The organism is Ruegeria sp. AM2 (genome assembly GCF_056540685.1).
In genome coordinates, this window is record NZ_JBQFXE010000001.1 from 454,614 (window position 1) to 511,165 (window position 56,552).

Below are 56,552 nucleotides of genomic sequence, written 5' to 3' on the forward strand. Positions count from 1 at the left end.
GGGGGGCTGGGACGCGCACAACGTGACCGAAGACGCAGATTTGGGCATCCGCCTGTGCCGCGCTGGTTACAGGACCGAGATCGTGAACACTGCGACCTACGAAGAGGCTAATTTTCGCGCCTGGCCCTGGGTGAAACAACGCTCGCGCTGGCTAAAGGGATTTATGGTTACCTATCTGGTCCATATGCGCCGCCCGAAGCGGTTGCTGAAAGAATTGGGACTCTTAAGGTTCTTGGGCGTTCAGGCGTTTTTTCTGGGGACGCTCGGACAATTCCTGTTGGCTCCGGTCTTATGGGTATTCTGGCTGATTTTCTTCGGACTGCCCCACCCGTTCGAAAGCATCATAACGCCGGAAATTCTGACGGGATGCGTCTATCTGTTCCTGGCCGCCGAGGCTGCCAATTTCATCGTTGGCTCATTGGGTGTAATCGCCGCGAAAAAGCGCTTTCTCCTGCCCTGGGTGCCAACGATGATCTTCTATTACCCACTGGGCGTTTTAGCCGCTTACAAAGGACTTTGGGAACTGGTCGTAAACCCATTCTTCTGGGATAAAACGCAACACGGCCACGCCGGAGAAGAGGCAACCGTCGCCTAAGGCGGCCTACTTTTCGCGCCGGACCGCATCCTGCTTGAGACGGGTCATGAACGCGACCGAGATATGATCCTGCAGCGCCCGCGCGGCAGCATCCTCGTCGCGGGCGGCGATTGCATCGACAATGGCCTGGTGTTCACTTTGGGCGATTTCTCCGCGCCCCTGCACCGCCAGAGATGTGGTCGCCATCAGCGCCATGGTCCTATGAACCAGGTCCAGTTGCTGCACCAGATACCGATTGTGGGACGCCAGATGAATTTGTTCGTGAAAGCGCCGGTTGGCGCGCGACAAAGCGGTCGGGTCGTTCACCAGCTGATCGTCAGCTGCCACCATGTCCTGCAGCACCTTGATCTCTTCTTCGGTGGCGTGTTTCGCCGCCAGTCGCGCCGCCAAACCCTCTAGCTCGCGCCGCACCACGTAAAGCTCGGCCATCTGGTTGTGGTCAAGCGATGCCACGATCAGCGAGCGCCCATCCCGCTCAAGCAAAGACTGTGTTTCCAGCCGCTGCAACGCTTCGCGGATCGGCGTGCGCGACACACCGAACCGTTCGGCCAATTCGCTTTCAACAAGCCGATCACCCGGTCGGTAGACGCCCACGTCAATCGCTTCGAGAATAAGGCTGTATGCGTCTTTGGTGGGGTGTTTCGATTGCGGCATCGGCTTTTGTGTCTCCTCGTTCGGATATGTCTATCCGTCACTTGGCACATCGATCAAGTACCGCATTGAAAAGCGGTGCTGCGCAGCCTAAACCGAGACCATGGTCAAACCTGCCTTTTCTCATGTCACCCAATGGGTGTTCGACCTCGACAACACCTTGTACCCGCCCCATATGCGCCTATTCGATCAGATCGAGGTGCTGATGACCGACTACGTGGTGCAGGCCATCGGTGTGGATCGGACCGAGGCGGACAGGCTGCGATCCCACTACTGGCGCGAATATGGTACCACACTGGCCGGTCTGATGGCCGAGCATGACCTTGATCCCGACCCCTATCTGCACGCCGTCCATCAGGTCGACATGAGCCACATGGACCCGGATGCCGAACTGGCCGATCACATACGGTCTCTGCCCGGCCGCCGGATCGTCTATACCAACGGCAGCGCACCTTATGCGGAACGTGTACTTGCGGCCCGTGGCCTGAGCGGTTTGTTCGATGCGATCTACGGGATCGAACATGCAGGCTATCGCCCCAAGCCTCAAAAGGCGGCGTTCGAGGCGATCTTTGCGCAGGACGGCATAGACGCCGCAAAGGCCGCAATGTTTGAGGACGATCCCCGCAATCTGGCTGCCCCGCACGAGATGGGAATGCGCACCGTGCACGTCGCGCCCGACCCGCACGAGGCGGATCATATTCACCATCATACAGATGACCTGACGTTCTTTCTGTCGCGCCTGCGATAGGCTGTCACACTGTGACGTTCTGCGCATTTTGCAGGTGCAGCATCGTCCCTATATGCGCCTCAGCGACGAACAGAATCGGAGACACCCATGAGCGCGATCGAAGCCCCTCAGCAGCTGCCCATCTGGCAGCGCCTGTTGTTTGCAATCCCCCTGTTTGGCTGGATGGCGAAAGACGCCGCCCATGGCGAGGCCGAGGATTGGGGCTATACCGCTATTGCCGTAATCAGCATGTGGGGTTGTTCCGCTTTGCTGTTCGGCCTGCCCGGTCTCTACATCCCTGCCGTGATGATGGTGCCGGTGATGTTCCTGATCCTCATCCTGATCTCCCGGGGGTAAAGCACGGGACAGGATGTCACTTGGCACCCGGCGTGGAACCGCACTAGGTTCTGCGCCAACAACGGAGGCCAAGGCTATGAAAGACAGCTGTGACATCCTGATTTCCGGTGGCGGTATCGCCGGACTGACCGCTGCGGCCGCCTTCGGAGCCGCCGGGTTCGACGTGATCTGTGTCGACCCAACTCCGCCAATTACTGAACGTGACGTGGACGGGTCCGACATGCGCACCACTGCGTTTCTGCAACCCGCGCATGGGCTTCTGGACCAGTGCGGATTGTGGGCAAAGCTGGACGCACATGCCGCGCCCTTGCAGATCATGCGCATCGTGGACGCGGGTGGAGACATCCCCGAACCCCGCGTGGTGCGCGATTTCAACGCCGCTGATATCTCGGACCAGCCCTTTGGTTGGAACCTGCCCAACTGGCTGCTGCGGCGTGAAATGGTGGCCCGTCTGGCCGAGCTGCCCAGTGTCGACTTCCGCCCCGGCACCGGCACGGTCAGCCTGTTTACACGTACCGCCGAGGCCCGTGTTGGACTGACTGACGGCTCCCGCATCCGCTGCAAGCTGGTGGTCGCCGCGGACGGGCGCAGCTCACCCATGCGCGAGGCCGCCGGGATCAGCGTGCACACCACGCGCTACGGTCAGAAAGCGCTGGCTTTTGCCGTGACGCATCCCATTCCACACGAGAATGTATCGACTGAGATTCACCGGTCGGGCGGGCCGTTCACACTGGTGCCCCTGCCCGACTGGCAGGGGCAACCCTCATCCGCGATTGTTTGGATGGAGCGGGGACCGCGCGCCGTTGAACTGCTGAACACCGCAGCAGAGGCGTTTGAAGATGCCATGACCGAACGGTCCTGCGGGTTGTTCGGGCCGTTGAAGTTGGCCTCGCGCCGCACGATCTGGCCGATCATCAGCCAATCGGCAGAACGGTTGTCAGGCGAACGGATCGCGCTGATGGCCGAGGCCGCCCATGTCGTGCCTCCCATCGGCGCGCAGGGGTTGAACATGTCATTGGGCGATCTGCGAACTCTGCTGGAACTTGCGCAGGCGCGGCCTGAGGGGCTGGGCGACGCACAGATGCTGGATGCCTATCACAAAGCCCGCCACACCGAGATCGAACTGCGCGTCAAAGGTATCGACTTGCTTAACCGCGCCTCAATGATCGAAGCGCGGCCTTTGCGCGATGCACGAGCGATGGGTCTGAACGCGCTCTACTCTTTGGCACCGGTACGCAAAACGCTGATGCAGATGGGCCTCGGCGTGCGCTGACGGACTTAAAGGACCTGATCCAGCACGCGTTTGAGCCGCGCAATCGTGCCGTCCACATCATAAAGCTTGTCCAACCCGAACAGGCCCAAACGGAAGGTGCTGAACCCCTCGGGCTCATCACACTGCAGCGGAACGCCCGCTGCGATCTGCATCCCAAGCGCCGCAAACTTCTTGCCATTCTGAACCTCCGGATCCGAGGTGTAGCTGACCACCACGCCCGGCGCACCGAACCCATCAGCGGCAACCGACACGACGCCCTTGTCCTTCAACATCGCCCGGACGCCGTCCCCCAGCGCCCACTGAGCGTCGCGCAGTTTCTCAAACCCATAATCCCGAGTTTCAAGCATTGTATCCCGAAACGCCCGTAAGGCATCTGTCGGCATGGTCGCGTGGTAAGCGTGGCCCCCGCTCTCATAGGCCTGCATGATCTGCCGCCACTTCTTCAGGTCGATGGCAAAACTATCTGATGAGGTCTCCTCCAGTCGCGCTTCAGCGCGCTCAGACAGCATCACCAAACCGGCACAGGGCGAGGCGCTCCACCCTTTTTGCGGCGCGGAAATCAGGACATCCACACCGGTGGCTTTCATGTCGATCCAGGCGCAGCCCGAAGCGATACAATCCAGAACCATCAGGGCTCCGACCTCATGGGCTGCCGCAGCCATAGCAGTCACATAATCATCCGGCAGGATCACACCCGCCGAGGTTTCCACATGCGGCGCAAACACGATCTGAGGTCTCTGCTCGTGAATAGCGGCCACCACCTCTTCAATTGGGGCCGGCGCAAAAGGTGACGGGCTGGAATTTCCCGTTTGCCGCGCCTTTAGGACGGTCGTGTTGGCCGTCAGATCACCGGATTCGAAAATCTGGCTCCAGCGATACGAAAACCAACCGTTACGAACCACCAAAACATTCGCACCACGGGCGAATTGCCTTGCCACAGCCTCCATCCCATAAGTGCCACCCCCGGGTATCACTGCGACGCCGTCTGCGTTGTAAACATCGCGCAGCATTTCCGAGATGTCCCGCATGACCCGCTGAAAACTTGCGGACATGTGATTCAGAGAACGATCGGTAAAAACAACCGAGAATTCCTCAAGACCATCGGGATCAATTGTTTCCAACAATGCGGGCATTTCACGTCCTTTCAGCTATTTGTTCCGTTTCTGCACTGGTCGGCAGTCTTGGTAAAGCACAATACCGCATAACAACCTGACCCAAGGGAACCTTCAACCTGCGGTTTTAATTTAAGAAATCCTATGCAACATATGGCAGATGGGACACCGACCGGTGCTACCTGCTCTTTACTCTACGGTGTGTTTCTGCACGGATTCACACAATTAGGTTGAATGGAAATCTTAACTCGTGACAACGCAAAAGCGGATCAGTTTTCAAGTCGTTCGGGATGAAGTTAAACGTCGTATCGAAACCCGCGTCTGGCCTCAGGGATCGCTCCTGCCGACGGAAACCCAACTTGCGGAAGAATTCAACTGCGCCCGGGCCACCGTAAATCGTGCACTGCGGGAACTGGCCGAACAAGGGTTTGTCGAGCGCAAGCGCAAAAGCGGAACACGCGTCAAGAAAGAGCCGCGCAAACAGGCCAAAATTGAAATCTCTTTGGCGCGGCAGGAGATTGAAAGCCAGAACTCGATCTATCGGTATGCTTTGGTTGAACGAACCGTCGTCAGCAGCCCCGGATGGCTGTCTTCGCAGTTGGACGTGAACCCGGACGCGCGCGTTCTGCATGTGATTTGCATGCACTACGCCGACAACAGGCCGTTTCAGCTGGAAGAGCGTTGGATCAACATCGACGCTGTGCCCGAGGTCGAACACGCTGATTTGAACACAAGCGGCCCGCATGAGTGGCTGTTGAATGTCGCGCCCTTCACCGAAGCCGAAATCGCCTTCTGCGCGGTGTCTGCCGATGCCCGGCTGGCTGAATTCATGGGAACGACAACAGGGACGTCCATGATTCAGCTCGAGCGGACGACTTGGAAAGACGGGCTGCCAATGACATTCGCGCGGCTGACGCATCATCCCGGTTTTCGCGTTCGCAGCACATATTGATCCACCCTACCCGATCGGCCCCGGCCTGCGTTCCTCGCTCAGCAGGACATTCGCCTCGACATCGCCGGCACCGGGCAGCGTCATGATCCGGCGCCGCAGAACGCGCTCGAAATCGGACAAGTCCCGTGCAACGACACGCAGACGATAATCATAAAGCCCCAAGACATGCTCGACCGTCTGAACCTCGGGGATGGCGCTGACCGCCCGTTCAAAATCCTCAAGGCTGACTTGCCCTTTCCGGGCCAGTTTCACACCCAGAAAGACCGTCACGCCGAACCCCAGCGCCTCGGTGTTCAGGCGCAACCGACGCCGTTTGATCACGCCCTGATCCTCCAACCGTCGGATGCGCCGCCATGTGGCAGGCTGCGATAGGCCAAACCTGCGCCCCAGGGCGCCCGCACTTTGGGTTGCGTCCTGTGAAAGCGCACGCAATAGGCTGCGATCAATGTCGTCCAGCTCAATCATACGGGCAAAACCTCGTCTTGCTTGACCCGAGCGATGTGCATCAGCGCCTCGATATCGGCGATATGAGGAAGGGTTAGAATGCGGTCTCGGTAAATCTGCTGATAATGGGCCATGTCCCGCGCAATCACGGACAGACGCACATCCACGCGGCCAAGAAACGTCTGAATTTCAATGACCTCCGAGACGTCCCGCGCGGCTGCGATGAAATCATCAAACGCCCGAGGTTGCGTCTTGTCCAAGGTAAAGCGCAACGAGACTTCCAAAGCATAGCCCAACGCGGACCAATCGATCACGGCCTCTTGCCCCAGGATGACCCCAGCGGCTTGCATTTTTTCGATCCGACGCCAGCAAACACCCTGGCTGATCCTGCAGCGCTCGGCCAGTTCGGCGACCGCAAGGCTGGGGTCTGCCTGGAACTGACGCAGAATGCGTCGGTCAACGTCATCAAGCATGACTATCTCATTTTCCTGTCACTTCGCGAATATTTCTTCACTTTTTTCTCAAATACTCAATCCCACCCCTATCGCCAATACCAAAGGCTCAGGCTACAAGCACAGCAATCGAAACAGAAAGGACCAGCGAAATGCGCGTCTATTACGATCGCGATTGCGACATCAACCTGATCAAAGACAAAAAAGTGGCCATCCTGGGTTATGGCAGCCAAGGCCACGCACACGCGCTGAACCTGCGTGACTCGGGCGCGAAAAACCTGGTCGTCGCCCTGCGCGAAGGCTCAGCCTCGGCCAAAAAAGCCGAAGCCGAAGGTCTGCAGGTCATGGGCATCGCCGAGGCAGCCGCATGGTGCGACGTCATCATGTTCACCATGCCCGACGAATTGCAGGCCGAGACATACAAGAAATACGTGCATGACAACATCAAGCCTGGCGCAGCCATCGCATTCGCCCACGGCTTGAACGTCCACTTCGGCTTGATCGAGCCCAAGGAAGGCGTCGACGTCATCATGATGGCCCCCAAAGGCCCTGGCCACACCGTGCGCGGTGAATACACCAAAGGCGGCGGCGTGCCTTGCTTGGTGGCCGTCGACAATGATGCAACCGGCAAAGCGCTGGAAATCGGCCTGTCCTACTGCTCGGCCATCGGTGGCGGGCGCTCGGGCATCATCGAGACCAACTTCCGCGAGGAATGCGAAACCGATCTGTTCGGCGAACAGGCCGTTCTGTGCGGCGGTCTGGTCGAACTGATCCGTTGTGGTTTCGAAACGCTGGTCGAGGCCGGTTACGCGCCCGAGATGGCCTATTTCGAATGCCTGCACGAAGTGAAGCTGATCGTTGACCTGATCTACGAAGGCGGCATCGCCAACATGGATTATTCGATCTCGAACACCGCGGAGTACGGCCAGTACGTCACCGGCCCGCGTATCCTGAAATACGACGAGACCAAAGCACGCATGAAAGAGGTCCTCAGCGACATTCAGCAAGGTAAATTCGTTCGCGACTTCATGCTGGAAAACGCTGTTGGCCAGCCGACCATCAAAGCGTCGCGCCGTGCCAATGACGAGCACATGATCGAGGAAACCGGTGCGAAACTGCGCGCCATGATGCCCTGGATCTCGGCCGGTAAAATGGTCGACAAAGAAAAGAACTAAGGCTGACGTCTGTCAAAGAATGGGCGGCCCCGGTGGCCGCCCTTTTCAATTGGCGACAGCACCGGCGTAGCATTCGCCAAGAACATAATCCCATCCGGTATCATAGCCCTTGCGCTTGTCAGGGGCCTCATCCGTCCAGACTTGCCATCCGGTGTGGGTCAGCGTCACTTGGGTTTGTCCGGCGTCAAGACGCTCGAAAACCACTTCGACACGCGTCGGGCGATCTTTGTTCGTTCCGGGGTGCCAGCTGAAGGCCAAACGCCTGCCCTCTTCGTACTCAAGTACTTCGCCCCAATCCTCGCGGTCGCCGTTGTACATGGTCTCAAAAACAGCACCGCCGACGCGCGGCTGGATTGTCACCGACAAAGCAGGCTGACCTTGCGCGGCGGATACCGCGTGCCCATCCAATGGCCACCACTTTCCGATCCGGTTCACGAACACATCAAAAGCCCTGTTTGGCGACGCATTGACTACAATTGTTTTGACTATGGGATCGGTCATGTATCTCGTCCTTCGTCCACATCGGCCGCAAAGCTTTCCAAAACTTCCGACCAATATTGGTCCAGCCACGCACGCAGATCGGCGAGTCCTTCGGGTCTGGCAGCGTAGATCCGGCGCGTGCCTTCCGCCCTGCTGACCACAAGGCCCGCGTCCGCCAGCACCTTTAAATGTTGTGACACCGCAGGGCGGCTCACCGGCAATTCCGCCGCCAGTTCTCCGACAGCTCGCGGGCTGCGCGCTACAGCCTCGAAAACCCGACAACGGGTCGGATCTCCTAGTGCCGAAAGCGCCATTATGTAAGTCATTACTTACCGTAAGTGAACACTAACGCTTTGTCAAGAACTGCCGCGTGACACTTGGGAAACCTCAGGATATGGGGAGGCATGGAACAACAACCCGACTTCCGCGACTGGACTGGCGTCATTGCTCTTGGCCTCATTTGGGGCGCGACTTTCATGGTCGTCGCCGTGGCGCTGGACGGGTATGGCCCGGTCACGGTCGCAACTGCGCGCACCACACTGGGCGCGGTGACGTTGCTTTTGCTGATGAAAGTTACAGGGCGTAAAATGCCAGCGGCAAATTTTCGGCTATGGCATTCGATTGCTGTGATTGGCGTCCTATCGACCGCTCTGCCCTTTTTGCTTCTGAGCTGGGGGCAGCAGTACGTCGCCTCCGCCTTCGCGGGCCTTTCCATGTCGGCAATTCCATTGATGGTTTTGCCGCTGGCGCATTTCTTTTCGGATGAGCCAATGAACCTGCGCAGATTGTTCGGAGTGACTTTGGGCTTTTCTGGCGCGCTATTGCTGATCGGACCGGGTTTGGCCCAATTGGGTGAAGGATCCGAGCCGCTTGCCCAGCTTGCGTGTTTAGGAGCCGCTTTCTGTTATTCCTGGGCCTCGATTGCTACCCGCCGCTGCCCACCCATTGATCCGGTGACCCTGTCTGCCCTGACCTTGGTCGTAGGGTCCGTGCTTCTTGTGCCGGTCATGCTGGCAATCGAAGGGATACCGGGTTGGCAAGGCGCACGATCAGGTCTGGCGATCATCACGCTGGGTTTGATTCCCACGGCATTCGCAACCTTGCTGCGCGTGTCGATCATCCGGCGTGCGGGTTCGGTCTTTATGACCCTCGTGAATTATCAGGTTCCCGTTTGGTCGATGGTGTTCGGCGCTTGGGTCCTGTCCGAAGCCCTGCCCCTGCGCTTTTTCTTAGCTCTGACACTCATATTAGTGGGCTTGGCAATCAGCCAGTGGTTCAGCTTGCGGCGCTTGCTGATCGGACGATAGAAGAGCTGCCACTGCGATCACGATGACATGTTCGAGTAAATCTCCTCAGCCCTAAGCTGGCCTTCGATCATGGCGACCACCTTCTCAACAACGGCGTGCAGCACTTCCTGATCTTCGCATTCCGCCATGACCCGGACCAGAGGTTCGGTGCCGGATTTCCGCGTAAACAACCGCCCTCCCTTGGTCTCAATGTACGCTTTCTGCGCCGTTATGAAATCATCAACCGTTCTGGCCGCAAGCGGGTCCTGCCCAACTTTGTGCCGCACATTATGCAATAGCTGGGGCACCGGCTCGAACTGTCGCGACAGCTCGGAAGCCTTGCGGCCGGACAAAACCATCTCGGCCAGAAAATGCAGACCGGCCATCAGCCCGTCTCCGGTCGTAGCATAATCGCTCATAACAATGTGGCCGGATTGCTCGCCACCCAGATTGAACCCACCGTCGCGCATACGCTCGACCACGTACCTGTCACCCACGGCGGTCCGTTCCAGCCGCAGACCCAGGGACTCCATGTGCCGCTCCAAGCCCAGATTGGACATGACCGTTGCGACCAGTGCCCCACCCTTAAGGCGGTTGGCCTTAGCCCAGGTGGTTGCCAGCAAAGCCATCAGCTGATCGCCGTCGGCCTCGGCTCCGGTTTCGTCGATTATGATGACGCGATCCGCATCCCCGTCCAGACAAATTCCGACATCCGCGCCATGTGCGACTACGGTTTCCGAGGCCACGCGTGTGTCGGTCGATCCGCATCCTAAATTAATGTTCTTACCGTTTGGCGACGTGCCAATGGGAATAACCTCGGCCCCCAATTCCCAAAGAACTTCGGGCGCGGTCCGGTGTGCTGCCCCGTTCGCGCAATCGATCACGACCTTCAGCCCGTCCAGCCGAACGTCGCGTGGCAGTGAGGACTTCACGCGCTCACCATAGCGGAACCGGGCATCATCTACGCGCCGCGCGCGTCCAATGTTTTGCGATTGCGCGGGGCTGACACCTTCCTCAATCAACCGCTCAATTTCCAGTTCGGCCTGATCTGACAGCTTGTAGCCATCGGGTCCAAAGAATTTGATACCGTTGTCCTCGGCCGGGTTGTGGCTGGCCGAGATCATGACCCCCAAATCCGCGCGCATGGACCTTGTCATCAGACCAACCGCCGGGGTCGGAACAGGACCAAGCAGCAGCACGTTCATCCCAGTTGAGGTCAGCCCCGCCGTCAGAGCGTTTTCCAGCATGTACCCCGACAACCGAGTGTCCTTGCCAATGACGACGCGATGAACACCCGACGCATCGCGGCGGAAGTACCGACCGACTGCTGCGCCGATCCGCAACGCCATTTCCGCTGTCATCGGATAGGTGTTGGCGGTCCCCCGCACTCCATCGGTTCCGAACAGCTTGCGCATCAGGTTCACTCCAGAAAATACAGTCTGTGCCCGGATTACCGGACGGCAGCCCATAGACGCAAGGCCTGAGAGGTCTCGGTGACGTCATGTACCCGAATGATCTGCACGCCTTGCGACAATCCTGCCAATGCAACGGCTATTGATCCGGGTGCGCGGGCGTCCTTGCGCGGTTCTTGCCCGATCTGACCAATAAAGCCTTTGCGCGACACGCCCAGAAGAATGGGGCAGCCCAACCCGTGAAACAGGCTGAGATTTCGCAGTAAGGCCAAATTGTGCGCCTCGGTTTTTCCAAACCCGATTCCGGGGTCAACTACGATGACTTCGCGCGAAATCCCCAAGGCCACAAGGTTTGCGATCTGCGCTTCAAGAAAATCATAAACTTCGAAAAGAACGTTTTCGTACTGAGGATCATCCTGCATCGTCGCAGGGTCGCCTTGCATGTGCATGACACACACCGGAACACCCAGTTCCGCGCAAAGCGGTGCAAGCCCGCCATCGAAAGTAAATCCAGACACATCGTTGATCATCCCTGCCCCGGCAGTGCGGGCGGCGCGGGCAACGGTGGCCTTGCGGGTGTCGATTGAAATCAACGCATCGGTCTGTGACCGGATCGCCTTAATAACCGGTCGGGTTCGCGCGATCTCTTCCTCTTCGGCGACGTAGTCTGCGCCGGGACGGGTCGACTCACCGCCGATGTCCAAAATGCTGGCACCCTGAGCGACCATTTCAACAGCCGTTTTGCACGCGGTTTCGACCGAGTTATGCACGCCGCCGTCAGAAAAACTGTCCGGAGTCACGTTAAGAATGCCCATGATGTGGGGCGCGGACATGTCCAGACCCGCAAGCGACGCGCGCGGACGGGTCAAACGGTCGAGCAGTTCGGCTGGTATGCTCTGCGCGTCGACGATTTCAACAGTTCCATCACGCGTCAGGCGCTCGGCGTGGGTAAACCAAAGGTTCTGACCAGCAAGGCTTAGTGCCCTATCCGGTCGGTTCGGGCCGTGCTGGACCAGAGGGCGGTAATACGCGTTCACAATTGGGCTTGCTCCGCCGAGACCGCTCGCAAGGGCGTATGTGACGTGTCAGGCAATTCTCCGCCAATGACCAGCATTTCGCTGGCTTCAAAGGTTGCCGCGAACCAAGCCGCCAGCGCCACCGCGTCAGACGGTGCGGCAGACGGCCCATCGACGGCATCCAGCACAATCTTGGACGGGGCCCAGACACAAATCTGATCGTTCTTCATCGCCCAATCCAGTTCCGTCCGTGTCGAGACGACGACGCAGCGATGATCCCGAGCGGCCAGAACCCAGGCATTCTGCTCGATCGCCAACAGGTCAATCCGCCGCTGGGTCATGGCGTGTCCTGTTTGCGAGACGGGCATGTCCGCAGCGCCAACGCACAAAATCAGAGGACGCTTTCGGTGCTCCAACTGGTCAATCCATCCGGTCAGGTATTCCGACTTTATCGCTTCGTTCGACAAGTAAACTAGGCGCGGGTGCGGACGTTCTTCTTCGGTGACATCCAAATGTGCGTCGTTGGCAGCTCGCACGATCTCAACACCCAAAGCGCCGGGGCCACGATCAAGTTTTTCTATGCGAACAAAGGCCCTTACAGCCTGCGGCTCAAGCAAAATACGCTCGGCCACCCGTTCTGCCAGTGTCTCCAGCAAATTCAACCGTTCCGCCGCCAGTTCGAAGGCAATAGCCTCGGTCACGCGGTCATAGGACAGAATGCGATCAACGTCGTCATCAATTGGATCTGTCAGTGGCCGCACTTCAACGACGATGTTGAAACAGATACGCTGGGTTGTTCCCCGTTCCGCCTGAAATGCACCGATTTCCACCTCGACGATGTGGTCGCGCAGGGAAATACGATCCATAGGGCCGCGCGCCGCCGTGGCCTGAGACCGTTCGGATGGATGCGCAAAGGCAAGACGGATTTCAGAACTCATGCAAGGGACCTTTTTGGGATCAGTGACTGTTTTCAACCAGGCTAGGCATTGCGCGGGCGTATAGCACCGCAACAAACGCCTTTCCAGCCGTCGATTGCGGCGTTCGACCTCCTGCTACTCCGCCCTCGCGAAACAGCAAGGCGCCCGCAAAGCGTTAACATTCGATGTCTACAAAGAAAAAGCAGGCCAAAAGGCCCGCTTTCATTCTGTCCTGATCCAATTCTCAAATACAATTGGACCTGTTTGGTCAATTGCTCGCAGTACGGTAGTTGTGCCGATAGAAGATGTGTACACCGATCCGCGCGGTTTCCTTGTAAACCCGCGACCACGAAGGGTTGACAGCCTTGGTGTGGTAATGGGTTGCGCCACTTGTCAGCTCATCCGCGTGACCATCGATTGCCGCGCGGGCGACTTTCGAAACGCGCTCGTATGCGCGCTTTTCATGGATGACTTCTTTGTGCCCATCACAGGTATAGGTGAACTGGCACTGGTATTTCTTTCCTGTGCCCTGCCGGATCACACCGCACAACGAATCCGGGAACCGGCCGCTGTCAACGCGGTTGAGGATAACCTCGGCCACAGCAAACTGTCCGCGCACGCTTTCGCCGCGCGCTTCAAAGTACAGCGCTTCGGCCAGGCAACGAAAGTTCTCGTCACCTTTGGCTTTGGGCTGCTGATCCAACCAATCCTTGGTGTAAGCGATTTCAACCTGCTCAGGCGCTTTACGCGGCTGAAACAGTTTCAGATAGTCACGAAAGTTTTGTCCGGGCGCCTCGTTCCGGGCAACGACATCAACAGTGTCGGAATTGCTGCCCCGCCTCTCGGCATAGGACAAACTCGGCAGCACGGTTGCTGCCATTACGGCAACAGCCACTATGTAGCGTCTCATCAGATAACCTCGCACAGGCACTTTTACGCGCCAAACCCTCCCCCGGCGGGCGCGACGAGGCTGATACCCCAGACGAGGTCAAACGTCCAGTTCTGAAAAAAATGCAAGTGGAAAACCGCCCGCGGGGCCGAATAGTTCGGCCACAGGTCCATCCCCAAACCCACTATTCCTAGGGCTTTGACCCAGTGTCAACCCCCAAGTTTGGACGAAATCGCCAATTGAGCGGCAGACAGCCGAGCGACCGGAACCCGGAACGGTGAACACGACACATAGTCAAACCCAAGCGCCCGACAAATCGCGATTGATTCGGGGTTGCCGCCATGTTCGCCGCAAACTGAAAGGGTCACATCGGGCTGCGTGGACCTTCCTCTCTCTGCCCCCAGACGCAGCAATTCCCCGACCCCGTCCGGGTCCAAAACGTGAAACGGGTCTTCGCCAAACACGCCCAGACGCACATAGGCAGACATGAACCGACCGGCATCATCGCGCGACAAGCCGTAGGTCATTTGTGTCAGGTCGTTGGTGCCAAACGACAAAAACGCAGAATGCGGCGCAATCTCCGCGGCCCGCAGGCACGCACGCGGCGTTTCGACCATCACGCCGAGACGATAGTCAAACTCCTGCCCGCGCTCCGAGGCGACCTCGGCAGCGACCGCGTCAATGCGCGCTTTCACCAGTTCAACCTCGCGCTTTGCAGACACTAGCGGGATCATGACTTCGGGCACCACACGGGCCCCTTTCTTGCTGGCCTCCAGCGTCGCTTCAAAGATGGCACGCGCCTGCATGTCGTAAATCTCTGGGACGGTTACCCCCAGACGGACGCCGCGCAATCCCAGCATGGGATTATATTCACTCATGGCGCTGACACGCCGCTCAACGTCTGATACCGGCAAATCAAGCGCTTCGGCCAATTCGCGCTGGCCGCTGCGGGTTGTGGGCAAAAACTCGTGCAGTGGCGGGTCGAACAGGCGAATACAAACCGGCTGTCCTTCCATGATGCGGAACAGTTGCACAAAATCCCGCCGTTGCATCGGTAGCAAACGTTCCAGCACGGCAGAACGCCCAGAAGGGGTTTGCGCAAAGATCATCTCGCGCATCACCGTCAGACGGCCCGGATCAAAGAACATATGTTCGGTCCTGCACAACCCGATGCCCTGCGCCTGGAAGTTCCGCGCCGTTTGTGCGTCGGCCGGAGTATCCGCATTCGCGCGAATGTCGATGTCGCGCTCAGCGTCCGCCCAGCCCATCAGCGTTTGAAAACAGTCATCCAACGCTGCTTCGAGCATGGCGGGCTTACCTGCCAGAACCTGCCCCGAGCTGCCATCGATCGTCAGCATGTCGCCGGTTTTGAAAACGCGACCATCGGGCGCGGTCAGCAGTTTCTTCTTGGTCTGGAACCGCATTTCGGACGCGCCAACGATGCACGGCAGACCCAGACCGCGGCCGATGACCGCAGCGTGGCTGGTCATGCCGCCTTTTTCGGTCAGAACGGCCACAGCGGCATGCATGCCACGCACATCCTCGGGCGAGGTTTCGCGGCGGACCAGAATACAGGGTTCTCCGCGCGCGGCGCTGGCTTGCGCTTCGGCGGCGGTAAAGACGATCTTTCCGGTCGCGGCACCCGGGCTGGCGGCTATCCCTGTGGTCAGAACATCGCGCCTAGCGTCGGGGTGAACCTGGCGGTGCAGCAATTCATTCAGCGAATGCGGGTCGATCCGCATAACGGCCTCTTGCCGGGGAATGATGCCATCTTCGGCCAGCCGCACAGCGATGCGCATCGCCGCGCGTGAACCTCTGGGCACCCTCACGCCGTCCAGAATATGCACCCGTCCGCTTTCGATCACGAACTCGACCTGCATCTCTTCCCGCAGCTTCTCGCGCATCAGGGCTGCGTGGGCCTTAAGATCCGCAAATGCTTCGGGGGCAACATCTTCAAGTGCCTGACCGCGTTCGTCTTTTTCTAGAAACAAAGCCGACACGCCCTCACCCAAGGCGTCGCGGCCCTGACTTTGGCTGAGATACCGGCCCGTGATCTGCGGTACACCGGTTGTAGGATCGACCAGTTGCAACACGCCCGAGCCGCATTCCCCCTGCCCGACCCCTGGGATCATTTCCTGAATGACCAGACCTAGCCCGGCATCCGCAGGCGCACCTTTGGCCTGCCGCAGCAACCGGGCCGAGGTTCCATCCCATGCCCGCGCCATCGACCGCAAAACGCCAATCAGCTGTTCACCGGGGTCCTGCGGGAAGGCTTCGTCGGTCTCGTCTTCATACGCCCGCAAAGTAAGGCTCAGCCCCTCGCGCCCATCGGCTTCGATGTCGTCGAACACGTCGGGGTCCAACCGGGCGACATGCGTCGCATAGCTTTGGACAAATCGCAGGTACAGCGCGGCGGCGGCGTCGGTCCCCATTGCGCCCGAAAGGTCCAGATAGCTGGCATCGTTCATTCCGATGTTCAGCACCGCACCCGGGCCGCCCCAATCCGGGTCCTCGGAACTTGGTCGAACACAGAGCAGCGCGTCCGGCTCGAACTGTTGCATGATCGGGTCGATGTCAGGCAGATGACCCTCGGCTATCCGATGCACCGCATCGAAGGACAACGCCACAGTCCGCGGAACCGGCAAGTCGAGTCGGACCAGACGCTGCAGACACTTTGCCCGCCCACCATGCGTTTCAGTGGAAATGGGCGCGTTCGATGTGATTAGAGTCGTCTGCGGGTTATTCTGCACTGCGGCACCTCTTGGATTCACCGCAGCATAGGCACCTGCGCCCTTGGTGCAAGGGCGCAATGAATGTTCAGGGGGGTGGTTAGCCGTCGATCCGGGTCAGATCCGCGACTCGCGAACAGACCTGTCTGATCTGGCTGAGCAAGTTCAGACGGTTCCGGCGCAGGATGTCGTTGTCGGAATTGACCTGCACGTCTTCGAAAAAGGCGTCGACGGGCGCGCGCAGTGCCGCCATGGCCGCCATAGCCGCTGGGAAATCCTCGGCCTTCAGGGCTGGCTCGATTTTCTCCTGAGCCACATCCAGCGCCGCAAACAGCGCCTTTTCGCTGTCGGTTTCGGCAAATTTCAGATCGGCCCCATAAGAGTATTCGACCCCGTCCCTCTCCTCGGCCTGCGTCAGGATGTTGTTGGCCCGCTTGAAGCCTTGCACGAGGTTTTCGCCATCCTCGGTCGCGATCACCGCATTCAGCGCGCGGGCACGTTTGACCAGCAGGTTGAGGTCGACATTGCCCTCCATCGCGATACAGGCGTCGATGATGTCGTGGCGGATGCCCTCATCGCGGAGGAAGACTTTGAGACGGTCGTGGAAGAAGGAGACAAGCTCAGGAGTGACCCTTTCAGGAAGCCATTGCTTTCCTAGCAAAACGTCAGTTTTCTGGTATTCGGGGACAGCTTCACTCTTTTCCCAAGCCTTTACGAACCGTTCAGGATCATCGGACTTATAGAAGCGAACCAAATTGTGTTTCATTAAATCCAAATCGTCCAGTTTCAACGCATAACCTTCAACTTTGAACGGCTCTGAAGCAGAACCTGAAGAAACTTCGAACAAATTCGCTTCCCGTGATCTCTGGCGCAATAGTCTCAAATTCGCTTCGTCTAAGTGAGATTCCAACGCAATCTTAGTTTCATTTGCATCGAGCGCCCTGAGTCCACCCAACGCTGCTCGACGCAGGGCAAAGGGGTCTTTCGAGCCGGTCGGCTTCTCGTCAATCGCCCAGAACCCGGTCAGCGTATCCAGCTTATCCGCCAGTGCAACGGCCACCGAGACCGGCGCGGTCGGCACGTCATCGGAAGGACCAAGCGGCGAATAATGCTCTTCGCTCGCCTGCCCCACTTCTGCAGGCAGTCCGGCGGCATCCGCAAAGTAGCGGCCCATCAGGCCTTGTAGCTCTGGGAATTCGAACACCATCTCGGACGACAAATCCGCCTTGCACCCTTGCGCCGCCATCATCGCCAGCGCGGGGTCGGCCCCAACCACCGGGGCCAGTTCATGGGCCAACGCGGCGATACGGTTCACCCGTTCACCCTGCGAGCCCAGCTTGGCGTGGAAGGTCACGGCATCCAGTTTTTCCACCCACGGTTCGAACCCGTCGGATTTGACGATGCGCAAGTCGTTCTCCCAGAAAAACTTGGCATCTGCCAGACGCGCTGACAGTACCTTCTGGTTGCCCGCCAGAATGGTCGCACCGTTGTCGGCGGTTTCACGGTTCGCGACGGTGATAAAGCGTTCAATCCGGCCGGTTTTGGGGTTCTTCACGGAAAAGAACTTCTGATGCTCTTTCATCGAGGTCTGCAGCACCTCGGGCGGCAGGTCGAGGAATTCGTCATCGATCTTGCCCATCAAGACCACCGGCCATTCGACCAGACCAGCGACTTCGGCCAACAGGCCCTTGTCGTCGACAACCTCCAGCCCGGCGGCAAAAGCCAGGTTCTGGGCGTCGTTCCAGATATGCTCGGCGCGTTCTTCGGGCGACAGCACGACAAAAGAACGTTTTAGCTTGGCAGCGTAATCATTGAAGGATGTTACAGAAAACCGCCCCGGAGCCAGGAAACGATGTCCTTCCGTTGTATCGCCCGATTTGATCCCGTCGACCTCAAGCGGCACGATCTCAGCACCCGCCTCATCGCTCAGGATACACAGAATCGAATGCAGCGGACGTACCCAGCGCAATGGGCCACTGCCCCAACGCATGGACTTGGGCCACGGGAAGTTCCGGATTGTTGCCTCAAGCACCTCGGCCACGATTTCAGCCGCAGGGCGTCCTGTTTTCTCGATGGTGGCAAAATAGACCGCGCCCTTGGGTGTGTCGCGTTCCTCCAACTGCTCGCGGGTCAGGCCTGCACCGCGCAAGAAGCCTTCGATGGCCTTGTCAGGCGCGCCGACCTTGGGGCCTTTGCGTTCTTCGCGAATTGTGGGGCTTTCGGCCAACAGACCTTCAACCGCGAGCGTCAGGCGGCGCGGCGTGGTCAGGGCGGCGGCCCCGGCATAGGTCAATCCAGCCTCGACCAGACCATCAGTGATCCGTTTTTTCAGATCCTCACCGGCGCGTGCTTGCATGCGCGCGGGGATTTCTTCGGAAAACAGTTCGATCAACAGGTCGGGCATAGTCGGTCCTTAGAAACTTACGATCATCTGAATGACGATGGCATTGGCAATATCCACAAAGAAGGCGGATACAAGGGGCAGCACGATAAAGGCAATAGGCGACGGGCCATATCGCTTGGTCACGGCGGTCATATTGGCGATGGCGGTGGGCGTCGCGCCCAAGGCGAACCCTCCGAACCCGGCAGCCAGAACGGCAGCGCGGTAATTGCTGCCCATCACCGGGAACAGTACCCAGATCACGAACACCACCGCCATCAGCGTTTGGGCGGTCATGATGACGACAATGGCCAGACCAAGCTCGGCAATGGTCCAGAGTTGCAGACTCATCAGCGACATCGCAAGAAAGGCACCCAGCGAAAACTCGGAGATCAGCGCCAGCGACGGTGTCCGGGCCACCGGCTGTGCCTTGGGAAACAAGGCCGAACGGACGTTCGCGATGACGATCCCCATGATCAGGCAGGGCACGAACAGCGGCAGCTTCAACCCCGCTGCGTTGATGACCTGATGCAGAAAATACCCCGCCACGATAGCGATGTTCAGATACAGCATCACCCGCATGATCGTCAGGTGATCCACCTTAACGGCGGCATCCGTTGGTTTTTCCGGCAGACCCACGGTGTGTTCATCCTCGGGGTGGTCCGAAGTGAGGCCCTTGCCTTCAATCAGAAACCGGGCGATGGGACCGCCGACCAAGGCCGCCAGTACAAGGCCCAGGGTCGCCACCGCCACGCCCAGTTCAGTCGCACCTGCCAATCCGGTCACCGCGCCGACCTCGGGTGCCCAGGCGATGGCCGTTCCGTGGCCACCGATCAGGGCTGCAGAGCCAAACAGAACCCCAGCCTGCACCGGATAGCCAAAGAGTACGGCCCCGACGGCCCCAACGCCGTTTTGAAGAATGATGGTCACCAGCGTCAGGATCAAAAGCAGAAACAGAGGCTTACCGCCTGCAATTAAATCGGACAACCTTGCATTCAGGCCGATCCCGGCAAAAAACACAACCAGCAGGAAATCACGCGCCGCCAGGCCGAAGTTCATCTCGATCCCAAAGATCAGGTACAGCAGAAGCAGAAAGGCCGAGGCCAAAAGGCCGCCCGTCACCGGTTCGGGTATGTTGAACTGGCGCAGAACCTCGACGCGGGAATTGATCTCGGCCCCAATCAGGTACACTGCGAAACCCATCGTCGCGGTCAGGAAATCCGGGATTTGGAGCATTTCCTCAATCATCCGGTCACTCCTGCGGTCGGGGCGGACATTCTTCGCCCACGACTGTGCCGTCATAGGCTTTCTCGCCACAATTGTTCAAAGCGTGCCAGACAAAGCCTTTGCCATCCTGTGTAACGGCAACAATGCGATCCACACCGTAGTGAACGTTCTTTTTGCCCATGAAAGCGCGCGCTTGCCCTGACTTAAGCGCGTCGGCGATGGCCACCGCATCGTAGCAGTCGAACCAACCTGGCGCGGTCAGCGGTTCCGCGTCTTCGACAGGTAAATATCCGCTTAGATCGTCTGCGGTCACTTCAGTCTCAAAGCACGCGCGATACCGGATCGGAGAACTATCGGCATCAATTGCCCGAAACGACGAATACTCAATTGGCGTCGGCTGATCCGCCCCCTCCGCCAACAGGGCCACATCCCGACCGGGGTTAGGCTGGACGGAATAGTAAAACCCATAGACCTGCAGGTAATACATCCCTGCCCCGGCCAGAACGGCCGATCCCAGCAAAAGGATCGCAAGCAGCTTTCCGGTCATTGATCTGGCATCCTGTTTACGCGGCCTCTTTCAAACTCAGTGAAAATAAGACAGGTTTCAATCCAGTACAGGTAGAGCAAAGGCGCATCGAATGGACTCCACCATTGCTGTCGGATTTTTCGGCGCATTGTTCGCGATCATGAACCCCATCACCAACCTGCCCGTGTTCCTGAGCGTCACCGAAGGGCTGACCCCAGCTGATCAGCGCAAAGTCGCGACGAAGGTTGCCGTCTATAGCCTGATACTCGGCGCAGCATTCGCGGCCATCGGCAACCAGACCCTTGGCTTGTTCGGCATCAGCGTCGACGATCTGCGTGTGGCGGGCGGGTTGGTTGTTCTGATGATCGGCCTGAACATGCTGAGCGGGAACCAAAGCACCACGCATCATGGGACCGAGGACGAAAAACAAGCCTATCCCAAGCCCGAAACCGTTGCCTTTTATCCTCTGGCCTTCCCCATTTTGGTCGGCCCGGGCACGATCACCACTCTGATCCTTTATGCGCACCACATCACCAAACCCGTGGATGCGGTGGTTTATGCGGGCGTGTTTCTGGTCGTGCTCTGCTTGCTGTTCATTACCTTTTGGAACGCCGCAGCGCTGGCGAAAAGCCTGTCCGCCAATGCCCGCGTCATCATGAGCCGCTTCATGGGCATGATCCTGTCGGCCATCGCGATCAGCATGATCGCGGACGGGTTGAAGGTGTTGTTGCCCGGATTGGCCTGACCGCGCCATCAAGCCTCAAACCCGGCAGCCTCGGTCTGCACGAAAGCATCAGCGCATTGCTTGGCCAGCGCGCGGACCCGGCCGATATAGGCCTGCCGCTCCGTCACCGAGATCACGCCACGTGCGTCCAGCAGGTTGAAAATATGCGACGCCTTGATGCACTGGTCGTAGGCCGGGTGTGCCATCACGATGCGCTTGCCGGTTTTTGGATCGTCATGGTCCTGCGCCAAAATAGTAGCGCATTCGGCTTCGGCCTCTTCGAAATGGCGCAACAGAACCTCGGTATTGGCCACATCAAAGTTCCAACGGGCATATTCCTCTTCGGTCTGCTTGAAGATGTCGCCATAGGTCAGCGGGCTTGGAGACTGAGGATCGTTAAATGGCATGTCCATGACGTGGTCAATGCCCAGCACGTACATGGCCAATCGTTCCAAACCATAGGTCAATTCGCCCGAAACCGGCGCACAATCATGACCGCCGACCTGCTGAAAATAAGTGAACTGGCTGACTTCCATCCCGTCGCACCAGACCTCCCAGCCAAGGCCCCACGCACCAAGCGTCGGGCTTTCCCAGTCGTCTTCGACAAAGCGGATATCGTGCAGATCCATATCGATGCCAATCGCCTCGAGTGAACCCAGGTACAGGTCCTGCAAGTCTGGAGGGCTGGGTTTGATTAGAACCTGATACTGGTAATAATGCTGCAACCGGTTGGGATTTTCTCCGTACCGACCATCCGTCGGGCGGCGCGAAGGCTGAACGTAGGCCGCGGCCCAAGCCTTGGATCCCAGAGCGCGCAACGTGGTCGCGGGGTGGAACGTGCCGGCACCGACCTCCATGTCATAGGGCTGCAAAATCGCGCAGCCCTTCGAGGCCCAATAGGTCTGAAGGCGCAGGATAATTTCCTGAAATGAACGTGGCGTTCTGGACGGTTCGGTCATGACATTCCCTTTGGGCACGACAGCGCCCGGTTCCGGTCGGTTTGGCCCTTCCTATGCAAGGGGCAAAGTGGCGTCAACGGCGCAGTGCGGTCCGCCTGTCACTGCACCGCCACACTGGAAATTCCCCGTATTCCGGGCATGGCGTTCAGACCCGAATGTCGGGTAGTCTGCGCCGAACATAAAACACTGCAGACACGGGCAGACAATGACACGTATTTTTTCGGTATTTCTATTTCTTGCTCTCTTCTGGTCGCGCGCGCTGCTTGCCCAGCAAGACCCGGGCGTCTGGGTCCAAGTCGAAGCGCAACCTACACTGCGCGAGGCCCAGGAGCGCGCCCAAGCTTATGCAAATACACTTCCGGATGTGAGCGGGTTTCGCCTCAACAGTGGCTGGTATGCCATTGTTATCGGTCCATATTTGCGGACCGACGCAGAGCAGGTTCTGCGGGTATATCGGACGGAACGCCAAATCCCATCGGACAGTTTTATTGCGTTTTCAAACACGCTGGGTCAGCAGTTCTGGCCAATTGGCCCAAACACATCGACCAGTCAAACGATAGCGCCAACTGTCCAGCCGGAGCCGTCGGAGACCCCAACGCCGCAAGCAAGTGACGAAACGCGCGCCCAGGCTTTGCAGGGTGAGCGGCTGCTTTCGGCACAAGAACGTAAAGACCTGCAGACGGCACTTCAGGCCGCCGGGTTCTACAATTCAACAATTGATGGCGCCTTTGGGCAGGGCACTCGACGCTCGATGGGTGAATGGCAGCGTTTAAACGGATATGATGCCACCGGTGTTTTGACGACATTACAGCGCAAAGTCCTGATGGACGACTACAACGCCCCACTGATCAGTGTCGGGATGGATCGTTTTGCAGACCCGCAGGCTGGGATCGAAATGGACCTGCCATTGGGCGCAGTCTCGTTCAAAAACTACGAAGCACCTTTTGCGCATTTCGACGGTTCGGGCGAATTGGACGCCAAAGTGCTACTGATCAGCCAGATAGGTGATAGAGCGACTCTGCGCGCGCTGTATCAGGTCATGCAATCCCTCGAAATCGTGCCCCTGGACGGGCAGCGCGCATTGCGTAACGACAGTTTCACCATCGAAGGGCGTGGCAATGGCATCGTGTCTCATACACAGGCCGCGTTGAAGGATGGAAAGATCAAAGGCTTCACTCTGGTCTGGCCGGAAGGCGATGACTCACGGTATGCACGGGTTCTGGCAGCAATGCGCTCCAGCTTTTCCACCACGGACGCCGTGTTGGATGCCTCTGCCGGGGCGAGCGCCGAGCAGCGGATCGATCTAGTCTCGGGCCTGCAAATCCGCAAACCTCGCCTGTCACGCTCGGGTTTTTTTGCTGATGGCAACGGCATGGTCCTGACGGTGTCCGAAGCGACCGATCAATGTCAGCGCGTCACTCTGGACGGCGATCAAGAAGTTGAAGTGGAATGGACCGATCCCAATCTGGGCATTTCCGTTCTGCGCCCCAGCCGCACTCTGGCCCCGATCAGTGTGGCCGAGTTCAGCGCGGATCAACCCCGAATTCAGTCCGACATTACGGTATCCGGCTTTTCCTACGAAGGCGCGCTGGGCGGTCCCACCCTGAGCTTTGGGCAGATCGCCGACATTCGCGGCCTGAACGGGGAAAAAGGCATAAAACGACTGGCCTTGGCGACCCAGCCAGGCGATGCAGGTGGACCTGTGTTTGATACCAGCGGCAGTGTCGTCGGAATGCTGTTGCCGACCCCGGCGGATGGGCGGGCGTTGCCTGACTCGGTCAGTCTTGCGGCCAATGCCGAGCAGTTGACCGATATCCTGACGCAAGCTGGCCTCTCCGGGCAAACCGCACAGAACCCGTCTGAAATCTCACCAAATGAGCTGAGCCGGCGCGCAAACGGTATGACAGTGCTCGTCCACTGCTGGGACTGACCGTAAGGATCGTGGCGCTGAGACCTATCAGCGCCACACGCCCTAATCGATGTCCGGCGTCACTCGAATGAGCGTCGGCACCGGCGCCTCAAACGCCGTTCGCACAGCTGCTTGTAGTTCCTCAAGGTTTTTGGGTTCAGCCGAATGTGCGCCGTAGGCCTCGGCCAATTTGCAGAAGTCCGGATTGCGTGCAATGACCGCGTTGGGCGCGATCTGACCGCGAACCATGCTGTCTTCGATCTCTTTCAGCTTGCCATTGTCCCACAGGATAATGGGCAACGACAGTTCCAGCTCTACGGCAGTGCCAAGCTCTTGCAGAGTGTATTGAAAGCCGTAATCACCTGCGATCACTGCAGTGGGCTTGCCGCGACGAGCGACCGCTCCGCCGATACCCGCAGGAAGTGCATAGCCCAAGGTGCCAAACCCCGTCGGGTGATGCCAATGGTAGGGGTAATTTATGTCCCAAACTTCTTTGGCGACATAGGCGAATTGGGTCATGTCTGAATAAATCATCGCATCGCCAGGCATTGCTGCGCTCAGCGCATCGATAACCGGAACGATCCCAGGGCGTTCGGCATCGATCTCAACACGCCATCGGGCGCGGGCCTTTTCAACTTCGTCAGCACTCCACCCTGTGGCCGGTTTAACATTCTCGGCAGACGACCACAGAGCACGAGCAAAGCTCTCGCCGTCCATCTGCAGTTTGACCGCCGCCCGGTGACGGTCCGACAGCACCTCGGGGTCAAGATCGACGCGCACCAGATTGGCAGTATGCCCGAGGTCCGAGCGCCACAGATCAACCTCGCCCAGTTCAGCGCCCACAACAACAACCAGATCGGCCGAGGCGATAACGTCGGCGCTGCCCGGTCGCGGCAGCATGGCCCCGAAATCCAGCGCGTAACCGGCCCCCGCCATTCCGCGCCCGGCATATGTGGTGAAACACGCGGCCCCCAGTTGCGTCAGAATCTGCCGCCAAAGGTTCGACCGGCACCCGCCGCCCAGAATGAACAGAGGTCGCCGCGCAATGTTAAGCAACGACAAAACCGATGCCACGTCAGGCGGATGCGCGACGGTGCGCAACGCTGGCTGGTTCGGGAACGGCGCGGGTTCGGCTTCAGCCTCCAACTGTGCAATTGGCACTTGAATGTGTTTGGGACGCGGGCGCGACAGCTCGAATTCTTCGAACGCGCGCTCGATCAGGCTATAGGCGGACTGTGCGTCTTTGGCCTGATAGGACCAGTCGGAAACGGTCTCTGCCGCCATGCGCTGATCTTTCATCTGGTGCAATTGGCCCCGTTGCGCCTCAATCTCATCCAGACACGAGGACAACACCAGCATCGGAACAGAGTCCGAATAGGCCTGCCCCATCGGTGTCATGATATTTGTCAGTCCGGGCCCGGTGATGACATAGGCCACGCCGGGCTTCCCGGTTGCGCGGGCATAGCCATCTGCCATGAAACCGGCCCCCTGCTCATGCCGGGCCAAAACATGTGTGATACCGGCCTCTTCGATGCCCCGATACATTTCCTGATTGTGCACGCCGGGAATGCCGAAAATCACATCTACGCCCCGATCCTTCAACATATGCGAGATCTGCGCGCCCAGGGGTCTTTTCATTAGTTTCTCCAGAATTGGACGGTGAAGATTGCATAGACGGCAAGCAGTTCAAGGCGGCCGACCAGCATGCCAATGGTCAGTAACCACTTTGCGGTGTCGTTCAGCCCGGCAAAATTGCCTGCCGGACCGATCTGGCTGCCCAGCCCCGGCCCGACATTGGCCAGCGCAGTCGCTGCACCCGAAACCGAGGTGATGAAATCCAGCCCCGTCAACGCCAGTGCCCAGGACAGAATGCCCATCGACAGCACAAAGAACATAAAGAAGCTCATGACCGAAGTCAGAACGTCCCGACTGATCGTCCGACCGTCATATCGGGGGACAAACACACCGTGGGGCGAACGGATACGGTTGATCTGGGTTTTGATCGACGCAAACAAAAGCTGATACCGGAAAACCTTGATCGAACAAGCGGTCGACCCGGCACAGCCGCCAATCAGGCCGATAAGAAAGAACAGCATGACCGGAAAACTGCCCCACCCCATATAGTCGACACTGGCGTATCCGGTGCCGGAAATGATCGAAGTGATGTTGAAGAGTGACTCGCGGACGGCCTGCTCCCAATGATGCGGGAAAACCGATGTCAGAAACACTGACATGATAACCACCAGCACAAGGATGGTCGCCAGAAAAGCCCGTATCTGACTGTCCCGCCACAGCGAGCTTGTATTGCCGTTGGCAAGTTGGACGTAGCGCACGAATGGCAACGCCGCGAGGATCATGAACACCGCAGCCGCATACTCCATCGGGCCAGAGAATGTGGCAAAAGAACTGTCGTAGTTCGAAAACCCGCCGGTTGCGATTGTCGTCATTGCGTGGACTGCCGCGTCGAAAAAGCTCATGCCGAACCCGGTATAGACCAAGGCGCAGACCACTGTGAGGAAGACATAGATCAACGAAATCTGCCCGGCGATTTCCTGGGCGCGAGGCAGGATTTTCCCCATGGTTTCAAAACCTTCCGAACGGAAGATTTGCATGCCGCCCACCCTCAGCTCGGGCAGGAAAACCATCGCAACAACAATGATACCAATCCCGCCCAGCCATTGCAGAATTCCGCGCCACAACAGCAGACCGCTGGGTAGCCCGTCCAAACCGGAAATAACGGTTGATCCGGTTGTGGTCAGACCGGACATCGCTTCGAAATAGGCGTCGACAAAACGCAGCTCGGTTTCGCCGAACAGAAACGGAATCGCCCCAAATACCGGCAAGGCAACCCACACACCTGACGTCAGCAAAAAGGTCTGACGAATGGTCAGACCTTCTCCAACACCGTTGGAACAACTCATCGCAAGTATGCTGCCTGTCAGAACCGTGATGACGGCGCTTTCAAGAAAGACATGCCACTCTCCCCTGCCTTCGATCATGTCGGCAAGCATGGGCAAAAGCATGGTCGCCCCAAGAATGGCGACCAAAAGGCCAATCACATATCCGACCGGGCGAAGATCCATCATGACGCGCAGCGTTGGCGCGCCATGCGGATCGTGTCAAGCCGATGATGTCCGATTACTGGTCGGATTTCTTCTCAGCCGCTGGCATTGCCGGAGGTTTGGACGGTGCCCGTGTACGGCGCACTGGCGCCTGCGCCTTGTCCTCGGTCGCTGCAACAGCGGGTTTGGCTGTGGGTGTTTTCGGAGCAGCAGCGGCAGGTTTCGCGGCAGCAGGCTTGGGTTGCGCCGGGGCCGCAGGCTTGGCCGCAGGTGCTTTGGCTTCCTGAGCTTTGGCGGCTGCGTTTGACTTGAACGTCGCAACCGACTTGGCAACGGTCTCAGCCGGAGTTTTGGCCGCCGCTTTAGGAGTTGGCTTGGGAGCCGCAGCTTTGGCCGATGCCGCCTTTGCTGGTGCCGCCGTTGCTGGTGCCGCCTTTGCTGGTGCCGCTTTTGCTGGCGTCGGTTTTGCTGCAGCAGGCTTGGCCGGGGCCGCTTTTGCCACCGGAGCAGGTTTTGCCGCCGGTGCCGCTTTGGCGGTTGCCGGCTTTGCCACGGTTTTAGCCGCCGGGGTGGCCCTGGCCTTCTCAGCCGTTGGTTTTGCCACGGTTTTAGCCGCCGGGGCGGCCTCGGCCTTTACAGGCGCTGGCTTGGCTTTGGCGACGGGCGCAGACTTCGCTTTGGCGGCAGGCGCAGGTTTGGCGGCAGGTGCTGCCTTGGCCTTTTGAACCGGCTTGGCTTTGACCGGAGCAGGAACAGCCTTTGCTTTAGGTGCAGCAGGCTTCGCTTCTGCCGGCTTCGATACCGCTGGCTTTGACACTGCTGGGGTCAGCGCTTCGACCGCGGTTTCTGTGCTCTTCAATGCCTGAATCGGTGCCATCGGCAGTTCAAAAGCAGCACGCGCCATCATCTGCATGATTTCGATCTGGCTGGCCATCGCATACCCCGCCATTCGAATGGCGGCTGCTTGAAATTCAAGCGGTTGGTAAATCGGGTTCATTGGTAGTTTCTCCTGTGAAAACGATGCAGCCGGGAATTGAAAAAACCGGTCGATCTCCGACAACGGGAGGCTCGGCAACAGGTCTTGCAGTCTGATACAGCGCATTTTCAACATCCTTTAAGGCAGCGTCGCCACGCAGGAGACGGCTGCACCGCAGCTACAGTCAGACTATTTGTATCGCGAATCCATGTGCAGTTGCAGCATTTCTTGCTGCACTGCGGCAAAAAAGCGCCAATTTCAATTTTTGAGGCATTTTTTCAGCGACTTATGACCGCCGTTCAGCCGGTATGGAACAGGGTCGAGAACAAACGCGGGTCCAGGCTGGCCGATTCAAAGGTCGGCCCTTCGGTCAGAATCGATACCGCGTCATGGCTGTGCAGACTTTCCTGGTGGCTGGCGACAACGCGGAAATCGCCAATATGATGATCTGCCTGAAGCGCGGCACAAAACAGCCGAGCGGCATCCTCGACGAAAATCGGATTGGCGGCGTTCAACTCGGCAAAGGCCTGTTCGTCCTCGCGCTTGACCATCACCTGTGTTTCCGTCGGCACCGCCCTGCGGCACATTGCAATCAGATCTTCGAACCACAGACAGTTAGCCGAGTTGTCTACGACAACGGAAATGCGGGCAACCGATCGCTGCGAATGCGGGGTCGCAAGCTGACCGCGCGTAGACCGGGCATGTTCGCTCAGCTCCAGCGAGCATGGGCAGGTCGAAGAATAGACATAGTCCAGATGCATGATCTTCAGACGCTGCCCGTCCCGCTCAACAAGTTCAAGCGCGATGTCATAGTATTGGTAGCCGGACAGACCGGACCGAAGGCTGTCCACCCGGTCCGGAAACGAAAACCGCATCTGAATCCGCGCATCCAGGCTGTCCAGATCAGCCTTATAGTCATTCAGCGCGGCTTCCATTACCTCAAAGCTAAAGGTGCGCTCGGCGTGCTTGTAAAACGACCGCATGATCCTGGACATGTTGATGCCCTTCTTCTCGGCCTCCAGACTGACCGAGCCTGTCACCGAGGTTTCAAGGGTCAGGTCATCCCCGTGCTTACGATGAAACCGGATCGGAAGTCGGAAATTCGAAATACCCACGTGCTGAATTAGCTGCTTTGCGCCACGGATCAGGCTGGATGGCCCGTTTTGCAGGTCTGGCAAAGACGCGCGGTATGCTGCATCCGCCTGAAAACTCTCAGGATATTCCCGCGTCAGCACAGGATAGTCAGACGGCGCACCTTGCGGCATCAGGCGCGAGACCGCTGGATCAAGTTCACTGATTTCCGTCGCCGTGGCTGAACGCGCCCAATCTTTCAGAACCTTCAAAGCGGCAGCTGCTTGATCACGATCGGGGGTTTCGTCAAGTTCGCGCGGGTGAATATTCATGGGTGGGGTCCCTTGTCTGGCCGACAGAATATAAACAACTCTGATTTTATTACCACTCTGATACGCGCCAGATTGCCGTTCGGATCGATTTAAAGAGCGGTAATTCCGTCAAATTACGACATGTGTTCCCAACGCACCGCATAATTCTCGGCGCGACCTTTGCCGCGCCGGGTGTGGTCTGGTTCAGCCCTGGGACGCCTTGAGCGCCTGTTCAACGTCCGCCAAGAGATCACTTGCGTCCTCGAGCCCCACCGAAAATCGGATCAGGCCCGGAGTTATCCCAAGCTCGTCCTTTTGTTCATCGCTCAGCCGCTGATGCGTCGTTGTTGCGGGATGCGTCGCAATGGATTTTGCATCCCCCAGGTTGTTGGAAATGACAGGAATCGTCAGCGCGTTCAGAAACGCGAACGCGGCTTCTTTTCCGCCCTTGATGTCCAACGACAAAACAGTACCGCCCTTTCCGCCCAATTGCGACTGAACCAACGCATTCTGGGAGTGTGAGTTCAAACCCGGATAAAGGGTACGTTCCAGCGCAGGGTGCCCCTCAAGCGCCTCGGCCAGCACTTGTGCCGTCTCAGCCTGAGCATTCACCCGCAAGGCCATGGTTTCCAGACCTTTGAGCATGACCCACGCATTGAATGGGCTAAGCGCGCCACCAGTGTGTTTCAGGTAAGGCTCAACCGTTCCACGAATAAAGTCGCGGGTGCCAATGATAACGCCGCCCAGCGCGCGCCCCTGCCCGTCGATATGCTTGGTGGCCGAATAAACGACCACATCCGCGCCCTGCTCGATCGCACGCGAGAACACCGGGGTCGAGAACACGTTGTCCACGATGACCGTTGCGCCGACCGTATGGGCCAGATCAGAAACGGCCGCAATATCAATCACCTCAAGCGTGGGGTTGGACATCGATTCAAAGAAAACAGCCTTTGTGTCCGCGCGGATGGCCGCTTTCCAGGCATCCAGATCGGTACCATCGACAAAAGTCACCTCGACACCAAAGCGGGTCAGGATGTTTTCCAGAATGTAGAGGCAGGACCCAAAGAGCGCTTTGGCCGAAACCACATGATCGCCAGCCTGCAGCATCGACGTCAGCGCTGCATTCACCGCCGCCATGCCCGAGGCTGTGGCAAAGGCGTCTTCGCCCCCTTCAAGCGCGGCAATACGCTGTTCGAACATCGAGACCGTTGGATTGCCATAGCGGGCATAGATGAACTCGTCCGGACCGGTTTCAATGAACCGTGCTTCGGCTTGTTCGGCAGTGTCATAAACGAACCCTTGCGTCAGAAAGATCGCTTCGGACACTTCATTGTATTGACTGCGACGGATGCCGCCATGGACGGCTTGGGTGCGTTTGTTCCAGCTCTCGCTCATGTCTTTCCTTTCCGCCTCCGGGTTGGGAGGCAAACAAAAAACCCCAGACGCGGCCAAGCGAAAGGGGTCTTTCATCCTGACCTTTTAGCGGTGTTGTTTAGCGTGGCCCGCAATCCGGTAACAAATCGCCACGTGATGCGATGCGAATACGCCTGTGTCGGCGGGTCGTCAAGTCCGACCCGCCAAAGGTCACGCTTTCGTAACAGGTATGCGCGTGCTCTTGCCGTTTACGTGGAAAACTTCATGATCACCCCAACCTGAGGAGACTTCATGATTGATCTGTATTTCTGGCCCACGCCCAATGGCTGGAAGGTATCCATCGCACTGGAAGAGATGGACCTGCCCTACAAAACCCACCTGATCAACATCGGTAAAGGCGACCAGTTCGATCCCGAGTTTTTGAAGATTGCCCCCAACAACCGGATGCCCGCCATCGTTGACCCCGACGGCCCGGACGGCACGCCCATATCTGTGTTCGAGAGTGGCGCAATCCTGATGTACCTGGCTCGCAAGACCGGGCGCTTTTATGGCGAAACCGAACGTGATCGGATTGCCGTTGAAGAATGGCTGATGTGGCAGATGGGCGGCGTTGGTCCGATGGCCGGACAAGCGCATCACTTTCTGAAATACGCCCCTCAACTGGACCCACCGCAGGACCTGCCCTACCCAAAAGACCGGTATCGCACCGAGGTGGGGCGGCTTTACGGCGTATTGGACCGGCGGCTGGCCGACAATGAATATGTTGCAGGAGATTTCTATTCGATCGCCGATATGTCGATCTGGGGATGGGCGAGCCTGTGGGAAGGTCAACAACAGGTGCTTGACGACAAGCCTCACTTCGCCCGCTGGCTTGAGACGGTCAACGTCAGACCAGCCGTTCAAGCTGGCCGTGCGCTGCACGCTGAATTGCGCGGCGATCACCAGGATAAGCAGTCTCAGGGTGTATTGTTCAAACGTTAGGCCGAGGTCAAAAAAGGGTGGGTCGCGGTTTTTGTCACGCGATCAGCGACACCGGATGAATTGCGACCAACGCAGGGACAAAAATCCAAAGTCGTTTGGAGGGCTCAGCCTTCGTCTTACAATTGGAAGGCGCGTGCGGCCTGCCACTGTAAACCCGCGGTTCGAAACTATGAAAATGCATGCGGATCACTGCGTCAAAGAACCTAGTTCGATGCAAGAAAGCTGTTATAGTCCCCGAAAACAATCGAGGGGGGCAGAACCAAATGAACAATCGTCTAAGCAAAATCACCATCGTGGGCGGTGGCACCGCAGGTTGGATGACAGCATTGCTGTTGGATATGGTGTTTTCCCGGACCTCGGCACCGAAAGATCGCCCCCGTATCTGCCTGATCGAAAGCCCCAACATCTCGACCGTTGGGGTCGGCGAGGCGACGGTTCCAAGAATGCCGGTCACACTCCGACAAGCAGGCATTTCAGAGCGCGACTTTTTCCGCGAAACCAACGCTTCGTTCAAACTGGGGGTAAAGTTCTGCAACTGGAACAAGGACGCCAAGGGGAATCGTATCGATTACGTAAACCCCTTCGCCCACGGCCAACTGTTGGAAGGGCTGGAGGCCGCCGAGTATTTTTTGCGCTTTGGCAATGGGGATCGGGATTTCACGCAGTCCATCTCGCCCCACGATGATCTGGCGCGCCTGTGCAAAGGCGCGCGGCCCTTGGGTGCGCCCGAGTTCGAGCAACGGTTCGGCTATGCCTACCACCTGGACGCCGTGAAATTCGCTGGCATGCTCACAAAAGTCTGCACCAAACGTGGCGTGGAACACATCCAGGACGAAGTGCAAGCGGTCGAGCTTGATGAGCAAGGCAATGTCAGCCACCTCATGTTGGAGAAAAAAGGCCGCCATGACATCGAGATGGTCATTGATTGCACCGGCTTCCGCGGGCTAATCATCAACAAGGCGCTTGGCGAGCCTTTCATGGATTACTCGGATTATCTGCCCAACGACCGCGCAATGGCGTTGCAGATCGAGCATCCGGACCCGGACAAGATCGAAAGCGTCACGCGGTCAACCGCGCTGGGTGCAGGTTGGACGTGGCGGGTGCCGCTCTATAACCGGGTTGGCACCGGCTATGTGTTTTCATCCGCACATCGTACGGATGACCAGGCCGCCGACGAGTATCTCGAATGGCTGGGTGATAGCGGCAAGGGTCTGACCCCGCGCGTGATCCCGATGCGCATTGGGCGAGTGCGCAATGCATGGGTCAAGAATTGTGTCGCGATTGGTCTGTCTGGCGGGTTTATTGAACCGCTTGAAAGCACCGCGATCCACATGATTGATCATGCGATCCGCTGGTTCGCCGAGCATTTGCCCACCAAGGATATCGAGCCGTCGCTGCGGGCCAGATATAACCGGCAGATGAACAAACTGTACGACGAAGTTCTGGACTTCATTTGCCTGCATTATCGATTGGGCAACCGCACGGATGATCAATACTGGATCGACGCGCGCACCGAGATGAAAATACCGGACCGATTGGCCGAGAACCTTGAGTTATGGCAACACCGTCTGCCGATGGAACATGATATCGAGTTTGCAACCTTGTTCAATTTCCGCGTGTACCAGACTGTGCTGTTGGGTAAACAGGTCTATGACACCGGCTATGGCACGGGCATCCGCGATCGGGTGCGACCCTTGAAAAAGCCGATTTGGTTTCAGTGGTGGAAGGGCGCGAAAATGGATCTTGCGCAAATTCTCAAAGCCATGCCGGATCACAAAACTCTGCTGCGCGACATCCGGGGAGAGCTGGAGAAACCGGCATTTGGCAACATTGCGGCGGCAAAACCGACAGTCGCGATGCCTGGTGTGGCGCCAGCACCGGTTGCGGTTCAGAACATGCCGAACTTTGCTGAGATCCAAAGCGGCTCGAAGGATTTGCAACTGTTCTAGCGCGTGCTTGCGCGCTGTGCGGCAGGTCTTTTTGGAAAACTGGTGTGTTGGCAGGTCTCGAACCTCAGGTTTTGCGCGGACCGTTTGGGTGCAAAGTTGTTCTGCGACCTGGCGATCACCCCTCGCCGCGCACCAGCACATCCAGCATGCCCGAGATATCCTCGATCTCTTCCGCGATCACATGGGTCACCGAATGCGCGCGTTGCATCCGACCCGTGACCCTCAGCAAGCGGCCCGAGATCACCGCGCGGCGGAACTGTTCATAGATCTTGCGCCAGACCACGACGTTCACGATCCCTGACTCATCCTCAAGCGTCACGAATATCACCCCCTTGGCCGTCCCCGGCCTCTGCCGCAGGATGACCAGCCCTGCCACGGTCACGCGCGCGTTGTCCGGCGGATCGTCCAGCCGGTTGGCGGGCAGGCAACTGGGGGGGCGTGGCCAGTCTCGGTTTGAAACCGCAGGGCGAACAGGGGCAACGAGCATGAGAACAAAAATAGAACAAACTGCAGGAAAGTCCAGTCACGGCACGCCGAGTCGCAAATGAGGCTGGAAAGACCTAAATGCCTTGACTAAGGAAGGTTTCGAACATCGCAAAAGGAAGACGCACGCAATGGCAAAGATAACCTATGTCGAGCATGGCGGTACCGAGCACACGGTCGAGGTCGCCAACGGACTGACCGTCATGGAAGGGGCCCGCGACAACAACATCCCCGGGATCGAAGCCGATTGCGGCGGCGCCTGCGCGTGCTCCACCTGCCATGTCTACATCCACCCCGACTGGGTCGAGAAAATTCCGGCCAAGGATGACATGGAAGAAGACATGCTGGACTTTGCCTTTGAACCCGACGCCGCCCGCTCGCGCCTGACTTGCCAGATCAAGGTCACCGACGCGCTGGACGGTCTGGTTGTGCAAATGCCGGAAAAACAGATCTGATGCGCCCAATAGCGCCGCGCCTGCCCAATCGCCCGTGGCGAGTCTGGGCTCGCGGCGCACTGCTGGCGCTATTCGCGTGGCCGATGGGATTAACGGCAGCGCAGGCAGAGTACACCATCAACTCCGCCCGTTACATTGAACCAACAGCCCGCTACGCTCATGGCGTCTTGGGCGACGATATCGAATATGGCGCATTGGAGATCAAAACCTCCAACGCAACAACTAAAAGCCTGCTGATCCAACCACTCTACAAACGTTCAATTCTGACTATCAAACTGCCTCTTGATCGTGTCTTCGAAGACCTCGCCCCCCGTCTGGCAGATGTCGATCTTGACGGATCAACCGAGGTGATCGTCGTTGAAACCAGCGCACACGAGGGCGCTCAACTCGCAATCTACAACGCGCGTGGAGAGAAAATCGCCGCCACGCCTCATATTGGCACCCGCTTTCGCTGGCTTGCTCCGATCGGTGCCGCTGATCTTGACGGTGACGGGAAAGTCGAAATTGCTTATATCGACCGTCCGCATCTGGCCAAAATCCTGCGGATTTGGCGCTTTGACGGTGGCAGTCTAACTGAAATCGCCACACTGCCAGGCCTGACCAATCACCGCATTGGCGAAAACTTCATCTCCGGCGGCCTACGCGATTGCGACACGCGCAAAGAACTCGTCGTGGCCAGCACAGACTGGTCTCGTATCATCGGTGTCTATTTCGAAGATGGCTGGCAAACCATCGATCTTGGCCCGCTCAGAACACATAAAGACCTGACCTTAGCCCTCAACTGCTGATCCGCCCTTCATCTGGCTAAAAATATCCCGGGGAGCGCGAGGGGCCGGCCCCTCGTCCACACAATTAAGACGGGCGTAGCCCGGCAATCGTACTACAGCGCACGCCAGCCGATATCGCGACGAAAGAACCCTTCGGGCCAGTCCACACCGTCCACCATCGCATAGGCGCGGTTGCGGGCTTCTTGCAGCGTCGCCCCCCGCGCCGTGACGTTCAGAACCCGTCCGCCAGAGGCCTGAACCTGCCCCTCAACGGCCTTGGTCCCCGCATGGAACACCATGTTGCTGCTATCCTCGGGCAAAACCTCCAGCCCCTTGATGACCGAGCCCCTTTCGTACGAGCCCGGATAGCCCTTGGCCGCCATCACCACCGTCATGGCATGATCATCCGCCCAATTCACCCGTGCTTCGCCCAGTCGACCCTCTGCAGCGGCATGCATCAAGTCCATCGCCTGCGCCCCCAAACGCATCATCAAAACCTGACACTCCGGGTCACCGAAGCGCACGTTGTATTCCACCAACCGGGGCTGACCATCCTTAATCATCAACCCCGCATAGAGAACGCCTTGAAACGGAGTCCCGCGCCGTTTCATTTCCTCAATCGTCGGACGGACGATTTCGGCCATTGCGCGTTCTTCGACCTCCGCACTCAGAACAGGTGCCGGAGAATAGGCCCCCATCCCACCTGTGTTCAGACCAGTATCGCCCTCACCCACCCTTTTGTGGTCCTGGGCCGTGCCAACGGATAAAACGTCCTCACCATCGCAAAGAACGAAAAGTGAGGCCTCTTCGCCCTCCATGAATTCTTCGATCACCACTTCGGCTCCGGCTCCGCCAAAAGCCCCGCCGAACATGTCGTCGATGGCGTCCAGGGCGGTTACCTCGTCCATGGCGACGATGACGCCTTTGCCCGCCGCGAGCCCATCGGCCTTGACGACAATGGGCGCACCCTGTTCTCGGATATATGCCTTGGCTGGCTCCGCCTCGGTGAACCGTGCGTAGGCCGCTGTTGGCGCACCGGCGGCATCGCAGATTTCCTTTGTAAAGCTCTTCGACGCTTCCAGCCGGGCGGCGGCAGCCGAGGGGCCAAAGACCAGCACGCCCGCTTCGCGCAGGCGATCCGCTACGCCCGCCGCCAGGGGTGCTTCCGGGCCAACAATCACGAAATCAATCGCGTTTTCCTCGGCAAAGCTAACCACAGCCCCGCCGTTTTCGATGTCCAGCGCCGCGCAATCGGCAATCTGTGCGATCCCCGCATTCCCCGGGGCCACGATCAGCCGATCACATTTGGGGTTTTGCATCACCGCCCAGGCCAAGCTGTGTTCGCGCCCACCGCTCCCGAGAATGAGGATATTCATGACTGCTCTCCGATCTGCTTGGCCTCGCCTTGCGCGCGTTCTAAGCTGGGCAAGCATTTGACACAAGGCGCTGAAATGTCCGACCTGCTTGACGACCCCATTCCCGGCCAGAATACCCCCGAATACACAGTCTCGGACATATCCGGAGAGGTGAAACGCACGCTCGAAGGCGCGTTTGGGCGAATCCGTGTGCGTGGTGAGGTCGGGCGCGTGTTCAAGGCGCGATCAGGTCACCTGTATTACGACGTCAAAGACGATCGGAATGTGCTGGCCTGCACCACTTGGAAAGGCCAGATCTCCGGGCTTTCGGTGGTCCCTGAAGAGGGTCTTGAGGTCGTTGTCACCGGTCGTTTGACCGCCTTTGGAGCCCAGTCCAAATACAACCTGAACGTCGATGAGGTTGCAGTTGCCGGGCAAGGCGCGCTGATGGCTTTGCTGGAAAAGCGCAAGAAACAGCTTGAATCCGAAGGGCTGTTTGCGCCCGAGCGCAAGAAGCCCTTACCCTATTTGCCGCAGATCATTGGCGTCGTCACATCGCCATCCGGTGCGGTAATCCGCGACATCCTGCATCGCCTGCGCGACCGGTTTCCGCGCAAAGTGCTGATATGGCCGGTGGCCGTTCAGGGCGCAAATTGCGCGCCCGAGGTGGCCCGCGCGATCGAAGGGTTCAATCGGCTCACTCCGGGCGGCGCTCTCCCGCGCCCAGACCTGATCATAGTCGCGCGTGGCGGCGGGTCCATCGAAGACCTCTGGGGCTTCAACGAAGAAATTGTCGCCCGCGCCACAGCCGCCTCGGATATCCCGCTGATTTCCGCCGTCGGGCACGAGACGGACACAACCCTGATTGATTTCGTGTCCGACCGTCGCGCGCCCACGCCAACCGCTGCAGCCGAGCTCGCGGTGCCGGTGCGTATGGAGTTGCTGGCCTGGACGGGTGTGCAATCCGCACGGCTGTCTCGCGCGGCGACAGATGCCGTTCAGCGCCGGTCCCAACGCTTGCAGGACCTCGCGCGCGCCCTTCCTCGACCTGACAGCTTGTTGAACACACCGCGTCAACGCCTTGATCTTATTGCCGACCGTCTGTCTCCGGCGTTGGTTCGAGGCGTTCAAAACCGCCGTTTGCAAGTGGTAGAAGTTTCGGCGCATCTGCGTCCGTCAACTCTGCGCAGTTTTGTCAACCAAAGGCATGAGGCGGTTCGGAACCTGTCCTCACGTCTTTCTTTGCGTCCGATACAGAAGGAAATCGACCAGCAGCGCCAGAACGTCGCCCGCTTGACAGAACGCTTGCATACCACGCAGTCCGCGCGATTGGACCGGCTTGTCCAAAACCTGACGGCCTTGGATCGACTGCGTGAAACGTTAGGCTACAAGGCAACATTGCAACGGGGATATGCGGTTGTTCGCGCTGACGACAAGTTGGTCACAACCAAGGCTGCCGCCGCGCAACACTCGTCGTTCGAGATTGAATTCGCGGACGGAATTTTGAACGCGGGGCAAAACAGCGCCAAACCGCAGGCGAAGAAACCGACAAAAAGGGAAACGCCCGGCCAAGGTTCGCTATTCTGAACGGGCTAGGCCCCGACCTCTGGCCCGAGACACACCATCTCTTCCCCGATATCTTGCGCTTCGTACAGCTCGGTTTCGCCGGGTTCGCCATCGAACAAGGCAACCAGCCCACTGCCGGTTTTGCGGAAGACCCAACACTGTGGATCGGGTCGATCTTCGTAAAGAAAACAGATCTGGTCTTCGTGCTCATACCAGACGCCGCTCTTGCATTGGCCATCCAGAAACGACCAGATGACACGCCTATTGGGTAAGTGCCGTTCGGCTCCGTAGACCTGCCCTTCGTATGCATAAAACAGAGTTTTGCCCAAAGTATAGCGATCAAATTCCGCACCTGTCAGCCCATCTTGCGCGCCAACGGCACCTGCGGAGATGAGCCAAAGAATCAAACTTTTTCTGAACATAGACCTAGTGTGGCAGAAGCCTAAGCAAGAAACCAATCAAGCTTTGTTCGCGCTGAAACCATTGAATGCCTCCACGTCAGGTCTTGCCTGGCCCGATCGGTCGCGATGTCCTGAGCCCGACATATGGATCACTCCAAAGGGTTCGGGGATGACGACACTTCTATTTTGGGCGGCCATGGCCGCGGCGCTGGCTTACCTTCCGTTGACGGCCAAATCTGCCAGTTCCATGCGCAGCTTTCTTAAGACGGCGTCTGTCGCCCTTTTGGCACTTATTGCGGCGCTTCAAGCTGGGCCGCTTTTGCTGATCGTTGCGCTTGCCCTCTGCGCGATTGGGGACGCGCTTTTGTCGCACGAAACTGAAACAACTTTCATGGCCGGTATCGGCGCGTTCGCCGCTGGACATCTGGCGTATATCCTTTTGTTCCTGACCCACCCGCTCAGCGATCCGACCCGAATTCTTGATTATCCTGGCATTGCTTGGCCCCTCCTCCTGCTCGGCATCGTCATGGCGACCCTGCTTTTCCCTCGCGCCGGAGACCTCAAGGTACCGGTCTTGGCGTATATCCCCATTATTCTCGGCATGGGAATCACGGTGCTGGCCATGCCCGATACCGGGGCGTTGCGTTGGGCGCTGCCCGCTGCTCTGGCGTTCATAGCTTCCGATTTAATTCTGGCGACGGAGAAGTTTCTGCTACCCGCTACGCATACAGCGCAACGTTTCACGCCCTATTTGATCTGGCCGCTGTACTGGGCTGCCCAAGCCGGTTTCCTGATCGCCTTTGCCGCACCCTTTGCAACTGCCGCAATTCCGCATTAGGTGAGAGAAACACCTGCGGAGTCCAAAGATGGCGTTTTTCTCAAAGCTCAAGAACAAGCTGTTCAAATCCTCTTCGCGCCTGGAACAAGGTCTGGACGCGATTATCGAGGATGGCGGCGAGGAAACCGCACCCGATCCCGTGGTCAATCAACCCGACCCGGAACCGCAGGTTGCGCCCGAAGCTCCGGCCCCGACCACTATTGCGGAGCCCGTGAACGCGCCTGCACCAGCGGATCCAACGCCAGAAACGACGGAATCCAAAGGTTTAATCGGCCGCCTGTTTACCCGTGGCGACACGCAAACCGTCGTGCGCCGCACCCTTGACGACGACATGCTGGAGCAGCTCGAAGAACTGCTGATCGCCTCGGATATGGGCGTCGACACCGCCCTACGTGTAACCAGCAACATGGCGGAGGGACGTTTTGGCAAAAAACTCTCTACGCAAGAAATCAAACAATTGCTGGCCCAAGAAGTCGCCCGCGTGATGGAACCCGTGGCCAAACCCATGCCTCTTTACCCCAAGCGCCCGCAAGTGGTGCTGGTTGTGGGCGTGAACGGCTCTGGCAAGACCACCACCATCGGCAAGCTGGCCAGCCAGTTCAAAGCCGCAGGCAAAAAGGTCGTCATCGCCGCCGGAGATACGTTCCGCGCGGCCGCCGTAGAACAACTGCAAGTATGGGGCGATCGCGCTGGCGTACCGGTCCTGACCGCGCCCGAAGGTTCCGATCCGGCCTCACTTGCCTTCGACGCCCTGACCAAAGCGCAAAACGAAGGGGCCGATCTGCTGATGATCGACACGGCGGGCCGCTTGCAGAACCGTGCCGATCTGATGGAAGAATTGGCCAAAATCGTCCGCGTCATCCGCAAAGTCGATGAGACGGCCCCGCATAATACTCTGCTGGTTCTGGACGCCACCACCGGCCAAAATGCGCTCAGTCAGGTTGAAACATTCCGCAAACTGGCTGACGTTTCGGGCCTTGTGATGACCAAGCTCGACGGCACGGCAAAAGGCGGCGTGTTGGTGGCGCTGGCGGACAAATTCGGCCTACCCATCCACGCGATTGGCGTGGGAGAACAAATCGACGACCTCGCCCCCTTTGATCCAGAAGAATTCGCCGCTGCCCTGACCGGTCTGGACAAAAGCTGATCCGCCTCTTCATCTGGCTAAAAATATCCTCCGGGGGTCCGGGGGTGGAAAACCCCCGGCCTCTCCACCCAGGAAAGACCTGATTTTTGAGTGACTGGTTGATCTCTCTGGAAGGCACCGAAGCAGGCCACCAACTCGCCCTGGCTCTGGCGCTTATGGCCGCCTTTCTTCATGCCGCATTCGGAGCGCTTCAAAAAGGTCGCCACGATCCCTGGATGTCTCGTGGGGCCATCGATGCGTGCTATTGCCTGATATCGGCACCGTTTGCTTTATTCGTTGTTCCGTGGCCCGAACCCTACATGTGGCCGATCTTTGCCATGGTTTGGGTGATTCACATCATCTACAAGACACTTCAGGCGATGGCCTATACCAAAGGGTCCTACACGGTTGTCTATCCCGTTGTCCGAGGCACCGGGCCCCTATTTACCGTGATTGGCGCCTATCTGTTGTTCGGAGAGACATTCACCGGCACCCAATGGTTCGGCGTTGCCGTATTGCTCGCGGGTATTTTTGGGCTGGCCGCATATAACTTCCGGTTTCTGGAAACCAACCGTGAAACGCTTGGCATTGCCTTAACGCTCGCGATCGCCACAGGTTTGTTCGTTGCGCTTTACACGACCTATGACGCATACGGAATCCGCGCCACAGCCGACCCGTTCACATTTCTGGCGTGGTTTTTCATGATCGACGGCTTCGCTATGCCGATCTATGCCGCACTCAGATACCGCGCCATGATCGACCGCCCCGCACTTGCTCCGCTGATGTTGCGCGGGCTGGCGGGCGGTATCATCGCGCCTTTGTCTTTCGGGTCGATCATGCTGGCCACCCGGTTGGACAAGGTCGGCGAGGCTGCGGTGCTGCGCGAAACCTCAACGGTATTTGCCGCCCTGATCGGATGGCTGGTTTTGAAAGAAACCGTTGGCCCAAGGCGGATTGCGTTGATGGCATTGATTGCACTTGGCGCAGTAATAGTTGAAATGGGCGGGTAAGCAGCAGGATTCTGGTATGGCAGGCAAAAAAGAGATCAACCCCATTCTGAAACAGGTCTTGGAGCTGGGTCCGCCTCTGGCGTTTTTCTTGATCTATCTTCGCCTGCGCGACGACAGCTTTCTGATCTGGGGCACGGAGTACTCCGGGTTCATCGTCGCCACGATCCTGTTCGTCCCCCTGATGTTGGCTGCCATGGGCATCCTTTGGTACCTGACCGGCAAACTCAGCCGCATGCAGATTTTCACCGCCTTTATGGTAATCTTTTTTGGTGGTCTCACTGCCTGGTTCAATGACGAGCGGTTCTTCAAAATGAAGACCACTCTGGTCTATGGGTTTTTCTCGATCATTCTCGGCATCGGTCTGCTGCAGGGCAAATCCTATCTGGCCTACGTTCTGGACGAGATGTTGCCGATGCGCGACGAGGGCTGGATGATCCTGACGCGCCGTTTATGCGCCTGTTTTGCTGTGCTTGCAGTCGCCAATGAACTGGTCTGGCGCACGCTTTCAACAGATCTGTGGGTCAAGATTGAGACCTTTGGCTTCCCCATTGCCCTGATGGTGTTCCTGATGCTTCAGTTCAGCATGCTGCAGACCTATATGGATGACCCCGACCAACAGTAATACGGCGCCTGCGCCCACGGGGAATGGCAACCGTAGAATTTGCGGACAAAAACCTTGGCTTAAGGGGCAACCTGTGGAAAGCTGGGTCACCACTCAAACTGCTCTGACCTGGGAAAACCACGCCACATGACGCCATTTCCAACCAGCGGATTCCTGTCCGAAGCCTCGGAACGGCTGCGTACCATGTTGTCCGCTCAAGCGTCCGAGGTCGAATTGGACCGTGGCGAAGTCCTGTTTGAACAGGGCGATGAAGGCGAAGCCCTGTATGCTCTGATCTCCGGTACTCTCGAAGTGTCCTTTCTGGCAATGAGCGGGCGCAAGCTGGCCCTCAGCCTGATGCGACCCGGAGAAGTGTTTGGCGAAATCGCACTTTTTGACAGCGGCCCAAGAACCGCAACCGTCACAGCCGCGGAACCGTCCCGCGTTCTGAGGGTACGTCACAAAGATGTGATCAATCAGATTCGTCAGCATCCTGATTTGGCCGAAGATATGATCCGGCTGGCGGGGCTGCGGATGCGCAGCATCAGCGCACAATTGAACGAGCAGGTCTTTCTGCCGATGCCGATACGATTGGCGCGAAAGCTTTTGCATCTGGCGGGACAACAGGACACGCCATCAGATCGCATCACACTATCCCAAAGCGAATTGGCCGAGTTCGTCGGGGCCACGCGCGAGGCGGTATCGAAAACGATTTCCGTTTGGAAGCGAAGCAATGTCGTCGAAGCGTCGCGCGGCGGTCTGCAAATTCATGACTTTGATGCGCTCAAGCAATTGGCTGAATCCGACCTTATTTGACCTGCCTGTGATCCTCTTCACATACGCGCGCGTAAAATTGCCCTAAGGTCAATCCTGTTACCGTAGGAGGCTGACCTTATCATCCCCGATATCTGTCCATCAGCCTCTCCCTGTACCAGAGCCATATGCCTTCCCCGGCATATGGCTTTTTCTTTTGCGGGCAAGAAAAAAGGCCGGGGGGCGTGCGCCCGGCCTTTTTGCAGTCTCCGGATTGTGTTCTTAGCCTTCCAGGCTCAGTGCCACAAATCTCGGCTCTCCACCGCGTCGCACCAGCAACAACAGTGACTTACGACCTGCTTCGCGTGCTTCTTCCATGCGTGCTTCGAGATCGTCGATCGAGGTGACCTTCTGTTGCCCGGCCTCGGTAATAACGTCTCCGGCGCGCAGTCCTTTGGCATATGCTTCAGACGCTTCATCGACACTCGACACAACCAATCCCTGAGCGTCGGCATCCAATCCCAAATCCTCGCGCAGCGAATCGCTGAGCGGTGCGATCGTGAGGCCCAGAATATCCTTGTTTTCTTCTTCCTCCGGTTCTGCAGGCTCCTCATCACCGGCGTCAGCCCGTTCCGCGTCCTCGCGGCGGCCCAACGTAACCAACACTGTTTGGGTTCCGCCCTCGCGATGCACAACTACCCGGACCGATTTCCCAACGGTTGTCTCACCGACCTGGCGCACAAGACCACGAGTATCTTCGACCTCGACGCCGTCAAAGCTCAGAATGACGTCACCAGCCAGAAGCCCTGCGTCTTTGGCAGGTCCATCAGGAACGTCGCTGATCAGCGCACCACCCGGCTTGTCCAGACCCATCGCTTCGGCCATGTCCTCGGTCACGTCCTGAATGCGCACGCCCAGCCAGCCCCGGCGGGTCTCACCGAATTCACGCAACTGATCCACGACCTTGACGACCACATTGGACGCCATCGAAAATCCGATCCCGATGGAACCGCCATTGGGCGACAGGATTGCGGTGTTTACGCCGATGACCTCACCGTCCATGTTGAACAGTGGACCACCCGAGTTGCCCCGGTTGATCGCGGCATCGGTTTGGATGTAGTCGTCATACGACCCGCTCAGTGCTCGGTTTCGGGCTGAAACGATCCCGGCCGAAACTGAAAAACCCTGCCCCAGCGGGTTGCCCATCGCGATGACCCAATCTCCGACACGGGCGATGTCGCTGTCGCCGAATTGCACATATTGCAACGGACCCGACGCCTCGACCTTTAGCAAGGCAATGTCGGTATTTTCATCCTTGCCGATCACCTTGGCCGGAAGTTCCTTTTTCGGCTGGCCATCGCCCGGAAAAAACTCGACCAAAATCTCGTCTGCCTCTGCGATCACGTGGTTATTCGTGACTATATAACCGTCCTCAGAGATCACGAATCCGGACCCCAACGCGTTGCTGCGGCGAGGACGATCACCGTCTTCACCATTCCGGTCCTGAAAGTCTCGGAAAAAGTCCTCGAAGGGCGACCCCTCGGGTACGATACCTTGCGGGCCCGTCTGTCCTTCGATCAGCGTCGATGTCGTGATGTTTACCACCGCCGGGCTGATCTTTTCAGCCAGAGGGGCCAAGCTTTCGCCCCGCGCCTGAGCCGCAACGGTTTGTGCCAGCAGCAGCAACATCCCCACAAAAGCCAGCCACAACAGCCGCACCATTACACCAACGTCGTCCTGCTGGACGGAAACACTGCACGCTTTGGCCTGCACTTGGGAACTCCTTGTCGAAACTTATGACGCCACCGCGCTGCGGCGGCCCTTCTTTGCAACCAATGTAGTCAGTTTGGCCAAGCCCGCAACTCGGGATCGCAGAGAAATCACTGCGGCGTGAAGTCCAGGCGTCAAAACCCGATCTGAAAGGCCGCCCACAAAAGGGCAAATCCGCTGACAGCGCAGAGCAGCCCCACCAGCCGCAGCGCCTGTTCGGGCAGTGTACGCAACGCTTCAAGCATCCGTTCGATAAGCGAAGGGGCCAGCGCATAGGCCAGCCCCTCAACAATCAGCACCAGCCCAAAGGCCAGAAGGATCATGCCCATTACTCTGAGGTCGCAGCCGATGGCCGCCGTCCGGTCGGCGAGGCGAGATAGTTGAAGAACTCAGAATCCGGGCTCAGGATCAACGAACTGTTGCTGCCCTGCAGGGCATTTTCATAAGCCGTCAGTGAGCGGTAGAATTCAAAGAACTCCGGGTCCGCTCCATAGGCTTCGGCAAAGATCGCGTTGCGTTCGGCGTCGGCCTCACCGCGGATGATCTCAGCCTCACGGTTCGCGTCCGAAACCAGTTCGACCACGGTCCGGTCTGCCTGCGCGCGCACGCGCTGCGCCGCTTCGTTACCACGGGCGCGTTCGTCGGTGGCTTCACGTTCCCGTTCCGCCTTCATCCGGTCAAACGTCGCCTCGAGGTTCGCCTGCGGCAGATCGGTCGCCTTCAGACGCACGTCGATCACGTTGACGCCCAGCGCACGGGCTTCGGCAATCGCGCTGTTGCGGATACGCAGCATCAGCGCGGCACGGTCCGAACTCAGGATGTCACGGGAGGATACCGAACCCAGAACCTCACGCGTTTCGGCGCGCAGGATGCGATCCAGACGATCCTCGGCCACCGGAATGCCGCCGACACCAACGGCCTGACGGAACTGTTCCAGATCGGAAATCCGGTAACGCGCGAAAGCATCGACCACCAGTCGGCGGTCATCCAGAGGTGTGACTTCCAGCGGCTGGACATCGATCGACAGGATACGGTCGTCATAGCGAACGACCTCATCGACGATAGACAATTTGAACGCAAGACCCGGCTCTTCCTTGACATTCACAACGCGTCCGAACCGAAGCACTAGGGCGCGCTCACGCTCATCCACGATGAAAATCGAGGAAAGCCCCAAAAAGACGAGCGCTACGACCAGAATAATAATGATGGGTGATTTACGCATCAGTTGCTCTCCTGTCCGGAATTGCGGCGCAGCTCGTTCAAAGGCAGGTAGGGCACGACACCCTGTCCGGAACCGGTCGAGTTCTCGTCCAGTATGATCTTGTCCACGTCACCCAGAACCTGCTCCATCCGTTCCAGATAGAGACGTTTGCGGGTCACATCGGGTGCTTTGGAGTATTCCTCAAGAACCGCGCTGAAACGGCTGGCCTCACCCTGTGCACCATTGATCTGCTGGGCGCGATAGGCCTCGGCCTCTTCCAGAACCTGCGCGGCTTCACCGCGCGCTTCGGCCAGAACCCGGTTAGCGTAAGCGTCCGCCACGTTCTGCAAACGGTCACGTTCCTGCGCAGCAGCCTGAACGTCGCGGAACGCTGCAATCACGTCCTGCGGCGGGTCGGCCTTATCAAAGTTCACACGCACGATGTTCACGCCCGAGTCGTAGCTGTCCATTGTCGACTGGATCAGTTCTTGCAAGCGATCAGCGATAACACCACGATCCCGGTTCAGGATCGGGGCCAGTTCGCTTTGCGCGATGATCTCTCGCATAGCTGATTCAGACACCGCCCGAATCGTCTGGCGCGGATCACGCAGGTTAAACAAATACTTGGCCGGATCGTTGATGTTCCAAACGACCTGATAGTCGATATCGACCACGTTCTCGTCGCCGGTCAGCATCAAACCATCGTCGCTGCCACGGGCACCGCCCATGTCTTCATTTTGTTCACGGGTCACCGGGATAACCTCGGCCGTCACAAACGGCCACGGCGCAAAGTTAAAGCCTGGGTTTCCGACCTTGTAGAATTCACCCAAAAACAGCTCAACCGATTGCTCTTCGGGTTTCACGGTATAGGCACTTGTCACACCCCAAAGGACCGCAACCACCAAAGCGCCAATCGCAACGGTCCCCTTGGTAAACGCCGGACCACCGCCGCCGCCTGAGCCGTTGGTCCCACGGCCACCGCCGCCGCGACCGCCCATCAGGACGCGCAGTTGCTCTTGACCCTTTTTCATCAGCTCGTCGATCTCGGGGATCTGCGGGCCGTCGCCTTCGGGGGGCTTGCGCCCGTCCCCGTTGTTACCCCGATTTCCTCCGCCTCCGGATGAGCCTCCGCCCCCCCAGGGGCCGCCGCTGTTGCCCGCCATATGTGTCTTTTCCCTTGTGTTGGACCGTGTGATCACGGCTTCCCTTGTAACGTGTGTGCGCGCGGTTGCAAATCAAGCCGTGCGTACAGGTTGCCGCATTGTCACCAGTTCTTCTGCCATGACTGGATGAACCGCAACCGTGCGGTCGAAATCTTCCTTGGTCGCGCCCATTTTGACGGCTATGCCAGCCAGCTGGATCATCTCGCCCGCGCCGGGCGCCACAATATGGCACCCAAGCACCTTTCGAGTGGCCTGAGATATGATCAGTTTCATCAAAACCCGCTGTGTGCCGCCCGCGAATGCCTTTTGCATCGGCTTGAACGAGGTTGCGTAAACCTCGATCGGCTCCTGCGCTGCGGCTTCTTCCTCGCTGAGGCCAACTGTGCCGAATTCAGGTTGGGTGAAAATCGCCGTCGGAATCAGTTCGTGATCGACCGGCGTTGGGTTGCCTTTGAACACGGTTTCGACAAATGCCATACCCTCGCGGATCGCCACCGGCGTGAGGTTAACCCGGTCGGTGACATCCCCGATTGCATAGATCGAAGGCACGCCGGTCTGGCTGTATTCATCTACGATGATCTCACCTTTGCGGCCCAGTTCAACGCCCAACTCTTCGAGACCGAGGTTTTCGGTATTCGGAGCCCGCCCGGTCGCATACATGACTACATCGAACTGATCTTCGGTGCCGTCGGTGGCTTTGACGCGGATTTTGTCGCTTGCCCGCGTCATTTCCAACACGTTGGTGCCCAGCCGCACGTCGATACCGTTCTGGCGCATTTCCTCGCAGATCAAACCACGTGCTTCTTCATCAAACCCACGCAGGATTTGCGCGCCGCGGTAGAACTGAGTGGTCTTTACCCCCAACCCATTCATGATCCCGGCAAATTCGCTGGCGATGTAACCGCCACCGACGATGAGGATGCTTTCGGGCAGCTTCTCAAGATGGAAAATCTCGTTCGACGTGATTGCAAGGTCCGAGCCGGGAAACTCGGGCACAACTGGTCTGCCGCCCGTGGCGACAAGGATGTGCTTTGCCGTCTTGCGGGTCCCATCGGCCAGTTCAACAGTATGCGGATCAACGACGCGAGCACGCTGGTCAAAGCTTTCGACACCATTGTTTTTGAGGATGCCGCGATAGATGCCTTCCAGCCGATCCAACTCGGCTGTCAACTTGTCGTGAAACGTGTTCCAGTTCAGCGCGCCCGGTTGAATGTCCCAGCCGTAAGCCTGCGCATCGCCGACCATGCCTGAGAACTCACTGGCGAATACCATCAGTTTTTTGGGCACACAGCCGCGAATGACACAGGTTCCGCCGTACCGGTCCTCTTCCGCCAAAGCCACCTTTGCGCCGGTCTCGCCAGCCGCCACGCGCGCCGCGCGAACCCCGCCCGAGCCTCCGCCGATGACGAACAGATCATAGTCAAAGCTCATCCTGAGTTCCTTTATTCAACAGGCCAAAATCTCTGAGTATCTGGGGCCGATCAGTTCTATGCCAACCCTCTTTGCCAGAAAAAACCTTTGCTTAGCTCTGGCCCAGCATATCGGCAGCACCCGCCAGCCGCTTCGATCTCAGTCCGCCAAGTCCGAAAACAGGTTGTCCCCGAACTCACCCAATTGATCGGTCTGCACAGAGCCATCGTTGATATCGCGCAACTCGACGCGACCATCGCCGTAGCCGATCACGACCTTGTCGCAAATGTCTATAAACAAACCGTTTTCCACGACGCCAGGGACCTGATTGAGAACCAGCGCCAATTGCCGTGCGTTGCCGATCCGCTTGAGGTGAAGGTCCAGAATGTGGTTGCCTTCATCGGTAACCTTTGGCGCTTCGCCGTTCATGCGCAAGGTCACGGATGTTCCAAGTACATCCATCGTATCCAGAGCTTCTTCGATCAGGGTGCGCGTGGTCTGCCAGCCAAAGGGAATAACTTCGACCGGCAGCGGGAACGCACCAAGGGTTTCCACCTCTTTTCCGGCATCGGCAATCACAACCATCTGATCGCTGGCTGTGGCCACGATCTTTTCCTGAAGCAGCGCCGCGCCGCCGCCTTTGATCAGGTTCAGCTCGCCGTCGAATTCATCTGCACCGTCAATCGTCAGGTCCAACCACCCAGCCTGATCAAGCGAAACGACTTCGATACCAACCTCACGCGCCAGTTGCGCCGTCGCTGTCGAGGTCGGAACCCCCTTGATCGACAAACCTTCGTCCCGGACGCGCTCGCCCAGACGGCGCACCAGCCAGGCGGCAGTCGATCCCGTACCCAGACCAACGCGCATTCCGTCTTTCACCAGATCCGCCGCGCGGTGCGCAGCGACATATTTGGCCTTGTCGATGGGCGACAATTCTCCGGTCATGGCAGCTTCCCCTAAATATTCTGCGGAACTTATAAGGAATGCCCGACCCAACTGCGAGAGCCAATTCGCCTTGAGACTGTGCTAACATGTCGCTGGATTTCGCGTTTCCGATCGGAAACGTCGCAATCAAGTCTTCGTTTGCGACAGGCATCACCTAAATGGCCTATATGGAACAGCCGTACCGCCTGCACTATGCGCCCGACAACGCCTCGCTGATCATTCGGCTGGTGCTGGAGGAGATGGGTTTGACCTATGAAACCGCTCTGGTCGATCGCACCCGGAATGAACAGGATGGCGCGGCCTATAGGGCGCTAAATCCAAACGGACTGATTCCCGTACTTGAGACACCCCAGGGTCCCATCTTTGAAACGGCGGCTATTCTTTTGTGGCTGTCAGACACCCATGGCCAACTGGCGCCGGCCCCAGAAAGCCCCCAGCGTGCGGGATTCCTGAAATGGTTATTCTTTGCATCCAATACCTTACACGCCGATCTTCGCATCCTGTTCTACGCAGAGAAGTATATCGACGGCACCCAGGCTGAAGCCTTGCGCAACGGTATCCGCCCCAGATTGCGACAACATCTAAGACTGCTGGACGCCTTGGCAAAAGACACGCCGGATTGGTTCAACCCTGACCAAGCTTCGGTTCTTACGATTTATGTGGCTTGCATGATGCGTTGGATGGCGCTTTACCCAGTGGGCGCAGACCGCAGCTGGTATCAACTGGCCGATACACCCTATCTGCAAAAGATCCTGATGCAGCTTGAACTGCGCCCCTCGACCCGGGCCGCCGTAGCTGCAGAAGGGTTGGGGGTTACGCCCTTTACCTCGCCAACCTATGCTAACCCTCCAGAAGGCTCAGCGACCTGATATGTTTCTCTCAGTATTTGATATGTTCAAAGTGGGCATCGGCCCGTCGTCTTCTCACACAATGGGGCCGATGGTCGCCGCCGCCCGGTTTCTGGACCTGATGCGTGAGTCGCCGTTTGAATTCTCGGGCCTGCGCGGATCACTGCACGGGTCTCTGGCCTTTACCGGTGTGGGTCACGCCACAGATCGCGCCACCATTCTCGGGCTCGCCGGGTTTGTCCCCGACACCTATGATCATGAAAAAGCCGAAGCGGCGCTGGCGCACATTGCCGAAACGCATACTGTGTCGCCCCAGGGCTTGCCCGAGTTGAAACTCGACCCGAAGACCGATCTGGTTTTTGATTTCGAAAACAACCTGCCCGGCCACGCCAACGGCATGATCCTGATGGCTACTGATGCGCAAGGCGATGTGATCCTGCGGCAAGTCTACTACTCTATCGGAGGCGGGTTCGTTCTGACCGAAGAAGAGCTGGCCGAAGGCAAGGCCACGGATGAGGGCGCGCCGGTTCCCTTCCCGTTCAAAACAGCCGTCGAAATGCTGCAGATGGCCAAGGATAGTGGCAAAAGCATCGCTCAGATGAAACGTGCCAATGAAATCGCGCGCGGTTGCCCTGAAAGCTTTGCAAAAGGCTCGGCTCGCTTGTGGCAAGTTATGAATGACTGCATTGAGCGCGGTCTGACCACCGATGGCATCCTACCTGGTGGTCTCCATGTACGACGCCGCGCCAAGGGCATCCATGACGCGCTGGTCGCTGAACGAGGCATGAACCTGACCGCGCCGCATACCATAAACGATTGGATGAGCGTCTACGCCATGGCCGTTAATGAGGAAAACGCTGCCGGGGGTCAGGTGGTGACGGCCCCGACCAACGGTGCGGCGGGCGTTCTACCTGCGGTGCTGCGGTACTATCTGGATCACGTTCCAGGCGCGTCCGAGCGCCATGTCGAGGATTTCTTGCTGACCGCCGCTGCCATCGGCGGATTGGTGAAATTCAACGCGTCAATCTCGGGCGCTGAAGCTGGCTGTCAGGCCGAAGTCGGCAGCGCCTCGGCGATGGCCGCCGCTGGTCTGTGCGCCGTCATGGGTGGCACGCCTGAGCAGGTTGAAAACGCCGCCGAGATCGCATTGGAGCATCATCTGGGCATGACCTGCGACCCGGTTGCAGGGCTGGTTCAGGTCCCCTGTATCGAGCGTAACGGGTTGGGTGCGATCAAGGCAGTATCGGCCGCTTCGCTCGCCCTGCGCGGAGATGGGCACCACTTTGTTCCGCTGGACGCGGTGATTGAAACCATGCGGCAGACTGGCCACGACATGCACGAGAAATACAAGGAAACTTCACTCGGCGGGCTGGCCGTGAACGTCCCCAACTGCTGAATCCCCCTTTCCCCAGCGCACGGCTTACCCTAGCGTGCGCGGCATGACCCATGATCGTCCCGTTCTTGGCATCTTTCTGATGCTCGGCTTTTGTGTGCTTGCTCCGTTGGGCGATGCCATGGCCAAGGTGCTGGGTGAGACCACGCCAATTGCTGTGCTCGTATTGGTGCGCTTTGCGGTTCAGGTCGTCATTTTGGTGCCATTGATCGTAGCGACCGATAGGCCGTGGCGGATGCGCGGGCGCATTCTTCGGTTGACCCTGATCCGCACCCTTCTGCATATCGCTGGAATTTCGGCGATGTTCAGCGCCCTGCTATATCTGCCTTTGGCCGACGCTGTGGCGATCGCCTTTGTCATGCCGTTCATCATGCTGCTGTTAGGCCGTTTTGTGCTGGGCGAACAGGTCGGGCCGCGCCGCCTCACGGCGTGTATTGTCGGTTTCGTCGGCACTTTGCTTGTGATTCAGCCCAGCTTTGCCGAGGTCGGAGCCCCGGCCCTGCTGCCCCTGATTGTCGCAGTGGTGTTCGCGCTGTTCATGCTGGTGACTCGCAAGATCGCGAAGGAAACCGATCCAGTTTCTCTGCAAGCCGTATCCGGGGTGATGGCGACAGCGATCTTGCTGCCGATCTTGCTGATTGGCGAGAGCTTGGAGGTTGATCAATTGTCGTTTGTCGCGCCCACGGGTGAAACGCTGTGGCTGCTTTTTGCCATAGGTGCGCTTGGCACTGTTGCGCATCTGCTGATGACGTGGTCGCTACGATACGCGCCCTCGGCGACACTGGCACCAATGCAGTACCTTGAGATTCCGGTGGCGACTTTGATTGGCTGGATGATTTTCCGGGACCTGCCGAATGGGTTGGCAGCCGTCGGCATTCTGATCACCATCGCCGCGGGGCTGTATGTCATTCTGCACGAACGGGCCAACGCCCGGTCTGGCCCAACAGAAACGCCTGCATGACCTGATCCAACGCAGAGCGTGGAAGCATCACCAGCATACCCGGTCCATCCATTTCAAGCCTGATGTCAGCCACGCTCCGGTTCGATGTTCCGACCTGCCCATCTGGTTCGAACACCATTTCATCGATCGGCCATTCCAACCCTTTGCTCCGCCCCATTACTCGCCGAAATGGAAACAATGAGATGATCGAACCCGGCGCAAGCGCCAGTTCAAGTTCCGGCGGTGCGTGGAACGCGATTTCTTGAGGGCCAAGCAGGATGCAAGGCCTATCCGCTCTGTAAACCAGTGTGTTCAAAACCGCCAACTGGTGATCCAGCCGCGCGCCCAGAAACCCGACACCAATGACCACTGGCGCCCAAATGCTGCGAAGTGCTTTGTCAAAGTCTGTCGTGTTCTGTTCCCGGATCGGAAACAACCGGTCCGCCGGAATTCTGGCCATTTGGAACGGATCAAGCGAATCAAAATCGCCAAGAACGGCGTCAGGAATGTGACCCGAATCGAGCAAATGAGCTGCCCCACCATCCGCCGCAACGGTTAATTCGACGCGATCCAGCGCCAAATTTACGTCCCCGGGGCCGATTTCTCCCCCTCCAAACAAGGCAATAGGCGACTCCGACTGAACAATCGGCTCTTTTTTCTTAAGATTGACCATTTTTCCCGGTTTTGGACATATTCAGACCACAAAATGATACGTTCATGGCAAAAGTTACGAGTCGATTGCCGTGAACCGCGCCCGGCAGATTGACAGGGTAGTTTGTAGAGGACGTGCGTCTGATGGTACAGAACAACAAAGTATTGACCGTTTCATACGGAACATTTTCCTGCACATTGGAAGGCTTCGACGATTCATTTGAAACGATGAAGGCAATTGCCGAGTACTTTCGTGATCTTGCCGCCGATGACCGCTATTTCGGCTCCGAACCGCCACAGCCTGACGCAAACATGCTGACCAGCATTGCCCAGCGCGACATCGCGCGCAAGGTTGAAGCCAGCCAGAACGACTCTGGCATTTTGTTGCGCGCCACGGATAAGACCCCCTCGGTGGCTGCTGCTGTTGCAGCTGAGCCTGCTGCCACGCAACCAATCGACGCGCAGCCTGCGACCCCCAGCTCTCACGCGGACACCTCCGAACCGGCGACAGCCCCCTCTGGCGCCCAAGACCCCGCCCCCGCTGACAGCATTGCTGCCAAACTGCAGCGTATTCGCGCCGTGGTTTCGCACAACGAAGACTCGCCGCCACCTCACTCGGAGGATGAGGAGGAAGGCGCTGGATATCTGGCGGCCGCCAAACCCAAAGTCGACGCGATCTCAGCGGCTTTTGAGGCCGGAACGCTGAACCCTGCTGATTTGGAGGAACCCCTCGAAGCAGAAGCGGATCAGTTTGACGTTTCAAATGACCCGCAGCCCGACATGCCGCCCGAATCCGGTGATTCCGACCAGCACATCCAATCGGAACCTGAGCTGGCCCATGAAGATGTGGCCGAGCAAACGCATGAACCGCTTGTTTTGAGCGAAGTGGATGCAGCCCCTGAAGAGACCACCGAGGCGCTTTCCGAAGACCAGCCGGACGACGCGGACAAAGATATCCTGTTCGCGGACATCGACGAAGATTCGGAACCCGATGCGGCCGTGGACGAGATCGCGAATCTCCTCAGTGACGAAGATGCCGATGCTGACCAAGACCCAGAGACGGAAAGCCCTGACGCAAGCACATCCGTGCTGAACGCCGATGACGAGGCTTTGCTGCTGGATGAAATCACATTGGTCGAGGCAGAACTGATCGCGCGCACCGCGCCGGTCGATGCGGAACCCCCCGCAGCCGACGAGGATGTGTCCCGCCTAATGGATTCGGCAGGTGCGCGGATGGATGATCCCGAAACCGTGGATCAGCGGCAGACCTATTCGCATCTGCGCGCCGCTGTTGCCGCCAAGGAAGCAGAGCGCGGGGACAGCGATGACAGCCACGCTGAGACACCCGACAAGGATTATCGGGGTGACCTTGAATCCGTCGTCAGCCCGCGCCGCCCCGAAGTTCAGGTTACCACACACCGTCCCAAGGCCATGGAAACGGCCCCGCTGAAGCTGGTGGCCGAGCAACGCATTGATGCCAAGGAGGGCGAAACCGCTCCGGTCACGCCGCGCCGCGTCAAGCAGGAAGACAGCGCCGACGAAGAAGGTGGCTTTGCCCACTTTGCCCAGGAACAGGGCGCGCAATCGCTGTCTGACTTGTTGGAAGCCGCCGCCGCGTACCTGTCTTTCATCGAAGGCCAAGAGCAGTTTTCGCGCCCGCAACTGATGAACAAAGTGCGCTCGTTGAAACAGGACGACTTCAATCGTGAAGAGAGCCTGCGCTCGTTTGGCCAGCTGTTGCGCGACGGAAAGATCGAAAAAGCCGGTGGCGGACGTTTTGCTGCCTCAAACGACATCGGTTTCCGCCCTGCGGACAAGCGCGCGGCGGGCTAATTCGTTGAATCAACGCGCCCCCTCGTGTTTGAAGGGGGCGGACAACTCTCCGCAAGCTTCTTACCAGAGTTGTTGCTGATCATGTGAAGGTGGACCCAGGACTAGCAACGCCTCAACACCTGGCCCGTGACAAAAGGAAATCAGTACAGCCGCAGAAATGCACCGCTGCTTTGACGCCCTAATTTGTTGATTGGGTAAGCGATGCCCAAGCAAGATATTTCTCGCCGGTAGTCACCTTCCAAGGACACCGCACAAGTGCGTTTTCCTTTAGCATTACGCTTTGAGGCAAGAGTAATGTGAGCGTTTCAAACACCCTATAGTTCTCAGTGGCAGAAGACGCACTCTTCGCCAAACTGGTGATTCAAACCATTGTTGCCATGAGGCTTGCACCGCTTTTGGTAAGAGGCTCCGGCCGTTTTTTCTCTGCCCAAGCCTGTATCGATTTGAGCACACCTTGTGCGCGACAGATGCCAATAGGCTCTATTGACGGTGCGTCAGTTATGCTGCAGTGCAGAAAAATGCTAGGCTGAGTCCAAGGTTTGACTTCATCACGATGTCCTACTTCTTAAGGAGTTTCAGGCATGTACGATCTTGCAATCCGACGTCTGCGCGTTTTTGATGAGGCGCAGATCGAAACGCACTTTCAGAATCTTGACGACGAAGCACTCAGATCCCGCTTCGGCATGGTTGTTCCCCGAAAATTCGTTGAAAACTATGCATCAGGTGTTCTGAGCAATTCGGCGCTGGTTTACGGAGCCTTCCCGGATTCGCACCTGCGCGGCGTTGCGGAACTGCGTCATGTCGAAGACGGCCCAACTTATGCGGCTGAGGCCGCGTTTACGGTGGAAACACCGTGGCAAGGGCACGGAATTGGCGACGCCCTACTCTCTCGGCTTATCGCGGGTGCGCGCAACCGTGGCATCCGAGAGGTTCACATGCTGTGCCTCGCCACCAACCAGCGCATGCGTCACCTGGCAAATAAGCACGACGCCGACCTGAAACTTGTGCCGGGTCAAGTTGAAGCGACCCTGACACCACCATGGCCAACACCCTTCAGCGTTGCCCGGGAACTGGCCGGGGAATACCACGCATATGCCCGCGCTGTATTCAGTTGGTCGGAAGAACGC

54 protein-coding genes and 1 riboswitch (2 of these 55 cut by a window edge) are annotated in these 56,552 nt (G+C 58.3%); of the genes, 24 read left to right on the plus strand and 30 right to left on the minus strand.

The annotated features are described in order from the left end of the window. Window positions 1-595, plus strand: the 3' end of a protein-coding gene (locus tag ACR0CR_RS02265) for a glycosyltransferase family 2 protein (protein ID WP_480596357.1). Its footprint begins 1,277 nt before the window's first position; 595 of the gene's 1,872 nt are visible here — the last part of the coding sequence; its start codon lies off the left edge, out of view; the stop codon is at window positions 593-595. Window positions 596-601: 6 nt separating this feature from the next. Here ACR0CR_RS02265 and ACR0CR_RS02270 read toward each other — a convergent pair whose 3' ends face one another. After that, window positions 602-1,249: a GntR family transcriptional regulator gene (locus tag ACR0CR_RS02270; protein WP_480596359.1), complete on the minus strand. Its 648-nt coding sequence runs from the start codon at window positions 1,247-1,249 to the stop codon at window positions 602-604. Window positions 1,250-1,349: 100 nt separating this feature from the next. On the opposite strand from ACR0CR_RS02270, the gene ACR0CR_RS02275 reads away from it, so the two are divergent. The 3 genes from ACR0CR_RS02275 (at window position 1,350) to ACR0CR_RS02285 (ending at window position 3,603) form a co-directional block, all read left to right on the plus strand. Beyond that, the gene (locus ACR0CR_RS02275) at window positions 1,350-1,994 is read left to right on the plus strand and encodes a pyrimidine 5'-nucleotidase (RefSeq protein ID WP_480596360.1); all 645 of its coding nucleotides are present in this window, start codon (window positions 1,350-1,352) and stop codon (window positions 1,992-1,994) included. Between the two features lie 87 nt (window positions 1,995-2,081). Beyond that, window positions 2,082-2,330, plus strand: a complete 249-nt coding sequence (locus ACR0CR_RS02280) for a hypothetical protein (RefSeq protein ID WP_480596362.1) — start codon at window positions 2,082-2,084, stop codon at window positions 2,328-2,330. 76 nt (window positions 2,331-2,406) lie between these two features. After that, window positions 2,407-3,603 (plus strand): UbiH/UbiF family hydroxylase, encoded by a 1,197-nt coding sequence (locus ACR0CR_RS02285; protein ID WP_480596363.1) that lies wholly within the window; start codon window positions 2,407-2,409, stop codon window positions 3,601-3,603. 5 nt (window positions 3,604-3,608) lie between these two features. On the opposite strand, the gene ACR0CR_RS02290 is transcribed toward ACR0CR_RS02285, so the two are convergent. Next, a complete protein-coding gene (locus ACR0CR_RS02290) occupies window positions 3,609-4,736 on the minus strand; it encodes an aminotransferase class V-fold PLP-dependent enzyme (RefSeq protein ID WP_480596365.1) in 1,128 nt (375 codons plus the stop codon). A gap of 229 nt (window positions 4,737-4,965) precedes the next feature. On the opposite strand from ACR0CR_RS02290, the gene ACR0CR_RS02295 reads away from it, so the two are divergent. Beyond that, a complete protein-coding gene (locus ACR0CR_RS02295) occupies window positions 4,966-5,667 on the plus strand; it encodes a GntR family transcriptional regulator (protein ID WP_480596366.1) in 702 nt (233 codons plus the stop codon). 6 nt (window positions 5,668-5,673) lie between these two features. Here ACR0CR_RS02295 and ACR0CR_RS02300 read toward each other — a convergent pair whose 3' ends face one another. Both ACR0CR_RS02300 and ACR0CR_RS02305 read right to left on the minus strand, forming a co-directional pair. Beyond that, window positions 5,674-6,132: an Lrp/AsnC family transcriptional regulator gene (locus ACR0CR_RS02300; RefSeq protein ID WP_480596368.1), complete on the minus strand. Its 459-nt coding sequence runs from the start codon at window positions 6,130-6,132 to the stop codon at window positions 5,674-5,676. Next, complete coding sequence (locus ACR0CR_RS02305; protein ID WP_480596369.1) at window positions 6,129-6,584, minus strand: Lrp/AsnC family transcriptional regulator; 456 nt, start codon at window positions 6,582-6,584, stop codon at window positions 6,129-6,131. The genes ACR0CR_RS02300 and ACR0CR_RS02305 overlap by 4 nt, the downstream gene beginning before the upstream one ends. Window positions 6,585-6,715: 131 nt before the next feature. On the opposite strand from ACR0CR_RS02305, the gene ilvC reads away from it, so the two are divergent. Next, window positions 6,716-7,738 (plus strand): ketol-acid reductoisomerase, encoded by a 1,023-nt coding sequence (gene ilvC / locus ACR0CR_RS02310; RefSeq protein ID WP_480596370.1) that lies wholly within the window; start codon window positions 6,716-6,718, stop codon window positions 7,736-7,738. Between the two features lie 45 nt (window positions 7,739-7,783). On the opposite strand, the gene ACR0CR_RS02315 is transcribed toward ilvC, so the two are convergent. Both ACR0CR_RS02315 and ACR0CR_RS02320 read right to left on the minus strand, forming a co-directional pair. Further along, complete coding sequence (locus ACR0CR_RS02315; protein ID WP_480596372.1) at window positions 7,784-8,239, minus strand: SRPBCC domain-containing protein; 456 nt, start codon at window positions 8,237-8,239, stop codon at window positions 7,784-7,786. Further along, the gene (locus ACR0CR_RS02320; RefSeq protein ID WP_480596373.1) at window positions 8,236-8,532 is read right to left on the minus strand and encodes an ArsR/SmtB family transcription factor; all 297 of its coding nucleotides are present in this window, start codon (window positions 8,530-8,532) and stop codon (window positions 8,236-8,238) included. Before ACR0CR_RS02320 ends, ACR0CR_RS02315 begins: the two co-directional genes overlap by 4 nt. Before the next feature lie 90 nt (window positions 8,533-8,622). Here ACR0CR_RS02320 and ACR0CR_RS02325 point away from each other — a divergent pair, with 90 nt between their 5' ends. Beyond that, the gene (locus ACR0CR_RS02325) at window positions 8,623-9,525 is read left to right on the plus strand and encodes a DMT family transporter (RefSeq protein WP_480596375.1); all 903 of its coding nucleotides are present in this window, start codon (window positions 8,623-8,625) and stop codon (window positions 9,523-9,525) included. A gap of 17 nt (window positions 9,526-9,542) precedes the next feature. Here ACR0CR_RS02325 and glmM read toward each other — a convergent pair whose 3' ends face one another. The 8 genes from glmM to ACR0CR_RS02365 all read right to left on the minus strand — a co-directional run bounded on the left by glmM (window position 9,543) and on the right by ACR0CR_RS02365 (window position 20,621). Next, window positions 9,543-10,919, minus strand: a complete 1,377-nt coding sequence (gene glmM / locus ACR0CR_RS02330; RefSeq protein ID WP_480596376.1) for a phosphoglucosamine mutase — start codon at window positions 10,917-10,919, stop codon at window positions 9,543-9,545. Window positions 10,920-10,954: 35 nt separating this feature from the next. Then, window positions 10,955-11,953, minus strand: a complete 999-nt coding sequence (folP, locus tag ACR0CR_RS02335) for a dihydropteroate synthase (protein ID WP_480596378.1) — start codon at window positions 11,951-11,953, stop codon at window positions 10,955-10,957. Beyond that, window positions 11,950-12,870 (minus strand): dihydroneopterin aldolase, encoded by a 921-nt coding sequence (locus tag ACR0CR_RS02340; RefSeq protein WP_480596379.1) that lies wholly within the window; start codon window positions 12,868-12,870, stop codon window positions 11,950-11,952. Before ACR0CR_RS02340 ends, folP begins: the two co-directional genes overlap by 4 nt. Window positions 12,871-13,117: 247 nt before the next feature. Next, window positions 13,118-13,759 (minus strand): cell wall hydrolase, encoded by a 642-nt coding sequence (locus ACR0CR_RS02345; RefSeq protein ID WP_480596380.1) that lies wholly within the window; start codon window positions 13,757-13,759, stop codon window positions 13,118-13,120. Window positions 13,760-13,947: 188 nt separating this feature from the next. After that, window positions 13,948-16,509, minus strand: a complete 2,562-nt coding sequence (locus tag ACR0CR_RS02350; RefSeq protein ID WP_480597501.1) for a putative PEP-binding protein — start codon at window positions 16,507-16,509, stop codon at window positions 13,948-13,950. Window positions 16,510-16,567: 58 nt separating this feature from the next. Then, complete coding sequence (gene glyS, locus ACR0CR_RS02355) at window positions 16,568-18,871, minus strand: glycine--tRNA ligase subunit beta (RefSeq protein WP_480596382.1); 2,304 nt, start codon at window positions 18,869-18,871, stop codon at window positions 16,568-16,570. 9 nt (window positions 18,872-18,880) lie between these two features. After that, on the minus strand, window positions 18,881-20,095 hold the full coding sequence (gene gltS, locus ACR0CR_RS02360) for a sodium/glutamate symporter (RefSeq protein ID WP_480596384.1): 1,215 nt from the start codon (window positions 20,093-20,095) through the stop codon (window positions 18,881-18,883). A 4-nt stretch (window positions 20,096-20,099) separates the two neighbouring features. Then, window positions 20,100-20,621, minus strand: coding sequence for a DUF6446 family protein (locus ACR0CR_RS02365; protein WP_480596386.1), 522 nt, complete (start codon window positions 20,619-20,621; stop codon window positions 20,100-20,102). Window positions 20,622-20,712: 91 nt separating this feature from the next. Between ACR0CR_RS02365 and ACR0CR_RS02370 the strand changes: the two genes are divergently transcribed. Beyond that, window positions 20,713-21,345 carry a MarC family protein gene (locus tag ACR0CR_RS02370; protein WP_480596388.1) on the plus strand — a complete coding sequence of 211 codons (633 nt, stop codon included), beginning with the start codon at window positions 20,713-20,715 and terminating at the stop codon, window positions 21,343-21,345. A gap of 8 nt (window positions 21,346-21,353) precedes the next feature. Here ACR0CR_RS02370 and ACR0CR_RS02375 read toward each other — a convergent pair whose 3' ends face one another. Continuing rightward, window positions 21,354-22,283 carry a glycine--tRNA ligase subunit alpha gene (locus ACR0CR_RS02375; protein ID WP_480596390.1) on the minus strand — a complete coding sequence of 310 codons (930 nt, stop codon included), beginning with the start codon at window positions 22,281-22,283 and terminating at the stop codon, window positions 21,354-21,356. 205 nt (window positions 22,284-22,488) lie between these two features. On the opposite strand from ACR0CR_RS02375, the gene ACR0CR_RS02380 reads away from it, so the two are divergent. After that, window positions 22,489-24,213 carry a serine protease gene (locus tag ACR0CR_RS02380; RefSeq protein WP_480596392.1) on the plus strand — a complete coding sequence of 575 codons (1,725 nt, stop codon included), beginning with the start codon at window positions 22,489-22,491 and terminating at the stop codon, window positions 24,211-24,213. Window positions 24,214-24,255: 42 nt separating this feature from the next. On the opposite strand, the gene ACR0CR_RS02385 is transcribed toward ACR0CR_RS02380, so the two are convergent. The 5 genes from ACR0CR_RS02385 to metZ form a co-directional block, all read right to left on the minus strand. Continuing rightward, complete coding sequence (locus ACR0CR_RS02385; RefSeq protein WP_480596393.1) at window positions 24,256-25,830, minus strand: thiamine pyrophosphate-binding protein; 1,575 nt, start codon at window positions 25,828-25,830, stop codon at window positions 24,256-24,258. Continuing rightward, window positions 25,830-27,278: a TrkH family potassium uptake protein gene (locus tag ACR0CR_RS02390; RefSeq protein ID WP_480596395.1), complete on the minus strand. Its 1,449-nt coding sequence runs from the start codon at window positions 27,276-27,278 to the stop codon at window positions 25,830-25,832. Before ACR0CR_RS02390 ends, ACR0CR_RS02385 begins: the two co-directional genes overlap by 1 nt. 52 nt (window positions 27,279-27,330) lie before the next feature. Next, complete coding sequence (locus ACR0CR_RS02395) at window positions 27,331-28,251, minus strand: hypothetical protein (RefSeq protein WP_480596397.1); 921 nt, start codon at window positions 28,249-28,251, stop codon at window positions 27,331-27,333. Between the two features lie 278 nt (window positions 28,252-28,529). Continuing rightward, window positions 28,530-29,633: a GTP cyclohydrolase FolE2 gene (gene folE2 / locus ACR0CR_RS02400; RefSeq protein WP_480596399.1), complete on the minus strand. Its 1,104-nt coding sequence runs from the start codon at window positions 29,631-29,633 to the stop codon at window positions 28,530-28,532. Window positions 29,634-29,816: 183 nt separating this feature from the next. Next, window positions 29,817-31,007 carry an O-succinylhomoserine sulfhydrylase gene (gene metZ, locus ACR0CR_RS02405; RefSeq protein WP_480596401.1) on the minus strand — a complete coding sequence of 397 codons (1,191 nt, stop codon included), beginning with the start codon at window positions 31,005-31,007 and terminating at the stop codon, window positions 29,817-29,819. Between the two features lie 64 nt (window positions 31,008-31,071). Continuing rightward, window positions 31,072-31,149: riboswitch (SAM riboswitch) on the minus strand. 128 nt (window positions 31,150-31,277) lie between these two features. Here metZ and ACR0CR_RS02410 point away from each other — a divergent pair. Beyond that, window positions 31,278-31,967 (plus strand): glutathione S-transferase N-terminal domain-containing protein, encoded by a 690-nt coding sequence (locus ACR0CR_RS02410; protein WP_480596403.1) that lies wholly within the window; start codon window positions 31,278-31,280, stop codon window positions 31,965-31,967. Window positions 31,968-32,230: 263 nt separating this feature from the next. Next, window positions 32,231-33,916 (plus strand): tryptophan halogenase family protein, encoded by a 1,686-nt coding sequence (locus ACR0CR_RS02415; RefSeq protein WP_480596405.1) that lies wholly within the window; start codon window positions 32,231-32,233, stop codon window positions 33,914-33,916. A 115-nt stretch (window positions 33,917-34,031) separates the two neighbouring features. Here the strand turns inward: ACR0CR_RS02415 and ACR0CR_RS02420 are convergent, their stop codons facing one another. After that, a complete protein-coding gene (locus ACR0CR_RS02420) occupies window positions 34,032-34,403 on the minus strand; it encodes an OB-fold nucleic acid binding domain-containing protein (RefSeq protein WP_480596407.1) in 372 nt (123 codons plus the stop codon). A gap of 127 nt (window positions 34,404-34,530) precedes the next feature. On the opposite strand from ACR0CR_RS02420, the gene ACR0CR_RS02425 reads away from it, so the two are divergent. Both ACR0CR_RS02425 and ACR0CR_RS02430 read left to right on the plus strand, forming a co-directional pair. Next, window positions 34,531-34,854 (plus strand): 2Fe-2S iron-sulfur cluster-binding protein, encoded by a 324-nt coding sequence (locus tag ACR0CR_RS02425; protein WP_480596409.1) that lies wholly within the window; start codon window positions 34,531-34,533, stop codon window positions 34,852-34,854. Then, window positions 34,854-35,642, plus strand: a complete 789-nt coding sequence (locus ACR0CR_RS02430; RefSeq protein WP_480596411.1) for an FG-GAP repeat domain-containing protein — start codon at window positions 34,854-34,856, stop codon at window positions 35,640-35,642. Before ACR0CR_RS02425 ends, ACR0CR_RS02430 begins: the two co-directional genes overlap by 1 nt. 92 nt (window positions 35,643-35,734) lie before the next feature. On the opposite strand, the gene purD is transcribed toward ACR0CR_RS02430, so the two are convergent. Beyond that, window positions 35,735-36,997, minus strand: a complete 1,263-nt coding sequence (gene purD, locus ACR0CR_RS02435) for a phosphoribosylamine--glycine ligase (RefSeq protein WP_480596413.1) — start codon at window positions 36,995-36,997, stop codon at window positions 35,735-35,737. Between the two features lie 75 nt (window positions 36,998-37,072). Between purD and xseA the strand changes: the two genes are divergently transcribed. Further along, window positions 37,073-38,563: an exodeoxyribonuclease VII large subunit gene (gene xseA, locus ACR0CR_RS02440; RefSeq protein WP_480596415.1), complete on the plus strand. Its 1,491-nt coding sequence runs from the start codon at window positions 37,073-37,075 to the stop codon at window positions 38,561-38,563. A gap of 5 nt (window positions 38,564-38,568) precedes the next feature. Here xseA and ACR0CR_RS02445 read toward each other — a convergent pair whose 3' ends face one another. Beyond that, window positions 38,569-38,964 (minus strand): hypothetical protein, encoded by a 396-nt coding sequence (locus ACR0CR_RS02445; protein ID WP_480596417.1) that lies wholly within the window; start codon window positions 38,962-38,964, stop codon window positions 38,569-38,571. A 148-nt stretch (window positions 38,965-39,112) separates the two neighbouring features. On the opposite strand from ACR0CR_RS02445, the gene ACR0CR_RS02450 reads away from it, so the two are divergent. The 5 genes from ACR0CR_RS02450 to ACR0CR_RS02470 all read left to right on the plus strand — a co-directional run bounded on the left by ACR0CR_RS02450 (window position 39,113) and on the right by ACR0CR_RS02470 (window position 43,334). Continuing rightward, a complete protein-coding gene (locus ACR0CR_RS02450) occupies window positions 39,113-39,781 on the plus strand; it encodes a lysoplasmalogenase (protein WP_480596419.1) in 669 nt (222 codons plus the stop codon). A 28-nt stretch (window positions 39,782-39,809) separates the two neighbouring features. Next, complete coding sequence (ftsY, locus tag ACR0CR_RS02455) at window positions 39,810-40,928, plus strand: signal recognition particle-docking protein FtsY (protein ID WP_480596420.1); 1,119 nt, start codon at window positions 39,810-39,812, stop codon at window positions 40,926-40,928. Window positions 40,929-41,014: 86 nt separating this feature from the next. Then, complete coding sequence (locus tag ACR0CR_RS02460) at window positions 41,015-41,917, plus strand: EamA family transporter (protein WP_480596422.1); 903 nt, start codon at window positions 41,015-41,017, stop codon at window positions 41,915-41,917. Between the two features lie 16 nt (window positions 41,918-41,933). After that, window positions 41,934-42,539: an inner membrane-spanning protein YciB gene (locus ACR0CR_RS02465; protein WP_480596424.1), complete on the plus strand. Its 606-nt coding sequence runs from the start codon at window positions 41,934-41,936 to the stop codon at window positions 42,537-42,539. 126 nt (window positions 42,540-42,665) lie between these two features. Continuing rightward, complete coding sequence (locus ACR0CR_RS02470; RefSeq protein ID WP_480596425.1) at window positions 42,666-43,334, plus strand: Crp/Fnr family transcriptional regulator; 669 nt, start codon at window positions 42,666-42,668, stop codon at window positions 43,332-43,334. A gap of 219 nt (window positions 43,335-43,553) precedes the next feature. Here ACR0CR_RS02470 and ACR0CR_RS02475 read toward each other — a convergent pair whose 3' ends face one another. From ACR0CR_RS02475 to rpiA, 6 genes are all read right to left on the minus strand, one after another. After that, window positions 43,554-44,993, minus strand: coding sequence for a Do family serine endopeptidase (locus ACR0CR_RS02475; protein ID WP_480597504.1), 1,440 nt, complete (start codon window positions 44,991-44,993; stop codon window positions 43,554-43,556). A gap of 182 nt (window positions 44,994-45,175) precedes the next feature. After that, window positions 45,176-45,370 carry a DUF2065 domain-containing protein gene (locus ACR0CR_RS02480; RefSeq protein ID WP_480596427.1) on the minus strand — a complete coding sequence of 65 codons (195 nt, stop codon included), beginning with the start codon at window positions 45,368-45,370 and terminating at the stop codon, window positions 45,176-45,178. Further along, window positions 45,370-46,263, minus strand: a complete 894-nt coding sequence (gene hflC / locus ACR0CR_RS02485; protein WP_480596429.1) for a protease modulator HflC — start codon at window positions 46,261-46,263, stop codon at window positions 45,370-45,372. Before hflC ends, ACR0CR_RS02480 begins: the two co-directional genes overlap by 1 nt. Then, window positions 46,263-47,405, minus strand: a complete 1,143-nt coding sequence (hflK, locus tag ACR0CR_RS02490; protein ID WP_480596431.1) for an FtsH protease activity modulator HflK — start codon at window positions 47,403-47,405, stop codon at window positions 46,263-46,265. Before hflK ends, hflC begins: the two co-directional genes overlap by 1 nt. 72 nt (window positions 47,406-47,477) lie before the next feature. Continuing rightward, window positions 47,478-48,836, minus strand: a complete 1,359-nt coding sequence (gor, locus tag ACR0CR_RS02495) for a glutathione-disulfide reductase (RefSeq protein ID WP_480596433.1) — start codon at window positions 48,834-48,836, stop codon at window positions 47,478-47,480. Window positions 48,837-48,974: 138 nt separating this feature from the next. Further along, on the minus strand, window positions 48,975-49,760 hold the full coding sequence (rpiA, locus tag ACR0CR_RS02500; RefSeq protein WP_480596434.1) for a ribose-5-phosphate isomerase RpiA: 786 nt from the start codon (window positions 49,758-49,760) through the stop codon (window positions 48,975-48,977). A gap of 167 nt (window positions 49,761-49,927) precedes the next feature. On the opposite strand from rpiA, the gene ACR0CR_RS02505 reads away from it, so the two are divergent. From ACR0CR_RS02505 to ACR0CR_RS02515, 3 genes are read left to right on the plus strand one after another with little or no spacing between them, the layout of a single operon-like run. Continuing rightward, window positions 49,928-50,629: a glutathione S-transferase family protein gene (locus ACR0CR_RS02505; protein ID WP_480597507.1), complete on the plus strand. Its 702-nt coding sequence runs from the start codon at window positions 49,928-49,930 to the stop codon at window positions 50,627-50,629. Window position 50,630: 1 nt separating this feature from the next. Continuing rightward, window positions 50,631-52,004: an L-serine ammonia-lyase gene (locus tag ACR0CR_RS02510; RefSeq protein WP_480596436.1), complete on the plus strand. Its 1,374-nt coding sequence runs from the start codon at window positions 50,631-50,633 to the stop codon at window positions 52,002-52,004. A 43-nt stretch (window positions 52,005-52,047) separates the two neighbouring features. After that, window positions 52,048-52,962: a DMT family transporter gene (locus tag ACR0CR_RS02515; RefSeq protein ID WP_480596437.1), complete on the plus strand. Its 915-nt coding sequence runs from the start codon at window positions 52,048-52,050 to the stop codon at window positions 52,960-52,962. On the opposite strand, the gene ACR0CR_RS02520 is transcribed toward ACR0CR_RS02515, so the two are convergent. Beyond that, on the minus strand, window positions 52,907-53,521 hold the full coding sequence (locus ACR0CR_RS02520; protein ID WP_480596439.1) for a thiamine diphosphokinase: 615 nt from the start codon (window positions 53,519-53,521) through the stop codon (window positions 52,907-52,909). The genes ACR0CR_RS02515 and ACR0CR_RS02520 overlap by 56 nt on opposite strands. A 215-nt stretch (window positions 53,522-53,736) precedes the next feature. Between ACR0CR_RS02520 and ACR0CR_RS02525 the strand changes: the two genes are divergently transcribed. After that, a complete protein-coding gene (locus ACR0CR_RS02525) occupies window positions 53,737-55,425 on the plus strand; it encodes a hypothetical protein (protein ID WP_480596441.1) in 1,689 nt (562 codons plus the stop codon). 581 nt (window positions 55,426-56,006) lie between these two features. After that, window positions 56,007-56,552: the 5' portion of a GNAT family N-acetyltransferase gene (locus ACR0CR_RS02530; protein ID WP_480596443.1), read on the plus strand. 3 nt of this gene lie beyond the right edge of the window; only the first 546 of its 549 coding nucleotides appear in the window; it begins with the start codon at window positions 56,007-56,009; its stop codon lies off the right edge, out of view.

Bases quoted from the DNA above. Each gene is read 5' to 3' on its own strand.
- ACR0CR_RS02270 (WP_480596359.1), bottom strand. From the start codon at position 1,249: ATGCCGCAATCGAAACACCCCACCAAAGACGCATACAGCCTTATTCTC.
- ACR0CR_RS02275 (WP_480596360.1), top strand. From the start codon at position 1,350: ATGGTCAAACCTGCCTTTTCTCATGTCACCCAATGGGTGTTCGACCTC.
- ACR0CR_RS02280 (WP_480596362.1), top strand. From the start codon at position 2,082: ATGAGCGCGATCGAAGCCCCTCAGCAGCTGCCCATCTGGCAGCGCCTG.
- ACR0CR_RS02285 (WP_480596363.1), top strand. From the start codon at position 2,407: ATGAAAGACAGCTGTGACATCCTGATTTCCGGTGGCGGTATCGCCGGA.
- ACR0CR_RS02290 (WP_480596365.1), bottom strand. From the start codon at position 4,736: ATGCCCGCATTGTTGGAAACAATTGATCCCGATGGTCTTGAGGAATTC.
- ACR0CR_RS02300 (WP_480596368.1), bottom strand. From the start codon at position 6,132: ATGATTGAGCTGGACGACATTGATCGCAGCCTATTGCGTGCGCTTTCA.
- ACR0CR_RS02305 (WP_480596369.1), bottom strand. From the start codon at position 6,584: ATGCTTGATGACGTTGACCGACGCATTCTGCGTCAGTTCCAGGCAGAC.
- ilvC (WP_480596370.1), top strand. From the start codon at position 6,716: ATGCGCGTCTATTACGATCGCGATTGCGACATCAACCTGATCAAAGAC.
- ACR0CR_RS02315 (WP_480596372.1), bottom strand. From the start codon at position 8,239: ATGACCGATCCCATAGTCAAAACAATTGTAGTCAATGCGTCGCCAAAC.
- ACR0CR_RS02320 (WP_480596373.1), bottom strand. From the start codon at position 8,532: ATGGCGCTTTCGGCACTAGGAGATCCGACCCGTTGTCGGGTTTTCGAG.
- ACR0CR_RS02325 (WP_480596375.1), top strand. From the start codon at position 8,623: ATGGAACAACAACCCGACTTCCGCGACTGGACTGGCGTCATTGCTCTT.
- glmM (WP_480596376.1), bottom strand. From the start codon at position 10,919: ATGCGCAAGCTGTTCGGAACCGATGGAGTGCGGGGGACCGCCAACACC.
- ACR0CR_RS02340 (WP_480596379.1), bottom strand. From the start codon at position 12,870: ATGAGTTCTGAAATCCGTCTTGCCTTTGCGCATCCATCCGAACGGTCT.
- ACR0CR_RS02345 (WP_480596380.1), bottom strand. From the start codon at position 13,759: ATGAGACGCTACATAGTGGCTGTTGCCGTAATGGCAGCAACCGTGCTG.
- glyS (WP_480596382.1), bottom strand. From the start codon at position 18,871: ATGCCCGACCTGTTGATCGAACTGTTTTCCGAAGAAATCCCCGCGCGC.
- gltS (WP_480596384.1), bottom strand. From the start codon at position 20,095: ATGATTGAGGAAATGCTCCAAATCCCGGATTTCCTGACCGCGACGATG.
- ACR0CR_RS02365 (WP_480596386.1), bottom strand. From the start codon at position 20,621: ATGACCGGAAAGCTGCTTGCGATCCTTTTGCTGGGATCGGCCGTTCTG.
- ACR0CR_RS02370 (WP_480596388.1), top strand. From the start codon at position 20,713: ATGGACTCCACCATTGCTGTCGGATTTTTCGGCGCATTGTTCGCGATC.
- ACR0CR_RS02375 (WP_480596390.1), bottom strand. From the start codon at position 22,283: ATGACCGAACCGTCCAGAACGCCACGTTCATTTCAGGAAATTATCCTG.
- ACR0CR_RS02380 (WP_480596392.1), top strand. From the start codon at position 22,489: ATGACACGTATTTTTTCGGTATTTCTATTTCTTGCTCTCTTCTGGTCG.
- ACR0CR_RS02385 (WP_480596393.1), bottom strand. From the start codon at position 25,830: ATGAAAAGACCCCTGGGCGCGCAGATCTCGCATATGTTGAAGGATCGG.
- ACR0CR_RS02390 (WP_480596395.1), bottom strand. From the start codon at position 27,278: ATGATGGATCTTCGCCCGGTCGGATATGTGATTGGCCTTTTGGTCGCC.
- ACR0CR_RS02395 (WP_480596397.1), bottom strand. From the start codon at position 28,251: ATGAACCCGATTTACCAACCGCTTGAATTTCAAGCAGCCGCCATTCGA.
- folE2 (WP_480596399.1), bottom strand. From the start codon at position 29,633: ATGAATATTCACCCGCGCGAACTTGACGAAACCCCCGATCGTGATCAA.
- metZ (WP_480596401.1), bottom strand. From the start codon at position 31,007: ATGAGCGAGAGCTGGAACAAACGCACCCAAGCCGTCCATGGCGGCATC.
- ACR0CR_RS02410 (WP_480596403.1), top strand. From the start codon at position 31,278: ATGATTGATCTGTATTTCTGGCCCACGCCCAATGGCTGGAAGGTATCC.
- ACR0CR_RS02415 (WP_480596405.1), top strand. From the start codon at position 32,231: ATGAACAATCGTCTAAGCAAAATCACCATCGTGGGCGGTGGCACCGCA.
- ACR0CR_RS02420 (WP_480596407.1), bottom strand. From the start codon at position 34,403: ATGCTCGTTGCCCCTGTTCGCCCTGCGGTTTCAAACCGAGACTGGCCA.
- ACR0CR_RS02425 (WP_480596409.1), top strand. From the start codon at position 34,531: ATGGCAAAGATAACCTATGTCGAGCATGGCGGTACCGAGCACACGGTC.
- ACR0CR_RS02430 (WP_480596411.1), top strand. From the start codon at position 34,854: ATGCGCCCAATAGCGCCGCGCCTGCCCAATCGCCCGTGGCGAGTCTGG.
- purD (WP_480596413.1), bottom strand. From the start codon at position 36,997: ATGAATATCCTCATTCTCGGGAGCGGTGGGCGCGAACACAGCTTGGCC.
- xseA (WP_480596415.1), top strand. From the start codon at position 37,073: ATGTCCGACCTGCTTGACGACCCCATTCCCGGCCAGAATACCCCCGAA.
- ACR0CR_RS02445 (WP_480596417.1), bottom strand. From the start codon at position 38,964: ATGTTCAGAAAAAGTTTGATTCTTTGGCTCATCTCCGCAGGTGCCGTT.
- ACR0CR_RS02450 (WP_480596419.1), top strand. From the start codon at position 39,113: ATGACGACACTTCTATTTTGGGCGGCCATGGCCGCGGCGCTGGCTTAC.
- ftsY (WP_480596420.1), top strand. From the start codon at position 39,810: ATGGCGTTTTTCTCAAAGCTCAAGAACAAGCTGTTCAAATCCTCTTCG.
- ACR0CR_RS02465 (WP_480596424.1), top strand. From the start codon at position 41,934: ATGGCAGGCAAAAAAGAGATCAACCCCATTCTGAAACAGGTCTTGGAG.
- ACR0CR_RS02470 (WP_480596425.1), top strand. From the start codon at position 42,666: ATGACGCCATTTCCAACCAGCGGATTCCTGTCCGAAGCCTCGGAACGG.
- ACR0CR_RS02475 (WP_480597504.1), bottom strand. From the start codon at position 44,993: ATGGTGCGGCTGTTGTGGCTGGCTTTTGTGGGGATGTTGCTGCTGCTG.
- ACR0CR_RS02480 (WP_480596427.1), bottom strand. From the start codon at position 45,370: ATGGGCATGATCCTTCTGGCCTTTGGGCTGGTGCTGATTGTTGAGGGG.
- hflC (WP_480596429.1), bottom strand. From the start codon at position 46,263: ATGCGTAAATCACCCATCATTATTATTCTGGTCGTAGCGCTCGTCTTT.
- hflK (WP_480596431.1), bottom strand. From the start codon at position 47,405: ATGGCGGGCAACAGCGGCGGCCCCTGGGGGGGCGGAGGCTCATCCGGA.
- gor (WP_480596433.1), bottom strand. From the start codon at position 48,836: ATGAGCTTTGACTATGATCTGTTCGTCATCGGCGGAGGCTCGGGCGGG.
- rpiA (WP_480596434.1), bottom strand. From the start codon at position 49,760: ATGACCGGAGAATTGTCGCCCATCGACAAGGCCAAATATGTCGCTGCG.
- ACR0CR_RS02505 (WP_480597507.1), top strand. From the start codon at position 49,928: ATGGAACAGCCGTACCGCCTGCACTATGCGCCCGACAACGCCTCGCTG.
- ACR0CR_RS02510 (WP_480596436.1), top strand. From the start codon at position 50,631: ATGTTTCTCTCAGTATTTGATATGTTCAAAGTGGGCATCGGCCCGTCG.
- ACR0CR_RS02515 (WP_480596437.1), top strand. From the start codon at position 52,048: ATGACCCATGATCGTCCCGTTCTTGGCATCTTTCTGATGCTCGGCTTT.
- ACR0CR_RS02525 (WP_480596441.1), top strand. From the start codon at position 53,737: ATGGTACAGAACAACAAAGTATTGACCGTTTCATACGGAACATTTTCC.